Annotated in this window: 46 protein-coding genes and 2 pseudogenes (1 of these 48 running past the window's edge); 18 read left to right on the top strand and 30 right to left on the bottom strand. The window is 60.7% G+C overall.

Features of this window, described 5'->3' with window-relative positions; all coding sequences use genetic code 11:
• The 3 genes from X739_RS139325 to X739_RS139335 form a co-directional block, all read left to right on the top strand.
• Positions 1-90, top strand: the 3' portion of a protein-coding gene (locus X739_RS139325) for a hypothetical protein (protein WP_023771527.1). It extends 126 nt beyond the left edge of the window; 90 of the gene's 216 nt are visible here — the last part of the coding sequence; the start codon falls outside the window, past its left edge; the stop codon is at positions 88-90.
• A gap of 2 nt (positions 91-92) precedes the next feature.
• Positions 93-530, top strand: coding sequence for a hypothetical protein (locus tag X739_RS139330; RefSeq protein ID WP_023771526.1), 438 nt, complete (start codon positions 93-95; stop codon positions 528-530).
• Between the two features lie 146 nt (positions 531-676).
• A complete protein-coding gene (locus tag X739_RS139335; protein WP_023771525.1) occupies positions 677-1,012 on the top strand; it encodes a hypothetical protein in 336 nt (111 codons plus the stop codon).
• A 39-nt stretch (positions 1,013-1,051) separates the two neighbouring features.
• Here X739_RS139335 and X739_RS139340 read toward each other — a convergent pair whose 3' ends face one another.
• The 4 genes from X739_RS139340 to X739_RS139355 form a co-directional block, all read right to left on the bottom strand.
• On the bottom strand, positions 1,052-2,671 hold the full coding sequence (locus X739_RS139340; RefSeq protein ID WP_023796080.1) for an ABC transporter ATP-binding protein: 1,620 nt from the start codon (positions 2,669-2,671) through the stop codon (positions 1,052-1,054).
• Positions 2,672-2,720: 49 nt separating this feature from the next.
• Positions 2,721-3,842 carry an ABC transporter permease subunit gene (locus X739_RS139345; protein ID WP_023796079.1) on the bottom strand — a complete coding sequence of 374 codons (1,122 nt, stop codon included), beginning with the start codon at positions 3,840-3,842 and terminating at the stop codon, positions 2,721-2,723.
• On the bottom strand, positions 3,835-4,758 hold the full coding sequence (locus tag X739_RS139350) for an ABC transporter permease subunit (protein WP_015318681.1): 924 nt from the start codon (positions 4,756-4,758) through the stop codon (positions 3,835-3,837). The genes X739_RS139345 and X739_RS139350 overlap by 8 nt, the downstream gene beginning before the upstream one ends.
• A gap of 164 nt (positions 4,759-4,922) precedes the next feature.
• Positions 4,923-6,515 carry a peptide ABC transporter substrate-binding protein gene (locus X739_RS139355; protein WP_023796078.1) on the bottom strand — a complete coding sequence of 531 codons (1,593 nt, stop codon included), beginning with the start codon at positions 6,513-6,515 and terminating at the stop codon, positions 4,923-4,925.
• 282 nt (positions 6,516-6,797) lie between these two features.
• Between X739_RS139355 and X739_RS01000000166660 the strand changes: the two genes are divergently transcribed.
• Both X739_RS01000000166660 and X739_RS139360 read left to right on the top strand, forming a co-directional pair.
• On the top strand, positions 6,798-7,244 hold the full coding sequence (locus X739_RS01000000166660) for a TadE/TadG family type IV pilus assembly protein (RefSeq protein WP_023771521.1): 447 nt from the start codon (positions 6,798-6,800) through the stop codon (positions 7,242-7,244).
• A complete protein-coding gene (locus X739_RS139360) occupies positions 7,245-9,014 on the top strand; it encodes a TadG family pilus assembly protein (RefSeq protein WP_023796077.1) in 1,770 nt (589 codons plus the stop codon).
• A 28-nt stretch (positions 9,015-9,042) separates the two neighbouring features.
• On the opposite strand, the gene X739_RS139365 is transcribed toward X739_RS139360, so the two are convergent.
• From X739_RS139365 to X739_RS139410, 10 genes are all read right to left on the bottom strand, one after another.
• Positions 9,043-10,677, bottom strand: a complete 1,635-nt coding sequence (locus X739_RS139365) for an alpha-glucosidase family protein (RefSeq protein ID WP_023796076.1) — start codon at positions 10,675-10,677, stop codon at positions 9,043-9,045.
• Complete coding sequence (glgX, locus tag X739_RS139370) at positions 10,674-12,674, bottom strand: glycogen debranching protein GlgX (protein WP_023796075.1); 2,001 nt, start codon at positions 12,672-12,674, stop codon at positions 10,674-10,676. The genes X739_RS139365 and glgX overlap by 4 nt, the downstream gene beginning before the upstream one ends.
• A 16-nt stretch (positions 12,675-12,690) precedes the next feature.
• Positions 12,691-14,319: an alpha-D-glucose phosphate-specific phosphoglucomutase gene (locus tag X739_RS139375; RefSeq protein ID WP_023796074.1), complete on the bottom strand. Its 1,629-nt coding sequence runs from the start codon at positions 14,317-14,319 to the stop codon at positions 12,691-12,693.
• A gap of 3 nt (positions 14,320-14,322) precedes the next feature.
• On the bottom strand, positions 14,323-15,768 hold the full coding sequence (gene glgA, locus X739_RS139380) for a glycogen synthase GlgA (RefSeq protein ID WP_023796073.1): 1,446 nt from the start codon (positions 15,766-15,768) through the stop codon (positions 14,323-14,325).
• A gap of 101 nt (positions 15,769-15,869) precedes the next feature.
• Positions 15,870-17,135 (bottom strand): glucose-1-phosphate adenylyltransferase, encoded by a 1,266-nt coding sequence (gene glgC, locus X739_RS139385; RefSeq protein WP_023771515.1) that lies wholly within the window; start codon positions 17,133-17,135, stop codon positions 15,870-15,872.
• Between the two features lie 51 nt (positions 17,136-17,186).
• Positions 17,187-19,400 carry a 1,4-alpha-glucan branching protein GlgB gene (glgB, locus tag X739_RS139390; RefSeq protein WP_023796072.1) on the bottom strand — a complete coding sequence of 738 codons (2,214 nt, stop codon included), beginning with the start codon at positions 19,398-19,400 and terminating at the stop codon, positions 17,187-17,189.
• A 71-nt stretch (positions 19,401-19,471) separates the two neighbouring features.
• A complete protein-coding gene (locus X739_RS139395; protein ID WP_023771513.1) occupies positions 19,472-21,934 on the bottom strand; it encodes a glycogen/starch/alpha-glucan phosphorylase in 2,463 nt (820 codons plus the stop codon).
• Between the two features lie 133 nt (positions 21,935-22,067).
• The gene (locus X739_RS139400; RefSeq protein ID WP_023771512.1) at positions 22,068-22,850 is read right to left on the bottom strand and encodes an ATP-binding cassette domain-containing protein; all 783 of its coding nucleotides are present in this window, start codon (positions 22,848-22,850) and stop codon (positions 22,068-22,070) included.
• Positions 22,847-23,908, bottom strand: a complete 1,062-nt coding sequence (locus X739_RS139405) for an ABC transporter permease (protein WP_023771511.1) — start codon at positions 23,906-23,908, stop codon at positions 22,847-22,849. The genes X739_RS139400 and X739_RS139405 overlap by 4 nt, the downstream gene beginning before the upstream one ends.
• 156 nt (positions 23,909-24,064) lie before the next feature.
• Positions 24,065-25,081: a sugar ABC transporter substrate-binding protein gene (locus X739_RS139410; protein WP_023771510.1), complete on the bottom strand. Its 1,017-nt coding sequence runs from the start codon at positions 25,079-25,081 to the stop codon at positions 24,065-24,067.
• Between the two features lie 228 nt (positions 25,082-25,309).
• Between X739_RS139410 and X739_RS139415 the strand changes: the two genes are divergently transcribed.
• The 4 genes from X739_RS139415 to X739_RS139430 all read left to right on the top strand — a co-directional run bounded on the left by X739_RS139415 (position 25,310) and on the right by X739_RS139430 (position 29,276).
• A complete protein-coding gene (locus X739_RS139415) occupies positions 25,310-26,536 on the top strand; it encodes an ROK family transcriptional regulator (RefSeq protein WP_023771509.1) in 1,227 nt (408 codons plus the stop codon).
• A 1-nt stretch (position 26,537) separates the two neighbouring features.
• Entirely contained in the window at positions 26,538-26,984 is a 447-nt protein-coding gene (locus X739_RS139420; RefSeq protein ID WP_023771508.1) for an RbsD/FucU domain-containing protein, read from the top strand.
• Positions 26,981-27,904, top strand: coding sequence for a carbohydrate kinase (locus tag X739_RS139425; RefSeq protein ID WP_023771507.1), 924 nt, complete (start codon positions 26,981-26,983; stop codon positions 27,902-27,904). The genes X739_RS139420 and X739_RS139425 overlap by 4 nt, the downstream gene beginning before the upstream one ends.
• Before the next feature lie 229 nt (positions 27,905-28,133).
• The gene (locus X739_RS139430; protein WP_023771506.1) at positions 28,134-29,276 is read left to right on the top strand and encodes a DegT/DnrJ/EryC1/StrS aminotransferase family protein; all 1,143 of its coding nucleotides are present in this window, start codon (positions 28,134-28,136) and stop codon (positions 29,274-29,276) included.
• Between the two features lie 81 nt (positions 29,277-29,357).
• Here X739_RS139430 and X739_RS139435 read toward each other — a convergent pair whose 3' ends face one another.
• The 4 genes and pseudogenes from X739_RS139435 to cysD all read right to left on the bottom strand — a co-directional run bounded on the left by X739_RS139435 (position 29,358) and on the right by cysD (position 34,412).
• Entirely contained in the window at positions 29,358-30,620 is a 1,263-nt protein-coding gene (locus tag X739_RS139435) for an O-antigen ligase family protein (RefSeq protein WP_023796071.1), read from the bottom strand.
• A 59-nt stretch (positions 30,621-30,679) separates the two neighbouring features.
• Positions 30,680-31,556: pseudogene (gene cysQ, locus X739_RS01000000166655) on the bottom strand (3'(2'),5'-bisphosphate nucleotidase CysQ).
• A 10-nt stretch (positions 31,557-31,566) separates the two neighbouring features.
• On the bottom strand, positions 31,567-33,504 hold the full coding sequence (gene cysN / locus X739_RS139440) for a sulfate adenylyltransferase subunit CysN (protein ID WP_023796070.1): 1,938 nt from the start codon (positions 33,502-33,504) through the stop codon (positions 31,567-31,569).
• Positions 33,505-33,506: 2 nt separating this feature from the next.
• The gene (gene cysD / locus X739_RS139445) at positions 33,507-34,412 is read right to left on the bottom strand and encodes a sulfate adenylyltransferase subunit CysD (RefSeq protein ID WP_023771502.1); all 906 of its coding nucleotides are present in this window, start codon (positions 34,410-34,412) and stop codon (positions 33,507-33,509) included.
• A gap of 470 nt (positions 34,413-34,882) precedes the next feature.
• Between cysD and X739_RS139450 the strand changes: the two genes are divergently transcribed.
• Together X739_RS139450 and X739_RS139455 are read left to right on the top strand one after the other, a co-directional pair.
• On the top strand, positions 34,883-36,250 hold the full coding sequence (locus tag X739_RS139450) for an O-antigen ligase (protein ID WP_023796069.1): 1,368 nt from the start codon (positions 34,883-34,885) through the stop codon (positions 36,248-36,250).
• Between the two features lie 17 nt (positions 36,251-36,267).
• Complete coding sequence (locus X739_RS139455; RefSeq protein WP_023784597.1) at positions 36,268-37,215, top strand: NAD-dependent epimerase/dehydratase family protein; 948 nt, start codon at positions 36,268-36,270, stop codon at positions 37,213-37,215.
• A 40-nt stretch (positions 37,216-37,255) separates the two neighbouring features.
• Here X739_RS139455 and X739_RS139460 read toward each other — a convergent pair whose 3' ends face one another.
• The 4 genes from X739_RS139460 to X739_RS139470 all read right to left on the bottom strand — a co-directional run bounded on the left by X739_RS139460 (position 37,256) and on the right by X739_RS139470 (position 41,071).
• On the bottom strand, positions 37,256-37,795 hold the full coding sequence (locus X739_RS139460; protein ID WP_023771498.1) for a sugar transferase: 540 nt from the start codon (positions 37,793-37,795) through the stop codon (positions 37,256-37,258).
• A gap of 118 nt (positions 37,796-37,913) precedes the next feature.
• Positions 37,914-38,846, bottom strand: coding sequence for a glycosyltransferase family 2 protein (locus X739_RS139465; RefSeq protein WP_023784596.1), 933 nt, complete (start codon positions 38,844-38,846; stop codon positions 37,914-37,916).
• A 5-nt stretch (positions 38,847-38,851) separates the two neighbouring features.
• Entirely contained in the window at positions 38,852-39,037 is a 186-nt protein-coding gene (locus X739_RS1000000170100; protein WP_198026175.1) for a hypothetical protein, read from the bottom strand.
• 45 nt (positions 39,038-39,082) lie between these two features.
• Positions 39,083-41,071, bottom strand: a complete 1,989-nt coding sequence (locus X739_RS139470) for a nucleoside-diphosphate sugar epimerase/dehydratase (protein ID WP_031252480.1) — start codon at positions 41,069-41,071, stop codon at positions 39,083-39,085.
• 411 nt (positions 41,072-41,482) lie between these two features.
• On the opposite strand from X739_RS139470, the gene X739_RS139475 reads away from it, so the two are divergent.
• The 7 genes from X739_RS139475 to X739_RS139505 all read left to right on the top strand — a co-directional run bounded on the left by X739_RS139475 (position 41,483) and on the right by X739_RS139505 (position 48,711).
• Positions 41,483-42,274 carry an ABC transporter permease gene (locus tag X739_RS139475; protein WP_023796067.1) on the top strand — a complete coding sequence of 264 codons (792 nt, stop codon included), beginning with the start codon at positions 41,483-41,485 and terminating at the stop codon, positions 42,272-42,274.
• Between the two features lie 136 nt (positions 42,275-42,410).
• Positions 42,411-42,983 carry an ATP-binding cassette domain-containing protein gene (locus tag X739_RS139480; protein WP_245273956.1) on the top strand — a complete coding sequence of 191 codons (573 nt, stop codon included), beginning with the start codon at positions 42,411-42,413 and terminating at the stop codon, positions 42,981-42,983.
• 326 nt (positions 42,984-43,309) lie between these two features.
• Positions 43,310-45,046: a hypothetical protein gene (locus X739_RS139485; RefSeq protein WP_023796065.1), complete on the top strand. Its 1,737-nt coding sequence runs from the start codon at positions 43,310-43,312 to the stop codon at positions 45,044-45,046.
• Entirely contained in the window at positions 45,043-45,741 is a 699-nt protein-coding gene (locus X739_RS139490; protein WP_245273955.1) for a class I SAM-dependent methyltransferase, read from the top strand. The genes X739_RS139485 and X739_RS139490 overlap by 4 nt, the downstream gene beginning before the upstream one ends.
• Position 45,742: 1 nt before the next feature.
• A complete protein-coding gene (locus X739_RS139495) occupies positions 45,743-46,729 on the top strand; it encodes a glycosyltransferase family 2 protein (protein WP_031252478.1) in 987 nt (328 codons plus the stop codon).
• Complete coding sequence (locus X739_RS139500; RefSeq protein ID WP_023796062.1) at positions 46,716-47,630, top strand: YbhN family protein; 915 nt, start codon at positions 46,716-46,718, stop codon at positions 47,628-47,630. Before X739_RS139495 ends, X739_RS139500 begins: the two co-directional genes overlap by 14 nt.
• 244 nt (positions 47,631-47,874) lie before the next feature.
• Entirely contained in the window at positions 47,875-48,711 is an 837-nt protein-coding gene (locus X739_RS139505) for a class I SAM-dependent methyltransferase (protein WP_198026174.1), read from the top strand.
• A 43-nt stretch (positions 48,712-48,754) separates the two neighbouring features.
• On the opposite strand, the gene X739_RS1000000167295 is transcribed toward X739_RS139505, so the two are convergent.
• The 8 genes and pseudogenes from X739_RS1000000167295 to X739_RS1000000170830 all read right to left on the bottom strand — a co-directional run.
• A complete protein-coding gene (locus X739_RS1000000167295; RefSeq protein ID WP_051410644.1) occupies positions 48,755-49,540 on the bottom strand; it encodes a class I SAM-dependent methyltransferase in 786 nt (261 codons plus the stop codon).
• Positions 49,541-49,662: 122 nt separating this feature from the next.
• Complete coding sequence (locus X739_RS1000000167290) at positions 49,663-52,884, bottom strand: glycosyltransferase (protein ID WP_023796058.1); 3,222 nt, start codon at positions 52,882-52,884, stop codon at positions 49,663-49,665.
• 52 nt (positions 52,885-52,936) lie between these two features.
• Positions 52,937-53,824, bottom strand: coding sequence for a dTDP-4-dehydrorhamnose reductase (rfbD, locus tag X739_RS139510; RefSeq protein WP_023796057.1), 888 nt, complete (start codon positions 53,822-53,824; stop codon positions 52,937-52,939).
• A complete protein-coding gene (gene rfbB, locus X739_RS139515) occupies positions 53,821-54,891 on the bottom strand; it encodes a dTDP-glucose 4,6-dehydratase (RefSeq protein ID WP_023796056.1) in 1,071 nt (356 codons plus the stop codon). Before rfbB ends, rfbD begins: the two co-directional genes overlap by 4 nt.
• Before the next feature lie 25 nt (positions 54,892-54,916).
• Positions 54,917-55,471, bottom strand: a complete 555-nt coding sequence (rfbC, locus tag X739_RS139520; RefSeq protein ID WP_023796055.1) for a dTDP-4-dehydrorhamnose 3,5-epimerase — start codon at positions 55,469-55,471, stop codon at positions 54,917-54,919.
• On the bottom strand, positions 55,472-56,353 hold the full coding sequence (gene rfbA, locus X739_RS139525; protein ID WP_023796054.1) for a glucose-1-phosphate thymidylyltransferase RfbA: 882 nt from the start codon (positions 56,351-56,353) through the stop codon (positions 55,472-55,474).
• 249 nt (positions 56,354-56,602) lie between these two features.
• Complete coding sequence (locus X739_RS139530; RefSeq protein WP_051410646.1) at positions 56,603-57,358, bottom strand: class I SAM-dependent methyltransferase; 756 nt, start codon at positions 57,356-57,358, stop codon at positions 56,603-56,605.
• 154 nt (positions 57,359-57,512) lie between these two features.
• Positions 57,513-57,671 (bottom strand): annotated as a pseudogene (locus X739_RS1000000170830) (capsular biosynthesis protein CpsI); the annotation flags it as partial.

Below are 57,671 nucleotides of genomic sequence, written 5' to 3'. Positions count from 1 at the left end.
ATCGAAGGCGGCCGAGGCCGCATCGACGGGGACGATCTGATCGCCGCATCCTTCGTTACCGACACGCTGACGGACGCAACGTCCGAGTGACCATGCCAACAATCAGTAAGCTTTTCGAATCCCATGCCGAAGCGGCGCGGATCGCCGGGGACCTGTTGGCGGCCGGGGTCCCGCGCGTACAGATCGCCATTATCGGGCCCTATCGTGACGAAATCGATGTCCTGAGGTCCCCGGGTGTCATGCTGGCCGCTGCCGCCGGGCTGTTGGCGTGGCTCGGCGCCGTCGCTGTTTACGACATCAACCTTTTCTCGACCGGCCTGTCGGCAATAGCCCTGGTCAGCGTGTTCTGCGGCGGCCTCGGCGGATTACTCGGAGCCATGGTCGCGGCCACCAGAACACCCGAGCGGCTAAGTATCGGCGAGGGGATTGTGCTGGTGACGGCGCATGTAGACGACAATGCGGCCGACATTGCCCAGATTGTGCTCGGCGGTGGTTGCTCCATGACCGAATTGGCCGCCCAAGCAGCGTAAAAATTCCGACAGCGATAAGCGGGCCGATAGCCAAGTGCAGAACGCGAGCACTGGCCGGCCGGTGAAACTTTGACGAAATGGGTATCAGCGCTAGGTTGATCGATGAAGATCAGGGAGGCGGCAAAACGGCCGGGCCGGACGCGCGCATGAGTTTGATTTCAAGGACAAGGTCGGCACCCGCTCTTCTGGCTGTGGCCTTCCTGGCTGCCGGATGCTCATCGATCGGCAGGACGGCCGATCCGGCCAAATACGAGAGCCTAAGCTGTAGCGAGCTGAACAGTGCGCTGGGAAGTAGCGCGCGCGACATCTCGCAGACGGCGATCACCCGAGGCAAGGTCGCCAACACCAGCGTGCCGCGCTGGCTGCTGGGCGGATCGCGCGTCAAGACCGCGGTCGCCAACCGTGAAACGGCCAGGATCGACCGGCTGAAGCAACAGCAGGATGCCATTGTCGCTGTGCGCGCACGCAAGTGCGCGAGCTGAGCGACAGAAGACGCCGCGATAATTGCCCCTACCGGCGCTTTACGCGCTCAGTCGAAACCGAGTGACGTCGATCGCGGCGTTCATCAGCGTCTGCGTATAAGGCGCCCGTGGATTGCTGAATATCTCTTCCGTCGGCCCCTCTTCGACGATCTTGCCTTGCTTCATCACGATGATGTAGTCGGCCAAGGCGCGCACGACCGACAGATCGTGGCTGATGAAGAGATAGGACAGTTCGTGGTCGGCCTGCAGCTTGCGCAGCAGTTCGACGATCTGTTTCTGCACCGAGCGGTCAAGCGCCGATGTCGGCTCGTCCAGCACGACCATCTTCGGCTTCAGAATCATGGCGCGGGCAATGGCGATGCGCTGCCTTTGTCCGCCGGAAAATTCGTGCGGGTACCGGTTGCGTGCATTGGGGTCGAGGCCGACCTCGCGCAGGGCCTCGACCGCGCGCTCGTCGCGCTGCTTTCCTGAAAGGTTGGGCTCATGCACCAGCAGCCCTTCGGTGACGACCTGACCGACGGTCATGCGCGGCGACAGCGAGCCGAACGGGTCCTGGAAGACGAGTTGCATCTGGCGCCGCAGCGGCCGCATCTGCCGCCGGTCGGCAGTGGAGATATCGCGATCGCCGAACCGAATGAGCCCATCGCTTGGCAGCAACCGCAGCAAGGCGCGGCCGAGCGTCGACTTGCCCGAGCCGGATTCGCCGACAATGCCGATGGTCTGGTTGCGCTGCAGCCGGATCGAGATGTGATCGACGGCCCGCAGCATCAGCGGTTCGCCGGCCAGAAACCCACCGCCGATCCTGAATGTGACTTCGACATTCCTACCTTCGAGCACCACCGGCGCATCGGCTGGCGGCGGCGACTTGGTTCCCTTCGGCTCAGCCGCCAGCAGCATTTTGGTATAGGCGTGCCGTGGATTGGCAAAAATGGCTTCCGCCTCGCCTTCCTCGACCACCTCGCCCTGGCGCATGACATAGACACGGTCGGCAAAGCGCCGGACGATACCGAGGTCGTGGGTGATGAAGACGATCGCCATGCCGAGCTTGCGCTGCAGTTCGGCCAAAAGCATCAGGATCTGCGCCTGGATGGTCACGTCAAGCGCCGTCGTCGGCTCGTCGGCGATCAGGATGTCGGGGTCATTGGCGAGCGCCATCGCGATCATCACGCGCTGGCGCTGGCCGCCGGACATTTCGTGCGGATAGGATTTCATCCGCCGTTCCGGATCGGGAATATGCACGAGCCGCAGCAGCTTGAGCGCCTCTTCATGCGCTGCGGCGGCACTCAGGCCGCGATGCCGCCGGATCGGCTCGATCAGCTGGTTGCCGATCGAATAGAGCGGATCGAGCGAAGTCATCGGCTCCTGGAAGATCATGCTGATCTTGCGGCCGCGGACCTTGTTCAGCTCGGACTTGCTCAGGGTCAGCAGGTTGCGGCCGCGATAGTCGACATGGCCTGACGCTTCGCCATTGGAGGCCAGCAGGCTCATCGCCGCCATCATCGTCTGGCTCTTGCCGGAGCCGGACTCGCCGACCACGGCAACCGTTTCGCCCGCGTTGACGTGGATGTTGATGCCCTTGACCGCTTCGACCGCACCGTCGAGCGTGCGGAAGCGGACGCGCAGGTCCTTGACGCTGAGGATCGTTTCGGAAGCAGCCATTTCAGCGGTCCCCATCTTTATCGATCCCCATCTTTATCGATCCCCATCTTTATCGATCCCTTGGGTCGAGCGCGTCGCGCAGGCCGTCGCCGACGAAATTCAAGGCGAACAGCGTCGAGACCAGAAAGAAGGCGGGAAACAGGAGCAGCCAGTTGGCGGTGCCGATGTTCTTGGCGCCGACCGAGATCAGCACGCCCCAGCTGGTCATCGGCTCCTGGATGCCGAGCCCGAGGAACGACAGGAAGCTCTCCAGGATGATGACCTGCGGCACCAGCAGCGTCATGTAGATCACCACCGGGCCAAGCAGGTTCGGGATGACATGGCGGATCAGGATGCCACCCTGGCCAATGCCCATGGCTTCCGCCGCCTGGACATATTCCTGCCGGCGAATCGACAGCGCCTGGCCGCGCACGATGCGCGCCATGTCGAGCCACAGCACGGCACCGACCGCCAGGAACATCAGCACGAAGTTGCGGCCGAAGAACACCACCAGCATGATGACGAAGAAGATGAACGGCAAGGAATAGAGCACGTCGACGATGCGCATCATCACTTCATCGACCTTGCCGCCGGAAAAGCCGGCGGCGGCGCCGTAGATCACGCCGATCACCACCGCCACGACACCGGCAAGCAGACCGATGGCCAGCGATATGCGCCCCGCCATCAGCGTGCGGGAGAGAAGATCGCGGCCGGTATTGTCGGTGCCGAACAGGAAATACTGCTGCTTGACCGACGCGCTCATCGTCACTTCGAGGCCGTCGGACGACTTGTTTTCGATCTTGGTGTCGTCGAAGGCATCGGACCGGTCGAGGTAGCGGATGTTGCGGTCGTCGATCGGCTTGATCGACTTGACCGTGACGAAGACCTGGCTCCGCTCCTGGTGCCAGTCCTTGATTTCGACCCGCATGCGTTTGATCGCTTCGGTAAGTGCCGTCTCGATCATATCGGGTTTCGGATAGGCCGAGAGGCTTGGCGGCATGCGCACATAATCGGCGTAGATGGTCGTGTATTGATGCGGCACGAACCACGGGCCAAAGACGCTGATGACCCCAATTAGGGCGAGGTAGTAGAGGCTGAACATGGCGGCGCGGTTTGCCTTGAGGCGCGCCCAGGCATCGCCCCAAAGCGAGCGACCAACGATTGCGGGGGCCGTGGCTGCGATGTCAGTCATAGCGCACCCTCGGGTCGACGACCGCGTACATGACGTCGACGATCAGGTTGAAGACGATGGTAAAAATGGCGATCACCACCACCGTTCCCATCACCAGCGTATAATCGCGGTTGAGCGCGGCATCGACGAAATAGCGGCCGACGCCGGGAATAGAGAAGATCGTCTCGACGATGACCGAGCCGGTCAGCAGTGCCGCCGCCGCCGGGCCGGTGAACGAGACGATCGGCAGGATGGCGCCGCGCAGCGCGTGCTTGACCACCACCGACCAGTCGGAAAGGCCGAGCGCGCGCGCCGTTCGGATATGATGGGATCGCAGCGACTCGATCATCGAGCCGCGCATCAGCCGGGCAACGATGGCGATTTGCGGCAAGGCAAGTGTCAGCACCGGGCCGACCTTGTTGATGAAGGCGCCGTCGCCCCAGCCGCCGATCGGCAACAGCCTCCAGGTCAGCCCGAAGACAAGCTGGATCACCGGCGCGATGACGAAGGTCGGGATGGTGCTGCCGGCTGTCGCCAAGGCGATCACGGTATAGTCGCCAAGCTTGTTCTGGTTGAGCGCGGCAATGGTGCCGAGCACGCTGCCGAGCAGCAGCGCCAGGATCAGCGCCGAGGCGCCGAGCTGAACGGAAATGGGCAGGCCCTTGGCAAACAGTTCGGTGACTGTGAAATCCGGCATGTTGTAGCTCGGGCCGAAATTGCCACGCAGCAGATTGCCGAGATAATGGACATATTGCAGCCAGAGCGGGTCGTTGAGGCCGAACTGGGCTTCCAAGTTGGCCTTGATCTCAGGGCTCAGCCCCCGCTCCTGGTTGAATGGACCGCCTGGCGCGACGCGCATCAGGAAGAACGCCATCGTCACGATGACGAACAGCGTCGGGATGGCGGTCAAAAGCCGCCGGAATACGTATCGCAGCATCGGTGCCCCGCTTGATCCGGAGCATGCTCGTCCACTCGGGCGATTGCGCTCCAGCCTTCAAATCTTCGCACCGGATGTTCTGAAAATCCATTTCCGCTTCCCGGGCCGATGCGATGGCAAACCAGCGCCGCCGCGCATCAGTTGCGCGGCGGCTTGGCCAGGGATCAGTCCTTGCTGACGAAGCGCGACGGATGCACGTCCATCACATTGTCGACGAAGCCATGCAGCTTCGAGGAAACGATGTCGTGGTAGCTGTAGTAGAGAAGCGGGATCTGGCCGACATCGTCGATGAGGATGCGCTCGGCCGCTGAGAGGTCCTTCATGCGCTCTTCGGGCTTGCCGCCGGCGGCCGCGGCCTTGTCCATTGCCGCTTCGTATTGCGGGCTGTTGTAGTTGGAATAGTTGTTGCCGCTGGCCTTGCGTGTGATGCCGAGGAAGGTCTCTGGATCCTTGTAGTCGGCAATCCAGGCGGCACGCGCCACGTCATAGTCGCCCTTCTGCTCGAGGAAGGAGTAGTGGGTCTTGGTGTCGGTGTTGAGCAGCGTGACGTCGACGCCAAGCGGCTTCAATTGTTCCTGGATCGCCACTGCCGTGTTCTTGTGGTTTTCCGAGGTGTTGTAGCGGATTTCCATCTTCAGCGGATGTTCGGGGGTGTAGCCAAGCTTCTCGAGGATCTTCTTGGCCGCGTCCTCGCGGTCGATCTGCGGCATGTCGGCATATTTGGCCATTGCGGGCGTGTAGCCCTCGATGCCCGGGGGCACCATCGAATAGCCGGGGAGCATCGAATTCTGCCAGACCTTTTCGGCGATGAAATCACGGTCGATCGCCATCGAGATGGCATTGCGCAATTCAGGGTTGTTCCACGGCGCCTTGTCGGTCTTGATGGCATAATAGTAGGTGCCGAGATACGGCCCGACATGGATCTGGTCGCCGAACTTGGTCTTGAGGTCGGCGAGCTGTTCGGTCGGCAGATCGTCATAGCTGTCGAGTTCGCCGGCCTCGAAGCGCTTCATCGCCGATGAACGATCCTCGGTCGGAATGTAGTTGACGACGTCGAACTTGACGGACCCGGCGTCCCAGAATTTGGGATTCTTGACCAGTTTCATGTGGTCGTTGGGAACCCATTCGGCCAGCGTATAGGCGCCGTTCGAAACCAGATTGCCCGGCTTGATCCAGTCGGCGCCAAGCTTTTCAATCGAGGCCTTGCTCACCGGATAGGTCGCCTGATGGGTCAGCATCTCCAGGAAGTAGGGCGTCGGCGCCTTCAGCGTCACCTCCAGGGTGCCGGCGTCGATCGCCTTGACACCCATGTCCTCGGGCTTGCCCTTCTTGGTGTTGACGTCCTCCGCGCCCTTCACCGGATACAGCATCGAGGCGTATTCGGCCCCGGTCGCCGGATCTTCCAGCCTGTGGAAGGCATAGACGAAGTCGTCCGCCGTCACCGGGCTGCCGTCCGACCACATGCCGTCCTTGCGCAGCTTGAAGGTGTAGACGGTGCCGTCATCCGACACCGTCCAGCTTTCGGCGGCGCCCGGAATAAGCTTCGCCTTCTCGTCCTGCATGACCAATCCCTGGAACAGATCACGCAGCACATTGGCTTCGTAGACCGTAGAGGTCTTGTGCGGATCGACCGATTCCGATTCAGCGGCGGTGCCCCTGTTATAGACGGTCTCCGCGAAAGCCGGCGTGTAGAATGCGCCGGCGGTTACAGCCATGGTGGTGGCGAATACCGTCGCCTTCAGCATATTTTTCAGCATGAAGTTCTCCCTGTCGGCGCTGCCATCGGCGCGCCTTTGCGTGTTGACGCCCCGGAGCCGATGTCTGGCTCCTTCGGGCGTGCCGTCGGTTCCCTCCGGCGGCTGGTGGCAGGAGACTAGACAGGAGGTAAGCTCTTTTCAACCGAGTACTGATTGACCCTAAGTCAATCCCATTGCCAAGAAAGCAACGGCTAAATTAGAGATTCGTTTTCAATCGACCGCAGCCTTTGGTTGTGCCCAGAGTTTTCGCTTTCTGCATGCGAACTTGGGCATGCTGGTGCTATGGTCCACAACCTCATTTCCAAGGCTCGAAGGCGCCAGTTCCGATCAGACAATTCGGCAACATCAGCGGTCGAGTTCGCCTTGCTGTCACCGCTTTTCATCCTTCTTTTGCTCGGAATGGTTGCATACGGCATCTATTTTGGCGCCGCCAATTCGATCCAGCAAATTGCAGCCGACGCTGCCCGGACAGCCATCGCCGGGGTGAACCAGACCGAGCGGCGGACGCTCGTGGCCAGCTATCTCACCAACAATGCCGGCGGCTACCCCTTCGTGGACGCCAGCAAACTGACCTACCAGGCCAATGACAGCGTCGCCGACGGGAGCCAGTTCGTGGTGTCCATCTCCTACGATGCCCGCAACCTGCCGATCTGGAATCTGTTCCCTGGCATAGCGATGCCAGGGACGACCATCAAGCGTCAGTCGACGATCAGGGTCGGGGGTATCTGAATGCTGCGGCGGGCGGGCAAGGGTATCGGTCGGCTTGCACGGTCGATGATGGGAGACAGGAAGGCGAACTTCGCCGTCATGACCGCATTGAGCGCGCCGGTTGCATTGGCGCTGGCAGCGGTGGCCATTGACGAAGCGTCCATCTACACCGAGCGCCGGGAAGCCCAGGCGATGGTCGATCTGGCGGCGATTACCGCCGCCTCGAACATCAACAACGTCAACACCGCGGTCGTCACCACGCTCACCGACAACGGCATGCCGGGCGTCGTCGTTCAAGCTTCGGGCCAGACCATTGCCCCGGCCGCCGGCAAAACGGTGGTGACGGTCACGCAGGGCCGATATGCCTCATCGACCACCAATGTCACCCAGCGCTTCCAGGCGGGTGTGACGCCTTACAACGCCGTCCGCGTCACTTTGGCAAAGATTCCGAACCGCTATTTCGCAAGTTCGTTGATCCCCACTCCCGTCATCGGCACCCAGGCCACGGCCAGCATGACGCCGCTGGCGACGTTCTCGGTCGGATCGCGGTTGCTCAGCGTCAACGGCGGCATCCTCAACGCACTTTTGAGCGGACTTCTCGGCGGCAACATCTCGCTCAGCGTCATGGATTACAACGGGCTGGTCTCGGCGGATGTGAGCGTGCTTTCCTTCATCAGTGCGCTCGCCACGCAACTGAACATCACGGCCGGAACCTATTCCGACGTTCTGGCATCGAAGGCGACGGTCGGCCAGATCGCTACCGCCATGGCCAATGTTCCCGGTCTCGGCAATACGGCCAAGGTCGCCCTGCAGACCATCGCCTCCAAATCGACCAGCACCGCCAAGATCCCGCTCAGCAGCCTTGTCGACCTTGGTTCGGTCGGCAGCCTGGGCCTCGGGCAACAGCCGTCCGGGCTCGGGGTAGACGCAAGCGCCATGGGCATGCTGACGGCAGCCGCCGTGCTCGCCAACGGTACCAACCAGGCCGCGATCGATCTCGGCGCCACCATCCCGGGGCTGCTCTCCACCAAACTCAGCATCGCCATCGGCGAGCCGATGCAGTCCTCGCCCTGGCTGGCGATCGATGGTATCGGCACCGTCGTGCGGACCGCTCAGACGCGCATCAAACTGACGGCCTCCGTCGGTATCGGCACGCCGGGCCTCGCCGGCGGCATCAGCCTGCTCGCTGTTAACCTGCCGCTCAATGTGGAAGTCGCCTATGCCGAGGCCAAACTGACCGACATAACCTGTCCGACAGGGCCTTCCAGCATCAGCGTTTCCATCGCCGCGCATCCGGGCGTTGCCCAGCTAAACCTGGCCAACAGCAACAATTCCTCCGGCTTCGCCGACTTCAGCCAGCCGCAGACCTTCACGGATGCAGACATCGCCGATGTGAGCCTCAGGCTCCTGCTGATCAATATCCCGTTGATCCAGGTGATGGGTTCGGCCGCGACGGCAATCACCAACAACAGTCCGCAGACCCTGACCTTCAACGCGACCGACATCGCCAACAAGACGGTGAAGACGGTTTCGACACGAAACATCTCGCAGTCGCTCACCACGTCACTGGTCAACAATCTGTCGCTTTCGGCCAATCTGCTTGGCCTTGGGATCGATGTGACCGCCCTGCTCGGAACTGTCAAACCAGTAGTGGTGGCACTGCTCAACACTGTAACGGCGCCCGTCGACGACCTGCTCTACAATGTGCTGTCGGCCTTGGGCGTGGGCGTCGGCCAGGCCGACGTGCGCGTCACCGGCGCGACCTGCGGCCGAGCGGTGCTCGTTCAGTAGGACGGCCTAGCCACGACCGAAGTGCCAATCAGTCGAGCCGACCGAGAAAGCAGCCGAGAGTTGGCAGCGAGAGGGTGTTTCCCTCGATAGAAGCGGTCCCGCCGAAGACAGCCGTGACGGGTCCGATATCAACCACCAACGGCCAGGTCGCCGGCTCCTCAGCGAAATTAAAGACACAGAGCAACCGCTCCTCGCCACCTTCGCGAATGAAGGCGAGCACGTCGCCCTCGGTATCGAAAAAGCGGATCGAGCCGCCGACCAGCGCCGGATGCTGTTTGCGCAAGGCAAGCGCCGAGCGGTAGGCCGACAGCACCGATTGCTCTTCGCCGTTCTGCATATCGACCGCGCGGGCGCGATGGCTTGCCGGCACAGGCAGCCAGGGTTTTGCTATGGAGAAGCCCGCATTGTCGGCCTCGGCCTCCCAGACCATCGGCGTGCGGCAACCATCCCTGCCCTTCACGCCTGGCCAGAAGCGGATGCCGACCGGATCGCGCAGATCCTCGTAGGCAAGCTCCGCCTCTTCAAGGCCGAGTTCCTCGCCCTGATAGAGGCAGATCGAGCCGCGGAGGCAGGCGAGCAGCATGATCGAGAATTTGGCCACAAGATCGGGATCGCCACCAGGCCGCATCCAGCGGCTGACATGGCGCACCACGTCATGGTTGGAAAACGCCCAGCAAACCCAGCCGTCGGCCACCGCGCTTTCGAAGGCCTCGACGCAGCCGCGCACATGCGCCGCCGAAAACCGCGAACCCAGCAGGTCGAAAGTGTAGCTCATCTGAAGCTTGTCGCCGCCGGAGGTGTAGGCGGCAAGCGTCTGCAGCGAGCGACCCTCGTCGCCGATTTCGCCGACGGCGGCGCGGTCGCCATATTCGTCGAGCAACGCGCGGAAGCGCCGTAGGAACGCCAGGTTTTCGGGCTGCGTCTTGTCGAACAGATGCTCCTGATAGAGGTATGTGTTGGTCTCTGTGTTGGTGCCGGCGACGCTCGACGCCAAGGGCGGATTGCCGCGCAGCCAGCGGTCGTGGACATAGTAATTGACCGTGTCGAGCCGGAAGCCGTCGACACCGCGATCGAGCCAGAACCGCACTGTGTCCAGCAACGCATCCTGGACTTCCGGATCGTGGAAATTGAGGTCTGGCTGCGAGGCGAGGAAATTGTGCATGTAATATTGGCGGCGGGTCGCGTCCCATTCCCAGGACGGTCCCCCGAAGACCGATAGCCAATTGTTGGGCGCGCCGCCGTCGGGCTTCGCATCGGCCCAGACGTACCAGTCGGCCTTGGCATTATCGCGGCTGGCGCGGCTTTCGATGAACCATTCATGCTTGTCGGATGAATGCGACAGCACCTGGTCGATGATGATTTTCAGGCCGAGCCGGTGGGCTTCGGCCATCAGCGCATCAAAATCGGCCAATGTTCCAAACATCGGGTCGACGTCGCGATAATCCGACACATCATAGCCCATGTCGGCCATCGGCGACTTGAAAAAGGGCGACAGCCAGACAGCGTCGACGCCGAGCGAGGCGATATAAGCGAGCCTCGACGTAATGCCGCCGAGATCGCCGCTGCCATCACCGGTAGTATCCTGAAAAGAGCGCGGATAGACCTGATAGATGACGCAGCCGCGCCACCATTCGGCTCCCTGTCCCAAACTCTCGCCGGTCATCGCGAACCCTTCCTGGCACCACCGTCTCCGGCTCGGCTCTCGATCATGAAATTGACGCTGCGCCCCGGCAATGGGCGCGCAAGGTCGGTTGCCTGCGTTTCGATCGCCGGATGCCATCGAAAACCTTCCCGCGCCGGTAAGGTGAAGACGCATTGGCGGCGGTCGCCATTGATCAGAACGGCAAGCCGGTTGTCCTCGCCGCCAAACAGCATGACGAGGCGATGCCGGCTCGTGTCGTTCCAATCGGTCGCGTCGAGCAGCTCACCGGTCTCGGTCAGCCAAGCGACGTCGGGAACGCCTGAAGCCTCAATCGGTTCTCCGGTCAGGAAACGCGTGTCCGACAATGCGGGCACCGCCTGGCGAAGGGCTCCGAGCGCCCATGCGTAACGCTCCAGCGCCTGATCGCGGCCTGCCCAGTCAAGCCAGGTAGTGAGGTTGTCTTGTGCGTAGGCGTTGTTATTGCCCTTCTGGGTGCGACCGAATTCATCGCCTGCGGTCAGCATGATGGTGCCGTGCGAGGCGAACAACGTGGCGAGCAGAGCGCGCTGGTCTTCGAAACGGGCCGCGACGATCGCCGCGTCGTCCGTCTCGCCTTCGACGCCGTTGTTCCAGGACAGGTTCGCGTTATGGCCGTCGCGGTCCTGCTCGCCATTGGCCGCGTTGTGCTTGCGCTCATAAGCGACGATGTCAGCCAGCGTCATGCCGTCATGGGCTGCGATAAAATTCACGCCGCGGCTTGCCGGCTCCCCTGCCCTGTTGAACACGTCGGACGAACCGGCAAGGCGCGTTGCGAGAGCACCGACCATGCCGGCATCGCCGCGCCAGAAGCGTCTGACGTCGTCGCGATAGCGGTCGTTCCACTCAAGGAATGGCGGCCGGAAATTGCCGAGTTGATAGCCGTTTGCCCCGATGTCCCAAGGCTCGGCGATCAGCACGCGGTCGTAAAGCATCGGATCATGGGTGATGGCCTGGAGCAGCGGCGCTTCCGGATCGAAGGCACCGTCGACCCGGCCCAACACCGGAGCCAGATCGAAACGGAAGCCGTCGACGCCGGCCTGGCGAACGAAGTGACGAAGTGTGTCGAGCACCATTTCCCGCATCGCCGGATGGTCGCAAGCGATCGTGTTGCCGGTGCCCGTGTCATTGACCAGCCCGCCATCCGGCCGGTGCCGATAGTAGGCGTTATTGTCGAGGCCGCGCAGCGAGAGCGTCGGCCCCAGCCTGTCGCTTTCGCCGGTGTGGTTGAAGACGAGGTCGAGAATGGTGCCGATGCCGGCCCAGCGCAACGCGGCGACAGTGCCCTGCAATTCCGTCAGTCCGCCGGGCGCGAGGCGCGGGTCGAGCGCCATGAAGGTCACGGGATTATAGCCCCAGGCGTTGCTCAGCCCGAGCGGCGGCAGATGCCGCTCGTCGATGGAGGCCGTGATCGGCATCAGTTCCACGGCGGAGACGCCGAGCCTTTGCAGATGCTCGATGATGGCTGGATGGGCAAGAGCAGCGATCGTACCGCGCTTTTCTTGCGGTACATCCGGATGCAGCTTGGTGAAGGCGCGGACGTTCAGTTCGTAGATCAGGCCGCCCGGGCGAAACAGCGGCGGCAGGGTCGGTGGAGCCGTGGGCAAGGCCCTGGTCACGGTCTTGGGCATCAGAGACGCGGTGTCGGCGCCCTCATTGCGCCGCGCGGCGAGCCGCCAGTGATAGGCGTAGGCCCGGTCGATTTCGACGGCGTAGGGATCGGTGAGCAACTTGTCGGGATCGAACCACAGCCCCCGCTCGGGCGCATAGTCGCCATCGGCGCGCAGGCCATAGCGCGCGCCCGCGGCCAAGCCGGAGACAAAGAGTGAATGCACGCCGTTGCCTTCCGACGCCAGCTCGAGACGATCGAGTTCGCGGTTTCCCTGCTCGTCAAAGATCGAAACCCAGAGCCGTCTCGCCGACGAGGACCATGCGGCGAAGCGGATGCCTTCGCTGGTGATGGTGGCGCCGAGCTGGGTCAAGAGCGCTCCATCGCCCTCAAGTTATGACGCTCGGCTTGTTGCGCCCGGTGTGGCTCTTGATCCCGGCAATGTCGTCGGCCGCCGAAATCAGGTCGGCGAGCGCCTCCTGCGTGTCGAGGTCGTGCCTGGACTTGTCGGGCTCGTAGCGCTCGATATAGACGCGCAAGGTCGCGCCAGACGTACCGGTGCCCGAAAGCCGAAAGACCACGCGCGAGCCGCCTTCGAACAGCACCCTTATGCCCTGGTGCTCGCTGGTCGAGCCGTCGACCGGGTCGTGATAGGCGAAATCATCGGCATTGGCGATCTTCAGGCCGCGCACGCTGGTGCCCGGCAGCGAGCCGAGCTTGGCCCTGAGTTCGTCGACCAGCGCATTGGCGCGGTCGCTCTCAACCTCCTCATAATCGTGGCGCGAATAGTAGTTGCGGCCATAGGTCTCCCAATGCTCGGTAACGATGTGCTTGCAGCTTTCGCCGCGCGCGGCGAGGATGTTGAGCCACAAGAGCACCGCCCACAGACCGTCCTTTTCGCGGACATGGTTTGAGCCGGTGCCGGCACTTTCCTCACCGCAGATCGTCGCCATGCCGGCGTCGAGCAGATTGCCGAAGAACTTCCAGCCGGTCGGCGTCTCGTAAATCCCGACACCTAGCTTGTGAGCGACGCGGTCGGCCGCGCCACTGGTCGGCATCGAACGGGCGATGCCTTTCAGCCCATCCTTGTAGCCCGGCGCCAGGCGGGCATTGGCGGCGAGCATGGCGACCGAATCCGAAGGGGTGACGAAAATGCCCTTGCCGATGATCAGGTTGCGGTCGCCGTCGCCATCGGAGGCGGCGCCGAAATCCGGCGCGTCCGGACCCATCATCTCGTCATAAAGGTGCTTGGCATGGACCAGGTTGGGGTCCGGGTGATGACCTCCGAAATCGGGCAGCGGCTTGAAATTGCGGCAGGTGCCGTTCGGTGCGCCGAGGCGGTGTTCGAGGATTTCCTTGGCGTAAGGCCCGGTCACCGCATGCATGGCGTCGAAGCGCATCCGGAAGCCCGACTTGAACAGTTTGCGCAGCGCGTCGAAATCGAACAGGCTCTCCATCAACTCGGCATAGTCGGTAACCGGATCGATGATCTCGACGGTCATGCCGGCAGCCTCGACTGTTCCGACCGTATCGATGTCGATCGGGTCGATGTCGGCGATCTTGAAGCTCGAAATCGTCTTGGTCTTGGCAAAGATGGCGTCGGTCAGCTTTTCCGGCGCCGGGCCGCCATTGCCGGCATTGTACTTGATGCCGAAGTCCTCGTGCGGGCCGCCGGGATTGTGGCTGGCCGAGAGGATGATGCCGCCGAAGGTCTTGTATTTGCGGATGACATGCGAGGCCGCCGGCGTCGACAGGATGCCGCCCTGCCCGACCATCACCTTGCCGAAGCCATTGGCGGCCGCCATGGCGATGGCCTTCTGAATGACCTCCCGGTTATAGAAACGGCCGTCGCCGCCGATCACCAGGGTCTTGCCCTTGAACCCGTCGAGCGCATCAAAAATCGACTGGATGAAGTTCTCGGCATAGTGCTCCTGCTGGAACACGGGCACCTTCTTGCGCAGGCCCGACGTGCCGGGCTTCTGGTCGGAATAGGGCTTGGTGGGAACGGTGCGTGTCATGGTTCAGGCAACCCTTTTCGAAAGCAGCAGGCGATAGAGTTCGACGTATTTTTCGGCGCTTCGATCCCACGACACATCGGTCTTCATGCCCTGGCGCTGGATGGTTTCGAAGATTGCGGGACTGGCGTGGGCGTCGGCCAGGCGTCGGATTGCGTGCAGCAGCGCGCCGCCATTGCTGGGGGCAAACTGAAAGCCGGTCGCCACGCCGGCGGCAAACGCTGCTTCATTGGCGTCAATGATGGTGTCGGCCAGGCCGCCGGTGCGGGCGACGATCGGCACGCAGCCATAGCGCAGGCCGTAAAGCTGCGTCAGCCCGCAAGGCTCGAAGCGCGACGGGATGACGATGGCGTCGCAGCCGCCCTGCATGGTGTGCGACAGCCCCTCGTCATAGCCGACGACCACGCCGATGCGGCCACGATGGCGTGCGGCCGCGGCCAGCAGCGCGCCTTCGAGGCCGGCGTCGCCCGAGCCAAGGATGGCCAGCCTTGCGCCTGTCGCGACGATGCCGTCGACCACCGTCGCCAATATGTCCATGCCCTTCTGCCAGGTCAGCCGGCTGACGACGCAGACGATGGGACTGCCGTCACGGTCGAGGCCGAAACGGTCCTCGACGGCGGCCCTGTTCGGCGCGCGGGCCTTCAACGTTTCTGCCGTATAGGTCGATACCAGATGCTTGTCGGTTGCCGGATCCCAGATGGAGGTGTCGATGCCGTTGACGATGCCGTGGAGATCGCTGGAACGCATGTTGATGAGACCGTCGAGCCCCATGCCGAATTCCGGTGAACGGATCTCCTGCGCATAGGTCGGGCTCACCGTGGTGATCGCCCAGGCGGCCTGCAGGCCAGCCTTGAGGAAGCCGACGCCGCCATAATATTCGACGCCGTCAAGCGCCATCGCCGCGGCCGGCAGGCCGAGCTCGCCGAAGATGCCAGCCCCGAACTGGCCCTGGAAGGCGAGATTGTGGACGGTCATCATCGATGGTGTGCCGACCGCCTTGCCATAGCGCATATAGGCTAGCGTCATCGCCGACTGCCAGTCATGGGCGTGCACGATGTCTGGCAGGTAGCCTGAGATGGCGCCCCCGGCGATATCGGCACCGGCCTGGCTCAGCGCCGCGAAGCGCCGCCAATTGTCCGGCCAGTCCGCGCCCGAGGCGTTGCCATAGGGGCCGCCGGGGCGGTCAAACAGATGCGGCGCGTCGAGCACGAACAAATCGAGCCCGGCGACCTGGACAGCATGGACCGAGGCCTTGCCGCCCTGCAGCAAGGGATACTGATAGACGGCCTTCTTTTTCTTGAAGGTGCCCATCACCACGGGAAAGCCAGGAACGAGCGTGCGCATGGTGACGCCCTTGGCCGCGAGCGCAATGGGCAGCGCGCCGGCTACGTCGGCAAGCCCGCCTGTCTTGATCAGCGGGAAGATTTCGGGCGTGACCGACAGAACCTGCATGCGCTTAACGATCCGCTTCCCATCCATGCCGCCCAAACCGTGTGCGGTTTGGACCACGACATGCACAACACCCTAAAGTGACAGCTTTTTGATCAACCTGTTCAGGTCGACAACTTGTTGATCATGTCCTGTGTGATCAGGCAGATACCCTTTTCCGAAACCCGGAAGCGCTTGGCATCGAGGACGGGATCCTCGCCGACCACCAGCCCTTCGGGTATCCTTACACCGTGGTCGATGACGACGCGCTTCAACTTTGCGTTCCGGCCGACATGAACGTCGGGCAGCATGACAACCTCTTCCAGCGTCGAATAGGAATTGATGCGCGCGCCGGTGAAGATCAGGCTTTTCTTCAGCGAAGCGCCCGAGACGATGCAATCGCCCGACACCAGCGACGAGATCGCGGAACCGCGCCTGCCGTCCTCGTCATGCACGAACTTTGCCGGCGGCTTCAGTTCGGCATAGGTCCAGATCGGCCAGTCGCGGTCGTAGAGGTCGAGTTCAGGCGTCACGTCGGTCAGGTCGATGTTGGCCTCCCAATAAGCGTCGACCGTGCCGACATCGCGCCAGTAGGCCTCGTTCTCAGCGGTCGAACGCACGCAGGACTTGGTGAAGCGGTGCGCGATCGCCTTACCGTGCGTGACGATATAGGGGATGATGTCCTTGCCGAAGTCGCGGCTGGAGCCCGGCTCGGCGGCGTCGCGGCGCAGTTGTTCCATCAGGAACTTGGTCTTGAAAACGTAGATGCCCATCGAGGCCAGGGCCAATTCCGGGTTACCCGGAATGCCGGGCGGGTCGGCGGGCTTTTCGACAAAGGCGATGATGTTGTCCTTGGCATCGACATGCATGACGCCGAAGCCGGTCGCCTCCATGCGCGGCACTTCGAGGCAGCCAACCGTGACATCGGCGCCGGCATCGACATGCTGGCGCAGCATCAACTCGTAATCCATCTTGTAGATGTGATCGCCGGCCAGAATAACCATGTATTCCGGGCCATAGGCCTCGATGATATCGATGTTCTGGTAGACGGCGTCCGCCGTCCCCTCATACCACTGCGTTTCCGACACACGCTGGCTGGCCGGCAGGATGTCGAAACTCTCGTTTCGTTCGGGCCGCAGGAAGTTCCAGCCCCGCTGCAGGTGGCGGATCAGCGAATGCGCCTTGTATTGGGTGGCGACGCCGAGGCGGCGGATGCCGGAGTTGAGCGCATTGGAGAGCGCGAAATCAATGATGCGCGTTTTGCCGCCGAAATAGACCGCAGGCTTGGCCCGTCGGTCGGTCAGTTCCTTGAGGCGGCTGCCGCGCCCGCCGGCCAACACGTAGGCCATGGCGTCGCGGGCCAGCGGCTGGGTTCTTTTCAAGTCTGCCATTTATACCCTCCCAAGTTACTCGTATCGATGCGCTAACCAGCCTTAACGAGTTCAGTCGGCAGCGAGTTCAAGCATGATCGTCGACAGCGGAGGCAAAAGCATTGTTGCCGAGATGCTCTTGCCCTCCGCCCTTGCCTCGACCATCCCGCCATTGCCCATGCCGGAGCCGCCATATTCGGAAGCGTCGGTGTTGATGATCTCGCGCCACTTGCCGGCCTTCGGCAGCGGCACACGATAATTGTCGCGCGGCACCGGTGTGAAATTGGAGATGACGGCGACGGGATTGCCGCCGGGAGCGCTGCGCACCCAGGCGAAAACCGAATTCTGGCTGTCGTCGACGATCAGCCAGGAAAACCCTTCCGGCTCGCAGTCGCGGCCATGCAGGGCCGGGCGTGAACGATAGAGATAGTTGAGGTCGCGCACCGTCTGCCAGACGCCGCGATGCGTGCGGAAATCGAGCAGGTCCCAATCAAGCGCGCGCGCTTCGCTCCATTCGCGTCGCTGCGCGAATTCCTGGCCCATGAACAGCAGCTTCTTGCCGGGATAACCCCACATGAAGCCGTAATAGGCACGCAAGGTCGCGAATTTCTGCCAGTCGTCGCCGGCCATCTTGCCCAGCAGCGTGCCTTTGCCGTGCACGACCTCGTCATGCGAGAGCGGCAGTACGAAATTCTCCGAGAAGGCGTAGGTCAGGCCGAAGGTCAGCTCGTTGTGGTGATGCTTGCGGAAAATCGGCTCCTTGGAAAAATACTCCAGCGTGTCGTGCATGAAGCCCATGTTCCATTTGAAGCCGAAGCCCAGCCCGCCTTCATGGACAGGCGCCGAGACCTTTGGCCATGACGTCGATTCCTCGGCGATGGTCATGACGCCCGGATGGTGGCCGTACACCTCCTTGTTCATCTTCTGCAGGAAGCTGACCGCCTCGAGGTTTTCGCGCCCACCCTTCTCATTGGGGATCCATTCGCCGGCCCTGCGCGAATAGTCGAGGTAGAGCATCGAGGCGACCGCGTCGACGCGAAGACCGTCGACATGGTATTTTTCGGCCCAGAACAGCGCGTTGTTGACCAGGAACGACACCACCTCGCGGCGGCCGAAATTGTAGATCGCGGTGTTCCAGTCCGGATGGAAGCCCTTGCGCGGGTCGGCATGCTCGTAGAGCGCGGTGCCGTCGAAATGGACCAGACCGTGCTCGTCGACAGGAAAATGCGCCGGCACCCAGTCGAGGATGACGCCGACGCCGGCACGGTGGGCGCCGTCGACAAAGCGGGCAAAGCCGTCCGGATCGCCGAAGCGGGCCGACGGCGCGTAGAGGCCGGTTGTCTGATAACCCCAGGACGGGTCATAGGGATGCTCGGAGATCGGCAGGAATTCGATATGGGTAAACCCGGTCTCGATTACATAGGGGATCAGCCGGTCGGCCAGCTCATCCCATGACAGGAAGGTGCCGTCATCGCCAAGCTGCCAGGACCCGGCGTGCACCTCGTAGATCGAGATGGCCTCGCGGCGAGGGTCGGCGTTGCGCCAGAAACCGCGATGAGCCTCGTCACCCCATGCATGCGCCGGCGGCACCGCGGTCACCGAGGCGGTTGCCGGGCGCAGCTCTGATTTGAAGGCGAACGGATCGGCCTTCAGCGGCAACCTCACGCCATCGGGACCGATAATTTCATATTTATAGGGCCGGCCGGCACCGATATCGGGAATGAACAGCTCCCAGATGCCGGTGTCGCGACGGTCGCGCATCGTGTGCTGGCGGCCGTCCCAGTCGTTGAAGTCACCGACCACCGAAACGCGCCTGGCATTCGGGGCCCACACAGCGAAATGCACGCCGGAAGCGCCTTCGTGCTCGATGACATGCGCGCCGAGCTTGTCGAACAGCCTGAGATGCGAACCCTCGGCGATGTAGTAATCGTCCATCGGCCCGAGTACCGGACCGAACGAATAGGGATCGGTCAGCCACCAGTCGCCGCCGGCATTGCGGGCGTGGTAGCGCAGCGGCTGGCGCTTCTTGATCGACAGCTTGCCTTCGAAGAAACCGGCCTCGTCGCGCCTGGTCAATTCGCCGGCCTCGATGCCACTCAGAGTATAGGCGGTAACAGACTGCGCGTGCGGAACGAAACAGCGTGCGAACAGGCTCTTGCCGGCCTCCTGGACACCGAGAACCGCAAAGGGGTTGCCGTGCGTACCGGCGACAATCGCCTCGACATCGCTGGCTGGCGCCAGTCCGTCCGGCCCGCTTGTCGCAGCGGTCGCGCGCAGCTTCCTCATCAGGCGGTCGCCCTCCCCGGGCACCAAGTGTTTGTTTTTGCGGCCATCGTTCGTGGCCTTATGCAATCATATCAGACGGGTACGTTCCAGATTTCTTTCGCATATTGGCGGATCGTGCGATCGGAGGAGAACCAGCCGACCCGCGCGACGTTGCGGATGGCGCGCGCGTACCATTCGGGGCTGTTGCGCCAGACGGCGTCCACCTCGCGCTGGCAGGCGGCATAGGCGTCGAAATCCGCCGCGACCATGAACCAGTCGCTGTCATAGAGGCCATTGATGAGGTCGCGGTAGCGATTGGGATCATCGGGCGAGAAGACGCCCGACGAAACGGCCGCAACCGCCTGCGCCAGTTCGGGGGATGCCTCGATGACGCCGCGCGGATTGTAGCCATTGTTGCGCCGCTCGGCGACTTCTTCGGTGGTGAGGCCGAAGATGAAGATGTTGTCGTCGCCAACATGCTCCTTGATCTCGACATTGGCGCCGTCGAGCGTGCCGATGGTCAGCGCGCCGTTCAGCGCGAACTTCATGTTGCCCGTGCCAGAGGCTTCCATGCCGGCGGTCGAGATTTGCTCCGAAAGATCGGCGGCTGGCATCAGCACCTCGGCCAGGCTGACATTGTAGTTCGGCACGAACACGACCTTTAGCAGCCCGCGCACCGAAGGGTCGCTGTTGATCACTTTGGCGACGTCGTTGGCCAGTTTGATGATCAGCTTGGCGTTGTGGTAGCTGGGCGCGGCCTTGCCGCCGAAGAATTTCACGCGTGGCATCCAGTCGCGTTCGGGATGCGAACGGATCTGGTCATAGAGCGCGATCGCTTCGAGGATATTGAGCAGCTGGCGTTTGTATTCGTGGATACGCTTGACCTGAATGTCGAAGAGCGCCGAAGGATCGAGCTTGATGCCGAGGCGATCGGCGACCAGATTGGCAAGCCTCACCTTGTTCTGGCGTTTCACGGCGGCGAATTTTTCGCGAAAGGCGGTGTCGTCGGCGAGAGGATCGAGCCCCTTGATCGCTTCGATGTCATCCATGAAGCGGTCGCCGATCGCCTCGCGGGCAAGCGCGGTGAGGCCTGGATTGCACTGGATGAGCCAGCGCCGCGGCGTGATGCCGTTGGTCTTGTTGTTGATGCGATCGGGATAAAGTTTGTGGAGGTCGGCGAAGACCGTCTCCTTCATCAACTCGGTGTGCAGCGCCGACACGCCGTTGATCGAATGCGAGCCGACGAAGGCCAAATTGCCCATGCGCACCCGGCGGTCGCCATTCTCCTGGATAAGCGAGATACGGCTGATCTGCTCGTCCGAGAACTGATCGGTGGCGCGGGCTTCGAGCAGCACCTGCGCGTTGATGGCGTAGACGATCTGCATGTGGCGCGGCAAAAGCCGCTCGAACAGCGGCACCGGCCAGCTTTCCAGTGCCTCTGGCAACAGCGTGTGGTTGGTGTAGCCGAAGGTGCGCTTGGTGACATCCCAGGCGAGATCGAAATCCATGCCATGGACATCCATCAAGAGCCGCATCAGCTCGGGCACGGCGATCGCCGGATGGGTGTCGTTGAGGTGGATCGCCGCTTTGTCGGGCAGAGACTTGAGATCGCCATATTGGCTGAGATGGCGCTGCAGGATGTCCTGCAGCGAAGCGGTGGAGAAGAAGTATTCCTGGCGAAGCCTGAGCTCCTGCCCGGCCATGTGGGAATCGGCTGGATAGAGCACCCGCGACAGCGCATCGGCCTTGTTGCTTTCGGCCAGCGCCCCTATGTGGTCGCCGGCGTTGAACTTGTCGAGCCGGATCGGGTCGATCGGCATGCCGGACCACAGGCGCAGCGTGTTGACGCGCTTGGCCCGCCAGCCAGCCACGGGCGTGTCATAGGCGACCGCAAGCACATGCTCCCTCGGCTTCCAGACATGGCGTTCGAGGCGGCCGTCCTTCGAGGTGATCGATTCGACCGAACCACCGAAACCGACTTCGAAGGAGCGCTCGCGCCGCTCGAATTCCCAGGGGTTGCCGTGGTCAAGCCAGGTCTCGGGTAACTCGACCTGCCAGCCATCGTGGATTTCCTGGCGGAACATGCCGTTGGCATAGCGGATGCCGTAGCCATGCGCGGGGATGTCGACGGTGGCCATGCTTTCCATGAAGCAGGCGGCGAGCCGGCCAAGGCCGCCATTGCCGAGGGCCGCGTCCGGTTCCAGCGCCGCGATCAGGTCGAGATCGACGCCGAGCGACGACAGCGCCTCACGCATGTTCTCCATCAGGCCGAGATTGGAAAAGGCGTCGCGCATCAGACGCCCAATCAGGAATTCGAGCGACAGGTAGTAAACGCGCTTTTCCTGTTGGTCGTAAGCTTCCTTGGTCGCCTGCATCCAATGGTCGACGACGCGGTCGCGCACGACCTTGATCGTGGCGGTCAGCCAGTCGTACTGGGTCGCGACGGTGGTGTCCTTGCCGACCCGGTACTTGAGCGACATCAAGACTTCTTCAGCAAGCGTCTTGGGATCGGGATTGTCGAGAGCGGGGGCTTCGATCGTCATGGCGGATGTCATATCGCCTCTCGTTCGGTTTGGCCTGATCATACCGGCTTTCGCCGTTTCTCCCAGCCCATCCTAGTGCATTGCAACATGTTTTCAATCGATTTAGAGAACGCCCCCGTCTGCTTACCCCGCGGCAAGTTGGCAGTCAGGCCGCCAAAGCCGCCTCCGGGGGTGCTTTTGCCCCGGTCATGAAGGCAACGGCGTCGGACATGGTATATTGCTTGGGGTCGATGACGCACAGTCGACGGCCCAGACGGTGGATGTGGATGCGGTCCGCCACCTCGAAGACGTGCGGCATGTTGTGCGAGATAAGCACGATCGGCAGGCCGCGCTTCTTCACGTCGAGGATCAGTTCGAGCACGCGGCGGCTCTCCTTGACACCGAGCGCCGCCGTCGGCTCGTCCATGATGACCATCTTCGACCCGAAGGCGGCGGCGCGGGCCACCGCCACGCCCTGGCGTTGGCCGCCCGACAGGGTCTCCACCGCCTGGCTGATATTCTGGATGGTCATCAAGCCGAGTTCGGTGAGCTTGTCGCGGGCACGCTTTTCCATTGCCGGACGGTCCAGCATGCGAAGCCACTGGCCGACGAAGCCGGGTTTGCGGATCTCGCGGCCAAGGAACATGTTGTCGGCGATCGACAGCGCCGGCGACAAGGCCAGGTTCTGGTATACGGTTTCGATGCCGGCTTCGCGAGCTTCCATCGGCGACTTGAAGGACACGGGTTTGCCTTCAAGCCGGATTTCGCCTTCGTCCGGCACGGCCGCGCCGGAAATCGCCTTGATGAGCGACGACTTGCCGGCGCCGTTGTCGCCGATGACGGCGAGGATTTCGCCGGGGTAAAGGTCGAAATCGGCATTGTCGAGAGCGGTGACGCGGCCATAGCGCTTGACCAGACCGCGTGCGGTGAGGATGGGTTCCTGGGTCATGCCGAAACCTTTCTGATCCATTGGTCGATGGCGACGGCGCCGATGATCAGCACGCCGGTGAGCAGTACTTTCCATTGCGGATCGGCGCCCAGCATATTGAGCCCCATCGAGACGACGCCGACGATCATCGCGCCGAACAGCGTGCCGAGGATGGAGCCGCGGCCGCCGAAGAGAGAAATACCGCCGATCACCGTCGCGGTGATCGCCTGCAGATTGTAGTCGGTCACAGCGGCGGACGGCGAGATCGAGCCGTTGCGGCCGATGGAGACCCAGGCCGCGAAAGCGGCGATCAGCCCGGCAAGGGTGTAGACCGTCATCAGCACCTTCTTGGTCTGGATACCCGACAACTTCGCCGCCTCCTGGTCGTCGCCGACGGCGTAGACATGACGGCCCCATGCCGTATGGTTGAGCACGTACCAAAGAACCATCACGAGCACGACCGTGGCGATGACGCCGAGCGTCAGCACCGCCGTGCCGACCTTGAAGCTCAGGGCAAACAGGTGCAGCAGCGGTGCCTGGTTGTCGACGTCGGTGTCGCGGATCGTCTCATTGGCCGAATAGATGAAGTTCGTGGCCATGACGATGTTCCAGGTGCCAAGCGTCACGATGAAGGGCGGCAGCTTCATATAGGCGACCAGCAGCCCGTTCAGCAGCCCGCAAGCCGCACCGGCGGCAAGCCCGATCGCCACGGCGAGCACGCTCGGCATGCCGTAGCTGACCGCGCAATTGCCCATGATCACCGCCGAAATCACCATGATCACCCCTATCGAAAGGTCGATGCCGGCGGTCAGGATGACCAGTGTCTGCGCGGCCCCGAGAATGCCGACGATGGCAATCTGCTGCAGGATCAGCGTCAGCGTGTAGGACGAGAAGAACCGCCCTCCGATAGTGATGCCGAAGATGACGATCGACAGAAGCAGCACGATCAGCGGCACCGCCGCGGGCGTCGAATGCAGAAAATGCTGGATGCGCTTGACGGCTGATTTGTGCTCGTCAAAAGCGGCTACACTTGTATCACTGGCCGAGAGAACCTTCTCGAATTCCTGAGCTTGAGCCATGTTTCCTCCCCGTAGGGCTTCAGCCACGCGCTGACGCCGTCCACGCCTCCGGTCTGTCGCCGGGATTATCTGCGTTTACAGTGATGCATCGTCCACCCGATGCGGCCGGGGATCAAGTCCCCGGCCGCGTCGGTTCCGTTGCCGGTCAGGCCAGTATCAGCCCCAGCACTTGGCGAGGCCTTCCTTGGTGTCGATGGACTTGACGCCCGTCGCCGGCTTGTCGGTGACGAGGTTGACGCCGGTGTCGAAGAAGTTCTTGCCCTCGGTCGGCTTCGGCTTGGTGCCGTCCTTGGCGAAAGCGGCGATCGCCTCGATGCCGAGTGCGGCCATCTGCAGCGGATATTGCTGCGAGGTGGCGCCGATCACGCCTTCGGCGACCGACTTCACACCGGGGCAACCACCGTCGACCGAGACGATCAGCACCTGGCTTTCGAGGCCGACAGCCTTGAGCGCCTGATAGGCGCCGACCGCGGCCGGCTCGTTGATAGTGTGGATGACGGTAATGGTGTTGTCCTTTTGCAGAAGGTTTTCCATCGCCTTGCGGCCGCCTTCCTCGTTACCGTTCGTCACATCATGGCCGACGATGCGCGGATCGGTCTCATCGCCGATCTTGTTGGGGTCCTTCACGTCGATGCCGTAGCCCATCATGAAGCCCTGGTCGCGCAGAACGTCCACCGTCGGCTGCGAGGGTGTCAGGTCGAGGAAGCCGATCTTGGCGTCCTTTGCCTTGTCGCCTAGCGTGGCGGCCGCCCAGGCGCCGATCAGCTTGCCGGCCTCCAGATTGTCGGTGGCGAAGGTCGCGTCGGCGGCGTCGATCGGATCGAGCGGCGTGTCCAGCGCAATCACCAGTAGGCCCGCATCGCGCGCCTTCTTCACCGTCGGCACGATGCCCTTGGTGTCAGACGCGGTTATCAAAATGCCCTTGGCGCCGTCGGCGATGCAGCTTTCGATCGCCGCCACCTGGCTCTCGCTGTCACCGTCGATCTTGCCCGCATAGGTCTTGAGATCGACCCCAAGTTCCTTGGCCTTGGCGGTCGCGCCCTCCTTCATCTTGACGAAGAACGGATTGGTGTCGGTCTTGGTGATCAGGCAGGCGCCGACGCCGGCGGCGGACGCAGACGAAGCGAACGCCATCAGACCCAGCGCGGCCGCCGCGAAAACGGTGGACTTCAACAGTTTTGTATTGGTCACGATTTCCTCCCAGTGGAACATTTTCGAATGCCGGCCAACCGGCACCCGCACGGCATCCAGGCGACTTCTCCCAGCGCGGATGCCCCCTCAAGGAACACCACGCCAGGGCATCTGTCAATAATTAAATCACTCTTATTTATTATTGACAGCATTGCGTCGTTCACTCATTCTGACCCAAAAGCATTGTGGGGAAACGACGGGAGGAACAGGGTGGAGACGGCCACTGCGAGGCATGGTTCGCCCGAAGCGAACGAGAGCCTCATTCACCGCGGCACCAACCAGAGCGGCATGCGCGACCACAACGAGCGCCTGGTGCTTTCGCTGGTGCGCCAGCACGGCAGTCTGGCGAAGTCCGACATTGCCCGCATGACCGGACTTTCGGCGCAGACGGTCTCGGTCATCATGCGCGAGTTGGAGGAAGAAAGCCTGCTCGTGCGCCAAGCGCCGTTGCGCGGCAAGATCGGCCAGCCCTCGATCCCCATGGCGCTCAACCCCGAAGGCGCCTTCTTCATCGGCCTCAAGATCGGCCGCCGCAGCGCCGAACTCGTGCTGATCGATTTCCTCGGACAGGTGCGCGCGATGCTGCAGCATTCCTACCGCTACCCTGCCCCACGCGAGACGGTCGAGTTCGTCACTTCAGGCATGAAGACGATGCGTGGCGAGCTGACGCCGGCACAGGACAAGCGCATCGCCGGACTTGGCATCGCCATGCCGTTCGAGCTCTGGAACTGGGCCGACACCGCCGGCGCCCCGCGCGACGTGATGGACGAATGGCGCCATCGTGACATCAGGACCGACATCCAGGCGCAGTGCGACTTTCCGGTCTATCTGCAGAACGATGCCACCTCTGCCTGCGGCGCCGAACTGGTCTTTGGCCAGACGGGCGCGGCGCGGGATTTCGTCTATTTCTACATCGGCGCCTTTGCCGGCGGCGGCATCGTGCTCAACGGCCGGCTGTTTGGCGGGCCGACCGGCAATGCCGGCGCACTCGGCTCCATGCCTGTGCCGGGGCCGGATGGAAAACCGACCCAGCTGATCGACGTGGCCTCGATCGCCATGCTCGAAAAAAAACTCAATGCGCGTGGCGTCGAGGCATCCTATCTGTGGACCTCACCCGAGGATTGGGGGGAGATCGGCGCCGCGCTCGACGAGTGGATCGCCAGCGCCTCGCAGGCGCTCGCTTACGCCATCGTGGCAGCGTCCTCGGTCATCGATTTCGAAGCCGCGGTGATCGACGGCTGGATGCCGAAGGCCGTGCGCCAGAGGCTGGTCGAGGCGGTCGTGACGGCAATCGGCGCCATCGACGGCGAAGGGCTGAAACTCCCGGCCGTCCGCGAGGGAAGCGTGGGTATCCATGCCCGGGCGCTCGGGGGCGCCAGCCTGCCGCTTTCCGAACGCTTCCTGATCGGTTCGACGACGATCTCCAGGGGCGCGTGAAATGCTGATCGGGATTCCGGCGCTGCTTGGTCCGGAGCTTCTGGCGACGTTGCGCGCCATGGGCCATGGTGACGAGATTGCCCTGGTCGACGGGAACTATCCGGCACAGGAGCAGGCAAGGCGCCTCATCAGGACCGATGGCCATGCCCTCATGCCCGTACTCGACGCGATACTGACGCTGCTTCCGGTCGACGATGTCGTGCCGGAGGCGCTGTTTCGCGCCTCGGTGAAAGGCGATCCGTCGCGTGCCGACCCTGTCCATCGTGAAATGGAGGCGATCTGCGCCAAACGCGCGCCGGGCCGCAAGGTGGTTGCGCTGGCCGGCGCCGACTTCTATGCACGGGTCAAATCGGCGCATGCCATCGTCGCGACAAGCGAGCCGCGGCTTTACGCCAACATCATCATCCGCAAGGGCGTGATCTATCCGCCGGAGACCGAGAAGCCATGATCCTCTGCTGCGGTGAAGCCTTGATCGACATGCTGCCGCGCACCACCACGGAGAATGAGCCGGCTTTTGCCCCCTATGTCGGCGGCGCTGTCTTCAACACAGCGATAGCGCTCGGCCGCTTGGGCGCGCCGGCCGGCTTCTTCTCGGGCCTGTCGTCGGACCTGTTCGGCGGTCAATTCAGGGACGCGTTGGGGGCGAGCAAGGTCAGTTCCACCTACGCACACACCTCGCCCCGACCGACGACCCTGGCGTTCGTGCGGCTGAACAATGGCCAGGCGACCTACACCTTCTATGACGAGAACACGGCCGGGCGCATGCTGACCATCGAAGACCTGCCGCAACTCGGCAGCGAGATCGAGGCGATGCTGTTCGGCGCCATCAGCCTGATCTCGGAGCCGGCTGGGTCGGCCTATGAGGAATTCATGCAGCGCGAGCATGGGGCCCGCGTGATGATGCTCGATCCCAACATCCGGCCGAACTTCATTCCCGACAAGGCCAAGCACCTCAGGCGCATCCGGGAGATGATGGCGATGGCCGACATCGTCAAACTGTCGGACGAAGACCTCGACTGGTTCGGCGAAGCCGGCTCGCACGAGGATGTCGTGCGCAATTGGCTCGACCGCGGCCCGAAGCTGATCGTCGTCACGCATGGCAGCGAGGGTGCCGTTGGCTACAGCAAACAGCATCGTGTCACCGTCATGCCAGACACAGTGAAGGTGGTGGACACCGTCGGCGCCGGAGACACGTTCAACGCCGGCATCCTTGCCTCCCTGCATGAGCAAGGCCTGTTGACGAAGGCGGCGATTTCCAGCCTGTCCGAGGACGCTATTCGCAAAGCATTGGCGCTCGGCGCCAAGGCGGCGGCAGTGACGGTATCACGAGCCGGCGCCAATCCCCCCTGGCGGCACGAGATCGGCTGATCGGCTCTCCAGCGCGATCACTTTATGTTTCCAGGCGCCGGAAAACCTCGATAAGAATGAGCTGAATTGTACCGCCAACCCCGGATTCCCGGCTTTGTGGGACAATATGCCGGCAAAATGTGGTAACGGGCTGCGACACTTGCACCAAGTCCCCGATCCGCAGCCGGCTTTTTCAGCCGCGCCAAGTCTGGTACCAGCGGGCCGGTTATTGGCAGGTATTGAGGCCGACATGCAATTCATCGATCTTGGCGCGCAGCGCGAACGAATCCGCGACCGGCTGAAAGCCGCGATCGATCACGTGGTCGAGGATGGCCGCTACATCCTTGGTCCCCAGGTCGCTGAATTCGAGAAGAAGCTCGCCGCCTATGTCGGGGTAAAGCACGTGATTGCCTGCGCCAACGGCACCGACGCACTGCTTTTGCCGCTGTTCGCCGCTGGCATCGGCCCGGGTGACGCGGTGTTCGTGCCGAGCTTCACCTTCGCCGCCACGGCGGAAGTGGTGGCGCTGGCCAAGGCCGAGCCGGTTTTCGTCGATGTCGATCCGACAACCTACAACATCGACATAGCCAGCCTCGAGGCGGCGATCGCGGCCATCAAGAAGGAAGGTCGATTGAAGCCGAAGGCGATCATCCCTGTCGACCTGTTCGGTCTTGCCGCCGACTATGAGGCGCTCATGACTATTGCCAATCGCGAAGACTTATTGGTGATCGAGGACGCAGCCCAGTCCATGGGTGGCTCGCTGGAAGGCAGGATGTGCGGCGCGTTCGGCCATGTCGGCTCGACCAGCTTCTATCCGGCCAAGCCGCTCGGCTGCTATGGCGACGGCGGCGCGATGTTCACCAATGATGACGCTCTGGCCGACGCGCTCAGATCGTTCGCCTTCCACGGCAAGGGCGAGACGCAGTACGACAACATCCGCGTCGGCATCAATTCACGGCTCGATACGATGCAGGCGGCGATCCTGCTCGAGAAGCTCGCCATCCTCGAGGAAGAGATGGTGGCGCGGCAGGTGGTGGCCCAACGCTACGCTGAAGGTCTCGGCGACATCGTCACCGCAGCCCGCAACCTGGATGGCAGCCGCTCGGCCTGGGCGCAATACGCGATCGAGACGCCGAAACGCGACGGGCTTAAAGCGCATTTGAGCGAAAAGGGCATTCCGTCCGTCATCTACTACGTCAAGCCGCTGCATGAGCAGATCGCCTATCGCGACTACCCGCGCACGCCGACTGGTCTTGCCGTTTCGGAGGACCTGCCGAAACGCATCCTGTGCCTGCCGATGCACCCCTATCTCGGCGAGGCCGACCAGGACCGGATCATCGAAACGATCCGCAATTATATCGGCTCGAACTCGGCGCAGGCCGCGGCCGAATAGGCGTCGGGCACGGGATAGCTGACCAACACCTCCTTGGCATAGGGCGCCGACGGCCGCAGGCGGTTCGCTTCGCCCGTTAGACTAGCTTGAGAAGGCCGCCGCGTGTCTTGTGATCCGGTCCTTCATTTCCGATCGGGTCACGGAACGGCACTGCACTATGCAGATGCCCGCCGCGAAGACCAAAGTGCCCAACACCCATGACAACCAGATCCGATGGTCTACCGAGAGTTCGACGACAGCTATCATCAGGTAGCAGCTGGCTATGAAATGGCTGGGGCCGCTCAAACCGCCGATCATTCTTATGATCGCGGCCAGGAGCACCCCATACACGATGATGCCCAGCGCTCCCAGTTCGTACCACAAATCGAATACGATATTATGTGCGCTTGGGAGATCCGCCTGCGCATAATATGTGGGACTCGCGACAACTCCGGCCGCGTTTCTCATCGTATTGGCGCCATGGCCGAGGATCGGCTGCTCCGCGATGTGGGGCGAAATCATCTGCCATAGATCAAGCCGCGCTGCGAAGGTTCCTGGATAGAAAACCAGCCAACCCGTTGTTTTGAGGTAGGCGAACAGCGGCGCGACGACGAAGGGGGCGATCAGGGCAAGAGACAAATAGACGGCGAAAAATCCAACCAAAACGTGTTGGCGGTATTTCGCGGGCATGACAAACATCACCGCCACGAAGACAATCGCCAGATTGACGCCGGTCGATTGGCCGTGGAGCAATGTCAGCACGGCGAAGAGAGCCGCAAGCCCTTTCCAGACCAGCCTCGGCTGGGCGAGAAATATGACGGCAAAAAAAACCCCGTAAACCGTGATCTTGTGGAGGGTGAAAACGTTCTCCACAAAGCGTGGATCTTCGGTCAAAAACGCAAAATACAGTTCCCAGCCCATCACCGATACGACGCCGATCAACATGCCGGCCAATGACACCCGCGCGAGCCGCTCGCGTTGAGCGCTCGCAAGCGCGAGGATGCCCTGAAACAGCATGACAGCGGCGATCGAGTAGCCAAACACGTCTCTCGCCGCCATGAGAGAGCGGCTCACATCGACCGACCACAGGGCGCTCGAAAGGACAAAGCCTGACAAGAGAGCGAGAGCAACTGCGAGGCCTGTCGTGCCTCTGCCAAAACGCGCACGCTTCGTCAAAAGGGCGAGAGCGCCCATGAGTGCCCCCACAAGCGCCAAGACCGTTGGAGACATTTCGACGAAGGCGAAAAGGGCGGGAGAGAGGGCGTAGAGGCCCAACAACATCCTGAAGACTATTTCATCACGATTGCTGGTCCATGCGGGAAAGCCGCCCAAAATGACGGCATGGCATTTCTGAAACAACGACATTCACTTACCGACTCAGGGGACGTCGATAAAGGATAAGCCATCGACGAGGATTTTTCACCTCAACAATCGATGCGTCCTCGGGTTGCAGCCTTGCCGCTGGCGATGAAATGGGGGTTGGCGAAATCCGCGTCATCGGCCTGGTTGCGCTTGCCATAGGTCAAGGGCTTGCCGTCCAGCGTCCGGGTCGTGCCGCCGGCGGCACGTAGCACCGCGTCACCCGCCGCGGTGTCCCATTCCATGGTGCGACCAAAGCGCGGATANCGTGCCGCCGGCGGCACGTAGCACCGCGTCACCCGCCGCGGTGTCCCATTCCATGGTGCGACCAAAGCGCGGATAAACATCCGCCTCGGCATTGGCGAGGAGGCAGAATTTCAGTGACGAACCTACCGAGACGATCTCGGCGGCACCAAGGTCGCGAATATAGGCTTCGGTTTCCGGCGTGTTGTGCGAGCGGCTGGCAACCACGGCCAGCGGCGTCGCGGCCGTTCTCACCGAAATCGGCCGGCGGGAAACGATCCGGTAGTCGTCATCGACTTCGAGTGCTTCCGCCCTGCCCGGCCGGCCGGAAAAAAACCGGCCGCTGCAGGGCGCGAAGACCACGCCGACTTCCGGCACGCCATGGCGGACAAGCGCGATGTTGACGGTAAAGTCGGTGCGCCGGTTGACGAATTCCTTGGTGCCATCAAGCGGATCAACGAGGAAGAAGGTCTCGCCAAGTTGGCCCGGCATGACGCCGGCCGCCGCTTCCTCCTCGGCCACGCACGGAATATCCGGGAATGCGGCGCGCAGGCCTGCAAGAATGATCTTCTCGCTCTCGCGGTCCGCCTCGGTCACCGGCGAGGCGTCCGACTTGCGGTCGACCGCGCAGCCAGCGTGGAATACGCGCATCACCTCGCGCCCGGCCGCCAGCGCTAGCCGCTCGAAGATTTCAAGCATCGACGTGTCGTCAGATGCCGCCGCCATTGTCATATTGGTCTTCGGCAATGTCACGCTCGTTCAGCCAGTGTTCCAAGGCATCTACCATCTCTTCAGCCGATCTGCCGAGCGTCTTCAGATGGATCTCCGGTTTCTCCGGTGCTTCGTAAGGCGAATCGACACCGGTGAAATTCTTGATCTCGCCATTCAGCGCGCGGGCATAGAGGCCCTTCGGATCGCGCCTTGCGCATTCCTCGAAAGGCGTATCGACAAACACCTCGATGAACTCGCCATCGGCCATCAATTCCCTGGCCATCCGCCGCTCGGCGCTGAACGGGGAAATGAAGGAGACAATGACGATCAGCCCGGCGTCGGCCATCAGCTTGGCCACTTCGGCGACGCGGCGAATGTTCTCGACGCGATCGGCATCGGTGAATCCGAGATCCCGGTTGAGACCGTGGCGGACATTGTCGCCATCGAGAATGTAGGTATGACGCCCGGTGGCGAAAAGCTTCTTCTCGAACAGGTTGGCGATGGTCGACTTGCCGGAGCCCGAAAGCCCCGTGAACCAGAACACGGCGGGCCGCTGGTTCTTCATGTCGGCACGCACGCGCTTGCCGACGTCGAGCGATTGCCAATGGATGTTTTCGGCGCGGCGCAGCGAGTGTACGATCATGCCTGCGCCAACCGTGGCGTTGCTGATGCGATCGATCAGAATAAAGGCGCCAGTGGTCCGGTTCTCGCCAAACGGATCGAAGGCGATCGGCGCCCGGGTCGAAATGTTACAGATACCGACCTCGTTCATTTCAAGCGACTTGGCCGCCTCATGGGCAAAGTCGTTGACATTGATGCGGTACTTCAGGTCGGTGACGGTGGCGCTGGTCTGATCGGTCTCGGTGCGCAGGATATAGGAACGGCCCGGCAGTAGCGCATGCTCGTCGAACCAGACGATGTTGGCGGCGAACTGGTCGGCGACCTGCGGCCGTGCGGACGGGGAAACCAGCATGTTGCCCCTGGAAACCTCGACCTCGTCGTCGAGAACGAGCGTTATGGCCTGGCCGGCCACCGCCTGTTCGAGATCGCCGCCATAGGCGACGATGCGTTTGACATGCGAGGACTTGCCCGATTTGGCGACCACGACCTCGTCGCCTTGCGCAATAATACCGGACGCAATGGTGCCGGCAAAACCGCGAAAATCGAGGTTGGGGCGATTAACGTACTGAACCGGAAAGCGGAATGGCAGCTCGGCCGTGTCTGCCTCGACGGCGACGGTTTCGAGATGCTCGATCAATGTCGGGCCGGAATACCAATGCGTGTTTTCGGAGCGGCCGCTGACATTGTCGCCGTAGCGGGCTGACATCGGAATCGGCGCGATGGTCTGGAAGCCAAGGTCGCGTGAGAACTGCCGGTAGTCCTCGACGATCCTGTTGAAGACCGCCTGGTCAAAACCGACGAGATCGATCTTGTTGACCGCCAGCACGATGTGGCGGATGCCGAGCAGCGAGGCGATGATCGAATGGCGCCGCGTCTGGCGCAACACCCCCTGCCGGGCATCGATCAGCACGATCGCCAGGTCGGCCGTCGAAGCACCTGTCGCCATGTTGCGGGTATATTGCTCGTGGCCGGGCGTGTCGGCGACGATGAACTTGCGCTTGGGCGTGGCAAAGAAGCGGTAGGCGACGTCGATGGTGATGCCTTGCTCGCGCTCCGCCTCGAGGCCGTCGACCAACAGCGCGAAGTCGACGTCGTCGCCCGTCGTGCCGTGCTTGCGCGAATCGCGTTCGAGCGCGGCGAGCTGGTCCTCGAAAATCTGCTTGGTGTCGGAGAGCAGGCGTCCGATCAACGTCGACTTGCCATCATCCACCGAACCGCAGGTCAGGAAGCGCAGCAGCGACTTCTTCTCCTGCGCGGCCAGATAATCGCGAACGCCGTCGGTTGGAGCCAGGCTCTTTGCCATGATGTGGCGCATGGTCAGAAATACCCCTCGCGCTTCTTCTTTTCCATCGAACCGGCTTCATCGCGGTCGATCAACCGACCCTGCCGTTCGGAGGTGCGTGCCGTCAGCATCTCGCCAACGATGGCTTCGAGTGTGTCGGCGTCGGATTCGATGGCGCCGGTCAGCGGATAGCAGCCGAGCGTACGGAATCGCACCAACCTGTCCTGCACGACCTCGCCGGGCAGTAGCTTCATGCGATCATCGTCCTTGAGAATCAGCATGCCATCGCGTTCGACAACCGGGCGCCGCTTGGCGAAATAGAGCGGCACGATCGGGATGTTTTCCTGCAGAATGTACTGCCAGATGTCGAGCTCGGTCCAGTTCGACAGCGGGAAGACTCGTATCGATTCACCCTGCGCGATACGTGTGTTGAAGATCTTCCACATTTCAGGCCGCTGGTTCTTCGGATCCCACACATGCTGGGCATTGCGGAAAGAGAAGATGCGCTCCTTGGCGCGCGACTTTTCCTCGTCGCGACGAGCGCCACCAAAGGCAGCGTCGAAGCCGTATTTGTCGAGCGCCTGGCGCAGCGCCACGGTCTTCATCACATGGGTGTGGGTGTTCGAGCCGTGATCGAACGGATTGATGTTGTCGCGTACCCCGTCTTCGTTGACATGAACCAGAAGGTCGAAACCCAGCTTCTGCGCCATCTGATCGCGAAATGCGATCATCTCGCGAAATTTCCAGGTGGTGTCGACGTGAAGAAACGGGAATGGCGGCTTGGCCGGATAGAACGCCTTCATCGCCAGATGCATCAGCACCGACGAATCCTTGCCGACGGAATAGAGCATGACCGGCTTGGTGAAGGCTGCCGCGACCTCGCGGAATATGTGGATGGACTCGGCTTCAAGCCGCTGCAGATGCGTAAGAGCTGGTATCATGGTCCGTGGGCGTTCTCTCATGCCTTGCAACAGAAGATCCTGCGTCAAATCATCGAGCCTTTTGCGCCCGGTTCAAAGCTTCGCTTCTGGACAAGTGTTTCGTGCGGGCGTTCTAGCAGATCGTCGCGGCCCAGAACAATGCAAGACGAGCCGGTCAGCCATTCGTTCGGGAATGAATTTTCCACGCTTGCGCCAACACCCGGAAATTTCTGCTCGGAAAGCCTCCAGCCGGGAAAGGGCTGGAAAAATATTGCCCGAGAGAGCGCCTGGGATGCTGCAGGGTCAACCGGTGCCGACCGCGCGTTTAAGCGGCAATCGATCAGGGCGCACTATCGAAACAGCGGCCCAGCCGCTATACGCTTTGTGAGAGCGGGCAAGTGCATGATGAAGCATGGGCGGTTTCGAGGCGAGCGCATTCGGTTTGACCAAATGTGCCGCATAAAGTTTCTCGAGAATAGCGGGTCCGAAAATTGAACCGGCTTTCATTCATAAGGCAGCAAATCACGCCTTCGCGGATCAATGTCTATTTCTCCATTCTCTGCTTCTTTTGTCCACCGATCCTCGGATCGGCGGTCAGCTTCGTGTTCAATGGCGGCGGACTATGGTCCGTCCTGTTGATCGCCTTGAAGAGAAGGCACTTCAATGTCGACCGCGCGATGATGGCGCTGACGATCGCGATCTACGCCTATTGCGCGAGCAATGTCCTGGCGTCCATCGTCAACCACGCGATCGTCAAGGACGCACGGCACCTTGTCCCGCTGATCACCTTTCTGTTTTTTCCCATCTCTTATTCGACCTGGAGCACTACGCAAAAAAAAACGCTCGTCCGCATCATTGTGTTGGCCAGCATGGCGGCTTGTTTCGGAGCGCTGCTGCTGGCGGTCTATCAGCAATATCGACTTGGTATGCGCGCCGAGGGCGGGGCGGGGAATGCGATCGTTTTTGCTGAGGTCCTCTGCCTTGCCGTGGTGATCTGCGTGGCCGCTGCCCTATCCGGTATAGAGAAATACAGGATCGCCCTCGCCTGCGCCGCACTCGGCGGAACGATCGCCGTCATCTACTCCGGTACGCGCATCGTCTGGCTGGCATTGCTGATTGCCGGCGTCGCCGTTCTGTTGATCAACCAGCAGAAGCTAAGAGGGAGAGATGCCGTTCGCGTGCTTTTGCTGCTGGCCGCGATTGCGGTCGCGATTGCGTTTTTCGGGTTCCAGACGATAGCGGGGCGTGTCTCTTTTCTGCACTCCGACTGGGATGCGCTGGCGGCCCATGGTGACCACACGACTGCTTTGGGACTACGTGTCGCGCTTTGGGATATCGGCCTGAAGGCGTTTCATGAGATGCCATTGTTTGGACATGGGGTGGGTGCCACCAGGCTCTTGATCAAGCAGGGCTTTCAGGATCAGTTCGGGATGGATGCAGGTTTCAGTCACTTCCACAACGGCTTCCTGACCGCCTTGGTGCAAGCGGGAATCCTGGGTGCGGTGACGCTGGCGGCGATCTTTGTGGCTGCCGCCAGAAATGCAGCCCTGGTCCTTCGCGACAGCAACGATCCGATCGAACGGTTCGGCGCCACCATGATCGTCGCGGTCGTGATCACCTATCTGACTGCCGGCATGACAGGCATCCTGATCGGCCATGACATTCTGGACTCGGTCTTTATGGTCTTCCTGGTGTCGGGAACATATCTTGCTTGTGGGCGCCAGGCCGCGTTGGTGGAAAGGCAGGCCCTTCCGCCAGTGGTGGGAGCCCAGGCGATGTCACCACCGAAAAGCCAAGCCGCTCCACTGGTGACGGAAGCCACTCCATCAGACCTGGCACCTCCGCCGGCCGCCCGATAGCCGGTCCGGGCAAGACAATGAAGGTCCTGGTTACGGGCGCGACGGGTTTCATGGGTCGCCAGGTGGTCCATCGGCTTCGTGAGGCCGGTGTCGAACTTCGCCTTGCCTCCCGCCAGCCGGAGAGACTTGATACGGGGTCCGACACGATGCGGATGCCGGGGTACGATGCACCTGCCGAGGCTTTCCTGGCGCTGACCAGGGATGTTACGGATGTCGTCCATTGCGCGGGTCTGAACAATGATCAGGGCAATGCCGCCGAAGCCGATTTTCGGGCAGCCAATGCGCAATTGAGCGCACGTCTGGCGCATGCCGCCGCCACGCACGCAAGCGGACGGTTCATCCATCTTTCCTCGATCCGGGCCGTGATCGGCGCGCGTGCCAGCGCAACGATCGACGAAAACTCGATCCCCGACCCACAAGACGCCTACGGGCGCTCGAAACGCGAAGCAGAAATTGCCGTGTTGGGCGCCTATGCCTCGCATGGCCGTGCCGACGCGGCCATATTGCGGCTGCCGCCAGTCTACGGGATCGGCATGAAAGGAAACCTGGCGACGCTGATGCGGCTCGCCGATACGGCTCTGCCGATGCCGACAGGCGCATTGACGGCGAACCGTTCGCTGCTGTCATCGCAATCCGCCGCACGGGCGGTGTGGCATCTGCTTTGCCATTCCCAGCCACTTCGTCCGATCTATCTCGCCAGCGACGAGCCGCCGGTGTCCGTCGCTGCCGTCATCGGTGCCTTTCGCCGTGGCTTGGGGAGGCCAACGCGCCTGATGACCGTGCCGGCTGGCCCAATGCGGACGGTCGCCACACTGCTTGGCAAGCGGATGTTCTGGGACAGCCTAACGGCGACGCAAATATGCGACCCTTCGCTGCTTGCCTCGGAAGGCTGGGCGCCGGAAACCAGCACGCTGGAGCGGCTGACCGAGATAGCGCGGCTCCGAGACCCCCGACGCCCTGTTTGATCCCTGCCAAAGACAGTTTCCGCTTCTGGAGCGGGGCTGCTCAGCCGCGATAAAGTGTTCCAAACAGGATCCGAAGGTCGAGCCAGAACGACGCGGTCCTGAGATAGGTGGCATCGGTTTCGGCCAGAAGTTGCGGGTTCGACATGTCGATGCCCCGGATCTGGGCCAAGCCTGTCATCCCGGGCAAAGCCTGCAAAACGCCCAGCTGCCTGCGGCATTCGATCAGTTCCGTCTGGCTCGGCAGGCAAGGACGCGGCCCGACCAGGCTCATTTCGCCACGCAGGACATTCCACAGCTGCGGCAACTCGTCGAGCTTGAATTTCCGCAAGCCCCTTCCAACCGATGTCACGGCGCTCACCGGGGTCTCATGCGAGGGCAAGGATGGCGTTCCCTGGTACATCGTCCGCAACTTGTGGCAGCGAAAAAGCACACCTTCGCGGCCAATCCGCGTTTGTGAAAAAATCACCGGACCGGGCGAGGATACCCGGACGGCAACAATGGCCAGCAATAGAATGGGAGAGGTTGCCACCAGCAGCACAGCCGCACCGGCGAGATCGAAGATCTTCTTGGCTGTCTTCATGTGGTCGATAGGACTCCCTGCCAGGCTCTACGCGATAACCGCGAGCGAGGCCCGTCAATCCGGCCGGCGTAGCATGAGGTCGCCTTCCCAACCAAGCGCGCCGCGCGGTTCGCCATTTTCAGATACGACCCAGGACAAAGGCGAGATAGAGCCCAAGGGTGCCGGCAAAAGTCTGTCGATAGACGCCGCTTTTGCGCAGGGCGCCCAGGCGTTGGAAAAGGGAACCTCGCCGACCGTTCGCGAACAGGTCGAGGCACGCCACCGCATCCTTCGTAAGGAGATCGCGATTGACGGCAAGGCCGGCAAGATTGAGATCGGTCCAGTCCGCGAACTGACCCTTGAAGAGGCGGCCCAGCCGCGAGATCCGCGCCTGCCACGATGCATTGGCGCCGACCAGATTTGCCGCATGCTGGCGGTAGCGTACCAATGGCCGCGGATCGTAGCGGACGACCCCGCCGGCACCGGTGACGATCAAATAGGCCCACCAATCGTGGCTGACGAAACCGGTGCGCGCGGAGGCCTTGGCCAACAGATCGCGCGCCGCGCGGTTGAGCAGCATGGTGTTGCCGCCGGCGATACTCTGCACCAGCGCATTGCGGAACGACGGCGGACGGCTAAACAGCGGCGAATGGCCGACCAGGCGTCCAGTTTCGGTCATGGTCGCGGTTCGCGAGCAGGACATCAGCGGGATCCCCGCATCAAATGCCTGCATCCAGCCAAGGGCGCTTTCAAGCCTGTCGGGCTCCCAGACATCGTCCTGATCGCAGAAGGCGTAACAATCCGCGTCGATGCCCGAGTCCAGGATCATCGACCGGAAATTGGCGGCAAAGCCTTGCCGCGGCCCTTCCAGCAAAGTTATCCGACCTTTTGTCCAGCGGGGCTTCCAGGCTTCTATGACGGCAACCGTGCCATCGGCGGAGCCGTCGTCGGATATCCAAAGGTCGATCAGGAGATGCGACTGCGCGAGCAGCGACTGGATCTGCTCGTCGACAAAGGCGGCGCCATCCTTCGTGCCCATCAGGACCGCAATGCGCAGATCTGTCTTACCCACTGATGTCAAACGCCTTGCCGCGCGAGGAAAACCGCTGTGCACTTTTCCTGGAATTGCTCATCTGTGCCTTCACGCAATTCCGGACGGAAAACCGCTGTGCACTTTTCCTGGAATTGCTCATCTTTGCCTTCACGCAATCCGGACGGAAAACCGCTGTGCACTTTTCCTGGATTGCTCAACTTTGCCTTCACGCAATTCCGGACGGAAAACCGCTGCGCACTTTTCCTGGAATTGCTTTAGCTCGCCTGCCCGGCCGTTTTCGGGACCGCGCCCTGCCGCGCGTTCGCCCTTGTCTTCGTCGCGCGGTCGAGATCGGCCAGGATGGTGAGCGAGGCTGCCTTGTCTTCTGCCTTCATGGATTGCTGCAGCGCCGCAAGTGCTGCCTGGACATCCGACCACTGCGCGACATCGGTGCTCAGGCCGAATATCTTGGCAATGCTGAGTTCCACCAGTTCCTCGTCTTCGCCGTGCAGGGTCTCGTGGAGCTTTTCGCCCGGGCGGATGCCTGTGAAGCGGATTGGAATGTCCGTATAGGGGATTTTTCCCGCCATGCGGATCATCGTTTCGGCCACTTCGACGATCGGCACGGGCTTGCCCATGTCGAGCATGTAGACGGCGTAGTCCTGGCCGGCCGGCCGCGAAGCGGCATCGGCCGCCGACATGATGACGAGATCGACGGCTTCGGCGACAGTCATGAAATAGCGCGTCATGCGCCGGTCGGTTATGGTCACCGGCCCGCCGGCCTCGATCTGCGCCTGGAATATGGTCGCCACCGAGCCATTGCTGCCGAAGACGTTGCCGAAGCGCACCGCGATGAACTTGGTGGCGGCGCGGCGGCGGCCCGGTTCCCCGGCCGGCGTGCCGTGCAAGGCGCTGACGATCTGTTCGGCGGCCCGCTTGGTCATGCCGAGCACGGAGGTCGGATCGACGGCCTTGTCGCTCGAGACCATTACAAATTGCGCCACCCCGCATTTGGCGGCGACCTCGGCGCAGACAAGCGTGCCGAAGACATTGGTCTGGATGGCCGATTCCCAGTTCTCCTCCAGCAGCGGAACGTGCTTCAGCGCCGCGGCATGGTATATTATGTCGGGCTTGAACTCGGTGACGACGCGCGTCATCTGGCGCCGGTCCGCGACATCGACGATGCGGACCTTGAGGCGGTCATGATGCTTCTCGTCGATATACTGGCTCAACTGGAAGATGCCGAATTCGGAATTGTCGGCGACCAGCACCGCCTCGGCGCCAAGTTCCAACGACCGCTTGACCAGCGTGCGGCCGATGGAACCGGCGCCCCCGGTGACCAGGACGCGCTTGCCGCCGACGAAGGCGCCGATGCGCTCGATGTCGGATGGCACGGTCGGGCGGCGCAGGATCGTTTCCATCTCGACGGCGTCGAGAACGAGCTTGCCTTCCTGGCCCACCTGCGAAAGCCCCGCGAACTGCACGACCGCAATGTCGCCGTGACGCGCGACGCGGACCAGCTCGGAATACTCCTCGATCTCATGCTCGGCGCCGCTGCCGAAGATCAGCAGATCGAGGCTCTTGGTGCCGGTCGCGTAGTCCTCCAGGACATCGATCAGGCGCGGCCGGACCGCCACCACCGGCACCCCTTGAATGCGCGTGCCGAGCGGTGCGCCATGCTCGGTGGCCATGATGCCGGCGATGGTATGGTCGGGGGGTTGCGCCGTGCGCGTGAAACGAATGATCAGGTCGGCCTCGCCGAGCCGGCCGACGAACAGGGCCTGCTTGGTGCGCGCCGTGTCGGCCTTGCCGCTGAGAACACCCCAGCCCGCGCCGTCACGCAGGAAGCGGTAGAACAGCCGGGGCGCCGAGATGATGGTGAAGGAGACGAGCAGGAAGACGATGAACTGGCGCTCGTTGAGGCCGGCGACCGGTTCGAAGAAACGGACCACCAGCGAAACGACATAGAGCACGAAGGTGAGGATCGCGCAGCTCTTCAGGATGTTGAAGAAATCAGGCGTCGAGGCGAAGCGCCAGACCGTGGTGTAGAGGCCGCAATACCGGAACAGAAGATGGCTGATGAGCACGATGCTTGCCCAGGTGACAAGCCCCTCCGTGGAGAGCGCCCCGAACGAAAGATCCGACCGCGACAGGACAAGGCTGAGCGCCACGGCGACCAGGACCATGACCACGTCCTGGACCATGATGAAGGCGCGCCTAATCTGTGGCCTGAGCCCGAACACAGCTTCCTGGGAAGTATTCATTAGGCAGTACTTAACTCCAGGCTGTCGGAGATGGCAAAGGCAAAGTACGAACACGAGATCACTCGTGGCCGACCGCTCCGTCAAATCAACATTTCGGGCCCCCGCCGCGCTGTATCGCATACTGCGGGTTGAGAGGCATAGCTAGATGTTTTTTACGAGAACGAGTGGTCAATAGGAAGCATGGACCCGGTTCGCGGAAAAAGCTTCGAAGCCGACATTAGACATTGCTTAAAAACAGCCACGTCATCCGCATGGGCCCGGTTTTGCCGCAGTTGACTCTGCTACGAACCTCGTTAGGACGCAATGCGTTGCCATATGTCCATCGAAACGGCTATTAGATAGAGGCTTGGTGGTTCGCTATGGCCAGCGAAGGACAATGCGCCGAAACGACAGATTGCGATACTCCCAGCTATGATTGCCGCACTAAACGGCGCTTTTGACGACATCTCAAAAGCCGCGAGATTATACCGAGTCTGGATTGCGCTTGCCCATGAAGACATTGGCGACCAGCACAGACGCACGACACTCGGCCCGCTCTGGATGCTGGTCAACTATTTCGCTTTCGTCGGCACGTTTGTCTTTGTTTTCGTGACCAAGGACGCAAGCAACCCCAGCTATATAGCCTACGTAGCGATCGGCATGCTGGTATGGTTCTACCTCACCGAAACCATCACCATGAGCGTGTGTCTCTTCCAGCGCGAGGCGAGCTTCATTCAAGGCACGACGCTGCCGTTATTCGTATATGTGATGCGATTGACGATGCAGTGCATCATTCGGGCTGGTTATTCACTGGCGGGTTGCGTTCTTGTTCTGCTGCTGGGCGGTTTCGGAATCAACACCAACTGGCTACTGTCGTTTCTCGGCCTCTTGCTCATCATCTTGGCAACTCCTGCATTTGTGATTGTTTTTGCTTTCCTGGGCGCTTTCTTTCCCGATAGCGAGTTCATCGTCGGGAACCTGATGCGGGTGGGCATGTTCTTCACACCGGTCTTCTGGGTCTATAGCGGGCAAGAGGGCGTTCAAAAATACGCCTATCATTGGAACCCGTTCACCTATTTCCTGGAAGGCGTGCGCGAGCCGATCACGGCAGGCATATTTCCGATGCATTCCGTGATGGTGACAGGGTACATCTGTCTCGGCACATGGGTTATTGCGCTGCTGCTGCTGGGCCGTTATCGCAAACGTGTGGTTTTCCTGATCTGAGCTCCCCATGACCTCCATCACATTGAACAATGTCAGTCTCGTCTATCGCCTGTTTGAAAAGCTGACGCTTTCGGCGCCCGGCCGGCGCCGGAGCGCTCTCGGCGGCAACATAGCGAAGTCGGGCACCAAGCAGGTCGTGCAGGCGCTCGACGATGTCAGCTTCGAACTCAAGGCAGGCGACCGGTTGGGGCTGGTCGGTCCGAATGGCGCCGGCAAGACAACACTGCTCAAGGTTCTATACGGAATCTACCAGCCATCGGGTGGCACGATGTCGATTACCGGCAAGGTCGATGCCCTGTTCAACATCCACATAGGGTTTCGTCCCGAGGCCACCGGGCGCAGAAACATCGTTCTGAGGGGGTTGATCAGCGGCTGGACGGCGCCCGAGATCGAAGAGAAGATGGAAGAAATAATCGATTTCAGCGAGCTGGGTGACTTCATCGATCTGCCGTTCAAGGCCTACAGTCAAGGCATGGCGGCACGTCTGGCATTTGCGGCAGCGACCACGCTTGAGCCTGAAATTCTGCTGATGGATGAGTGGATCGGCGCTGGCGACGCGTCATTCCAGGAAAAAGCCAAACGACGGATGGACGAACTGGCGGAAAAGGCCGGCATCATCGTGTTGGCCAGCCACGACGATGCGCTCATCCAGCGCGTGTGCACGAAAAAGATGACGCTTCGAGCTGGCCGGATTGAGTCGCTGGTTTAAAAGCCGCCTCCCGATTAAATTGCCTCATATCCAAAGTTCTTCAGGTCCATGCCGAAGAATGGCAGCCAAGGCGGTTCTGTTCTTGGTCTCTTCATCAGAAATTCACTTGTTCAGAACAGGCGCGATATCAAACCGCCGGATATGCTTTTTCATTGCGCGACGACTGATCGTTCTGGCGGCGCCTACTTGTGGCGTTTCGGACGCACGCCGGATCTATCCATCAGTTCGCCTGCCAATCCATCGAAATTTCTGGTTGCACAGTCTGACGGCGTGTGCGAGGTGCCACCTACACCAGCGCAAGGCAACACGCAGCAAACGCAGGACTGATGTCGGCCACCGTTCGTACCCTCTCTATCAGCCGTTCAACCCCCGCTTTCGCGATTGCGTCCTTTGGTCCGTTCGCGCTGTTCCTAATTGCGCTCCTCCTGACGGTACAGGCCAGGGGTGTTCCCGATGCTGATTATTGGAGCATTTTCACTTCACTCGTCGGGTCGCTGGACAGGCTGCCGACGCTGCCGGACCTATATGTAAGGGGAGGCGAGCACATCGTCGCCGGCGCGAAACTATTTTATCTACTGAATTTTCATCTTACGGGCGGGGACAATATCGGCCTCTCGGTCATCGCTGTCGCTTTCTCCCTTCTCATAGCGTTGGTTTTTTCAAGCGCACTCTCGCTCTTTGCACGGTCCAGGTTTGAAGCATTTGTCATCGGGATAGCCGTGTCCCTATTTGTGTTCAGTCCACTCGCGGCACATAATTTCTTCGTTGGCATGAGTGGTGTAGCCTGGATCGGCGCAAATCTCTTCACTGTGCTGGCTGCATTTGCTTTCTGGCAGTCGGCCGAAAACGATAGGCGGTTTGGCTATCTCGCTGCGATAGTTCTTGCTGCCATTGCCGCGCAATTTTACAGCACGGGCCTGACTGCATTGTGTGCGGTCGGCATACAGGGGATCTGCGCAGACAAAACAAGGCGGCTTGGGATCGTGATTTTCACGATCGGCATGGCCTACGTGATGTTCATCTTGATGAACATCACCGTTCAACAGGCTGAACGCAGTTTCAATCCGATACAGATTGCTCTGTTCTGCTTCACATTCATCGGCGGCGGCCTCGTGACGTCCCAATTGGCCGCATTTTGGCTTGGCATAGTTGGAATTGCGGCAGCCGTCCTGATGATTGGGTCCTGCATTTTGCGGCCTGACGAGAGCAGGTTTCGATCAGCCTTTTGGATTACATTAATGGCGTATGCTGTCATGTCGAGCGGGTTGGCGGCAATTGGTAGAGCAAATTATGGAACAGGAGGATACGGCATAGCCCTGGCCAGTAGATATGCGACCATTCCGGCACTTTTCTGGGTTGGACTGTTTGGAGTGATCTCTTGCCGAATTTCGGACGCTGCTTTCAATCGTTGCTTGTCGATCGCCATGTTCGCTGCCGCGGCCGCCCTGATTCTGGTGAACGGCACGCCGCGGCTGATGGATGCCCTTGCCCGGGCTGAAGGGAAGGACTTCGTAACATTGGCATTGTCCCTCGGTGTCAAAGACCCGAGCCTTATGCAGCAGTACGTCACGCCGCATCCGTTTGAGTACTATGATATCGAGGACGATCTGAAGAAGTTCAACCATGTCCCGTTCGACGGCAGGAATTTTGGCTGTCCCTCGCTCGGCGCGCAGATAGCGATCGGCAGCCAGCCAAACAGCTTGACGGGCTACATCGATGTCGTGTCCAAAATACAAGATCCGCAGTGGGGACGCGTCTCCGGTTGGGTCGCGGACACGTCGAACAAATGGCCCCCACTGCTGGGTAGCGATATTCTTTCTACCTACAGCTGCATTGCCTTCCTAGACGGCACGGGAACGGTCGTGGGATTGGGATTGGGAGGAATGCATCGGCCGGACGTGGCAAAGGCCCTCGGGCGGGGGCGTGACGACTATGGCTGGAGTGGCTACGTGGATCTTCGACGTGTGCCGGTTAACCCCGCTTCTCGATCGATATATGCTGTTGTGCTTGCGCCGTCTGGGTGGACGAGATTACAGGCATCTGAGGCTGGATTCCAGTTTTGAAAAATACCTATGTAAGCGTCATAAGATTCGCGAGGAAAGTAGCTGAGCGCTGCGGATTACTTGCGATGTTGGAGCGATCGAACAACCGCTTTGTCCTCTGGATCAGAAGTCTGTTCGGCATATACGACAGCGTCGACCTGGTTCGGCTTGACATGCCGTGGTGGACATTCTCCGCGATTGATGCCGTGAACATTTTTCTGGCCTCGCGCAATCACAAGGCTCGCGTTTACGAATTTGGGGCTGGTGCCAGTACCGTTTGGTTGGCGAAACGAAGCGGCTCTGTCGATTCCGTCGAGCATGACGCTCCGTTCGCGCAAACTATGGGCGGCATTTTTGGCGCCTATCCCAACATCGCCGTTCGAGTTGTGGAGCCAGTAGCCGCTTCCGCCTCCAGCAAGGCCAGGTCCAATCGAGAAGGATACGCGGAATGCTCGTTCGATCAATACGTGTCATCGATTGATCGAGTCGACGGCACCTTCGACCTTATTGTGATCGACGGCCGGGCAAGGGTTTCCTGCTTGGCGAAATCGGTTCGCCGCCTGTCTCCGGGCGGTATGATTCTGTTCGACAACAGTAACAGGCCCGAATATCGGCAGGCCATCAATTCTTGCGGCCTGCAGGAGCGAGTGACACGAGGGCTAGCCCCTGCATTGCCGTTCCCCAGCCAGACCTCCATTTTGACGCAGAGGGCCTGACGTGCAGACCGTATCGATACTGGTGCCTGTAAGGGATGAGCAAGACACTGTCCAGGCTTTGATTTGCCAGATCGAGGCGGCCTTTGAGCAGATCGATGTCGCGCAAGCCTCGCTCAAGGAGGTCATCTTTGTTGACGACGGGAGCCGGGACAATACCTGGAAGGAGATTCTGGGCGCCACCAAGGCTTCCCCCCACGTAAAAGGCGTTCGGCTTCGGAGGAATTTCGGCAAGGCAGCCGCGCTCCAGGCAGGGATCTCCAATGCTTCGGGTAATGTCATCGTCACTATGGATGGAGACCTGCAAGATGACCCGAAGGAAATTTCACGTTTTCTGGACGAAATCCGAGCGGGCTTCGATGTCGTTTCGGGATGGAAGCAGGTGCGCCACGATCCGCTCGGCAAGACGCTGCCTTCAAAGCTGTTCAATCGAGTGACGGCGAAGGTCACCGGCGTCAGTCTGCACGATTTCAACTGCGGCTTCAAAGCCTATCGCTCAGAGGTCTTTGACAACATTCGCCTCTATGGTGAGCTGCATCGCTTCGTTCCAGCCTTGGCCCATGCGACTGGTTTCAAGGTCAGTGAGATCGTCGTCCAGCACCACCCACGCCGATTTGGAAAATCGAAATATGGGGTTGCTCGCCTCCTGAAGGGCTTCCTGGACTTGCTTACAGTCGTGACTATCACGAAGTTCAATTCGCGCCCCGGCCATCTTTTTGGCGGTCTGGGTGTGGCCGTCATCTCGATTGGCTTTGTGATTTTCTTGTTTCTGTGCGCGCGGTGGTTTGAGGGTGAAGCTATTGGCGGCCGTCCGTTGCTGCTTGTTTCGACGCTCTTGATGATCGTCGGGGGGCAGTTCACGCTGTTCGGCATGGTCGCCGAGTTGATTGTTGTGACCCGTGGCGATCGCGACCCGGGCATTGTCGCCGAGATTGCAAGTTCCGACGCCAGGCTGCCAGTGAAGCCGATCGGCGCTCGTGTCGAACTCTAAGATCATTCGTGCCGGCGGTGCTGTGATTGCCGCTACGGCAATATACTTTGTCATACGCTCCGTCTGCGGATACGCCGATCAGCTCGCTGAGATGCTGCAGCGTCCCCGGTTCACTGTCATGATCGTAGCCTGTGCGCTTCTCTATGCACTCGCTCTGCAGCTTGTGGCGCTCGCTTGGTTCACTCTCTTGGTTTCAGTCGGAGAAAAGGCGATTTCTCCGGTCCGTGCAATACGCGTTTTCACGCGTACCCAAGTCTACAAATATCTGCCAACCAACGTAATCCATCTCGTCGGGCGCTTTGTCCTGGCGGCTCGATATGGTGCCGCAAAGGATGCGCTTTCTTACGCGCAGGTGATGGAGATCATTTTGATGATCCTGGCTTCCGGAAGCGTAGCACTCCTTTTCTCCTTCTCTTTCCTGCTCAAAATCGGTGAGGACCACGGAATAAGCCACTATCTTGCTTCTGCAGTCTATATTGGTGCCGGTCTGGCGGCCCTCATGCTCGCCCCCCTTGTTGCGGGCCGATATTTCCAGCGGACCCGAAAACACGTTGCATTATCAATGGCTGCGATCAGTGTCGCATGCTACGGTCTTTTTTTCCTTGCCAATGGCTCCATCGTCGTCCTCCTTGTCCATGTGCTGTACGGACCCACGATTGAATGGAAGATGGTGATCGGGGTCTCGGCCGCCGGTTGGTTGCTTGGTTTTATTGTGCCGGGAGCTCCCGGCGGTTTGGGTGTGAGAGAAGCGGTTTTTATCGCCGGCCTTTCGTCTGTCGGCATACCTGCGGCTGCGGCCACCGCCGTTGCAGTTGCGCATCGGGTTGTCACCCTTCTGGGTGATGTTCTCTTGTCGGCTGGGGAGTTTGGCTATCGAAAATGGACCGCAGAATCAGATTAATGCATAGCGTGGATGTGACTGTAGCGCGATAAATTCGGCGCACTTCAGGAGACAGCCGACAGAGGTTGGTTGGAAGCTTTTCGGCGCCGATATCCGAATGCGACGCTTAACATCCAATTCGACTGGAGCTACCCCCTGTATCTATTCAAATGATGTCGACGCGGACAACGAACACCTCGTTAGACTGCGGCGCGAGTTGAAGTTTTTAAGATCCAGCCATACGCTCCTCCGCGAGGGAGCCAGCGTGACGAGGGCTGCGCAGGCTGCTAACGTCCGCCCAGCATCGATTTTAGAGGAAATGATGGACATTTTAGACGCATACGTCGCGACTGCACCAAACGCCCAGAATGTCGTTGATATTTTCAAAGACGAGTGGTCTTCCAAATTTCCGACAACAGCCGGCGCGACGACGAGTCCCGGCAGCGCCGCCCTGTTTGAAGACGCACGCATTGACTGGCTTTCGAAAACCATTGGCGGATTCGCCGGCAAGCGCATTCTGGAACTTGGACCGCTGGAGGCGGGACACACTTACATGATGCATCAAGCGGGCGCGGAAGCGATACTTGCAGTGGAAGCCAATTCGCGATCCTACCTGAAATGCCTCTGCGTCAAGGAAATGTTCGACCTGAGCCGTGCCCGGTTCCTCTACGGCGACGCGATGAAGTATTTGGAGGAAACCAGCGAACGCTTTGACGTATGCCTGGCGTCAGGCATACTTTACCATATGACCGACCCTATCGAATTTCTGCGCAACATCGCACGTGTATCCAATAAATTCTTCCTTTGGACGCACTACTACGAAGACGCGTTGCGTACCCAAGCAAATCTGGCCAAGCAGTTCGAGAAGCCGTACGAGATCAAGGTTGGCGGCAAGTCATATACGGTAGCCAAGCGCAACTACCAGGAGGCGCTCAAATGGGCCGGCTTCTGCGGCGGTGCAAAGCCATGGGCGTTTTGGCTTACCCGGGATTCCCTTATGCGGGCGATCGCCCATTTCGGCTTCACCGTGGAGGCTATCGAGTTCGACCACCCCGGACATCCGAACGGTCCCGCATTAGCTTTGGTGGCTAACAAAGCGTAAGATAGTTTTGCGAAACTATTTTTTCGCTTTTCCAGTCAATTGGCTATATACGTCCGAGCGTCACATAGAATTCCAGTGTGTTTGGCTGCGTTGGATGGTATGATACGATGTCGAATGAGCCTTTTATTATATTTCTTATTGAATTCATGCATTGAACAAACTCAAAATCCGCGAAAACCCAACAATGCGTATCGACGTAACCTCCTCTATTTTTCAGATCTATAAGCACATCAAAAATACTGCCTCTATCCATCACATATTCACTAGATTCAGCGGTAATAGTTTTATTCCAGCAATCTACCGGGTTAGCTTTGCTGATATTCCAGAAATGGTCGCATATCTGCTGAAAGCTCGGCATCGTTCGTTTCTCGAGATAGGCCGCCACGAGATCCGAAACCATTGTGCTTTTCCGTTTCAAGTCGAAGCAGTAGCGTTTGTCCGGAAACGCGACGGCAATCCGACCGCCGGGTTTGAGCACATACAGATTAGCCTCGAGCCAGCCCAGTAGGTCGGGCACATGCTCCATAACGTGTGAGGCCACGATGTAGTCCACGGACTCGTTTGGGAGAAATTCAGAAATCAGCTTGCCGCCGGTTACGATGTCGATTTCCGGGATCAGGCTGACATCGACGTTGGGATCGTTGGCATAATGTTGCACCAAAGAGGTGCGATCAGCATAGTCCACGTAGGAAACGTCGTAATGCGGCTTCCGTAAAAGTGCGGCATGCAACGGGCCGTATTCAACGCCTTTTCCGACAAGGTTCAGCGCTGACGTGATGTTCCTCGTGCGCGGTTCAAGCGCTGGGACAGACTTCCTGAAGAGTCGCATCTGATTTTATCTCGCCAACGCCGCACATTGATTGGGCAAGAGCACGCCAATCGAAATCCAGATGCCGGCATGATCTGTAATTTCGAACAATTGAAATTCGGCCATTGCTATTTTTTCCGATATCAACTCAGCGAGAAATCTTCACGCCCTCTTGTCAGGTTCGGTGAATAGAAGGGATCGCGTGCGATGACCTTCTTCCATCGTTTTTGCATATACGCAATTTCACCGTTGAATCGTGCGACTTTTTCCGGGGCATCCTCAACGCCGCGCGAGACGCTTTCCAGGTGGTAGAGCTCGGCGTAGGGCGTCCAGACATTTGAATAACCCGCTTCCCGAACCTTCAGACAGAGATCCACATCGTTGAAGGCGACGGTCAGGTCGATCTCATTGAGGCCACCGACTTCTTCGAACACGCTTTTGCGGATCAGGAGACAAGCCGCGGTGACTGCGGAGAGATTCTGCAGGACCTTCAGTCTGAAAAAATATCCCGGATGGTCGCGCGGAAAGTCCTTGTGCGAATGACAAGCGACCCCACCCAGCCCAACGATTACGCCACCATGCTGAATCGTATCATTAGCATAGTAGAGCTTTGCACCGACGCAGCCCACATCCGGCTGAACGGCCCAGGACACCATTTCCGTCAGCCAGTCGGACGAGATCACCTCGATGTCGTTGTTGACGAGACCGATGATCGATCCCTTTGCTTCTCCGACAGCAAAATTGTTGATCGCCGAATAGTTGAATGGCTTGTCGTAGCGAAGCACGCGGACATTCTTCGCTTCCTTCAACTCGCCGAAATAGGAGCGCGTTTCCTCTTCAACCGAGCCGTTGTCGACGATGAGAACTTCATAATTTCCATAGTTGGTCTTTTCGCGGATGGACTCCACGCAGCCACGCAAGAGTTCCACCTTGTCACGCGTTGGAATGATGAGGCTCACAAGCGGTTGAGGCTCGGGTACCGAGAACCGAAGGCGGTAGCATGGGGCATCCGGAGCATCTTCAGCTGTTGCCGTAAGATTCACGCGTTTGACATGTTCTTCCAGCGCACGCAGTCCGGCAGTGTAGGCGTAGCTCTTTTGCGAACCGTCAAGCGCCGTCGAACCCTCCACGGCACGCCAATGGTAGAGCACTTTTGGGATGTGCCGGATTTTATCGGGGGCAATACGCTCGAAGATGCGCAAATTGAGATCATAGTCCTGGCTGCCCTCGAAACCGGGACGCCAGCCGCCGACGGCTCGAATGTTTTCGGCCCGATGCACGGTGAGATGGTTCAGATAGTTCTGCGACCGGAAAAGCTCGCGCGAGAAATCCGGCTTGAAACAAGGATCGTAGCGCCTGCCCTCCGAATCGATCTTGTCTTCATCGCTATAGATCAGTTCGGCATCAGGATGCCGATCGACCTCCAGCACGACCTCGGCCAGCGCATATGGGCGCAGGACATCGTCATGGTCGAGCAGAGCAACCCATTCGCCAGTGACAAGCTCGAGAGCGGAATTGGATGCTCGCGAGATATGGCCGTTCTCGTCTCGCAGGACGACTTTGATGCGGGGATCTCGTTTTGCATATTCGTTCAAAACGCGCCGCACATGCGATTTCGTCGAGCGATCGTCCGCAATGCACAGCTGCCAGTTCTCATAAATCTGGGCGCGGACGCTTTCGATCGCTTCCCGCAGGAGTCTCTCCGGTGTATTGTAAACTGGCATGAGCACCGAAATGAGCGGCTTCTTTTCCAACTGAGCCAACCACCGGCTCAGATCCGCGACGTCTTGGTCCGTTGGCGTATCATGGAGCGCAATCCACCCTTCATACGTAACGCTGCCCAGGGCGCCTCGTGCTTCCGCCGAACGGAGAGCGGCCGCAAATCCCCGGAGACCGCCTTGCCTGAAGATTTTTAAGGCACGTGCCGCCGACCATCCCAGGGAAGCAGGGCTTTTCGCGTGGCGAGTGGCGATTCTTCGGACGAGTTGAGCATAATGTTCTATACGGCCGAGCCGACGAAGCCGCACACGGCCGACAGCAATCTTGACAGTACTGTCGCTCGGATCGACGCGCAGTTTCTCGGCGCCAGTGTGAATCGAGAACGTGGCCACGACCGAGCCTTTGCCGTTCGAACGAAAATGCAAATCGATTCGTTCGATTTCGTTGTATCCCTTACCGCTGTCGACATAGAGCTGCGCGTCAGTAAACCCATGCGATTTTGTCGATACTCGCATGCTGAGCCGATAATGCCCGGGAGCAAAGGGGCCGAAACCAGGCGAAAGGATTTCGAACTGCGGATCGTCACCAGTTACTGTCCATTCCGTTGCCCGCTTGCCTAACGGCACGCCTTCCAAATGATGGAGTGCGCTCAGCGTGACGGTCCGTCCGGTGTAAAACATGGCCTTGTTCGGCAATGACACAACTGCTCGCACGAACGAACCATAACGCCAAGTCCGGCTGCCGCGAATCAATTCGATTTCGCGCTTCAACGCGCCTATCTGCTGATCTCGCTCCCGCGCCTCATCTTCAAGCGCTTTAATGTCCCGGTCCCGCACGGCAAGATTCGTTCTGACCATCTCCATCTCATTCTCACGCTGTTCTAGCTGTCGCTGCCATTCTTGGCGGTTCAACGCAAACTGCGCCTCCGCCTGCCCGACCGCGGCGGCGGTATTCCCGCGCAGGGCAACTGCCTGGCCAAGATGGGCAAAGGCAGTTCGTACAGCCTCCCGGCCATCATCCTTTTGACCGGCAGCGAAAAGCGCCTGGACCGCTTTCGGGTAGCTGTCGCCAATACCCAAAACACCCAGGCCATGCCCATGCAGGAACTCGAAATGAGGTCGGCCCGCCGAGACCTCGCCCCAAAGGCGAAAGACTCCGAAATCGCGCTCACGTACATTCGTGTCGTGAAAGAGCACAATGGCATTTTTCGTAAGCTTCGGCCGCCAAGTCTCGAAGTCATGACGGACGGCGTCATAGGTGTGCATACCGTCAATATGCAGCAGGTCGATGCTTTCATCCTCGAAATGGCCAACCGCCTCATCGAAAGTCGACCGTACTAGACGCGAAAAGGCCGTATACTTTGCATCGTGATAGGTGGCAAGGCCGGCATAGACGCCCTCATCGTAAAAACCCGCGTGCTCATCACCCTTCCAGGTGTCGATCGCGCGGCAACTGCAGGAGAGACCCAGCAGTTCAATGGCTTGGCAGGCGGCACAATAAGAGACGCCTGTATGCGTGCCAAGCTCCACGAAGCGCTGTGGCCGGAACGCATCTATAAGCCAGAACATGAATGGAACATGCTCGATCCATGCAGACGGAGCCTCAAGGTCAGGAAACCGGAACGCTGTTGAATTGAAAGGAATCATCGCCGTCTTTCAAGCCCAGGCAAACGCGTTGTCCCCAAAGGCAAGGCCATCGTCAAACATGCCGAGGAAGCCGCCGCACTACCTCTTCCGTCGACTTCCGCCAATCCGGCGCAGCCCACCCAAACACGCCCGCGAATTTCGCGCTCGATAGCCGGGAATTGACAGGGCGGCGCGCCTTGGTTGGGTAGTCCATCGTTGTGATATCCCGTACCCGCGCCCAGGGACCACCAAACTTCAGGCTTGTGTCGAGGATATGACGGGCAAAGCCGCTCCAGTTGGTCTCGCCCGTGCCGGCCAGATGGTAGGTGCCGAAGGCGGCGAAGTCCTTGTTGCGGTGCAGCACCGCGGCCGCATGCAGGATCGCGTCGGCGATAGCAAGCGCCGATGTCGGGTTTCCCCATTGATCCGATACCACCGATATCTCGTCGCGGTCGGCGGCGAGCCGCAGCATGGTTTTCACGAAATTCCTGCCGAACGGGCTGTAGACCCAGGCGGTGCGCAGGATCAGGTGGCGCGGATTTGCGGCGGCCACCGCCTGTTCGCCGGCAAGCTTGGAGGCGCCGTAGACGCCGAGCGGCGACGTCGGATCCGTCTCGACATAGGCGCCGGCCTTACTGCCGTCGAAGACATAGTCGGTCGAAAGATGGATGACGGGAACGCCCAGCCGCGCCGCGGCCTCCGCCACCTTGCCGGCTCCGGTCGCGTTGACCGCAAAGGCCAGATCGGGCTCGTCCTCGGCCTGGTCGACGGCCGTGTAGGCGGCGGCCGACACGACGATATCGGGCTTTGCACCCGCGATGACGTCGATGATGGCGTCGGGTCGTGCCAGGTCGAGCTCCGGGCGGCCGATGGCGACGACCTCCACGCCCGAGCGCGCCTGGCCGGCCGCGAGCAGGCTTGCCGCGACCTGGCCGTCGCGTCCGGTGACGAGGAGCCTCACGCGCCCACCTTGCGCGCTTCGCCCAGTCTTTCGCCGGCATAGCGCTGTTCGCGGATCGGCCCCCACCACCATTTGTTTTCGAGGAACCAGTCCACGGTCCTGGCCAGGCCGCTGTCGAAATTCTCCCTGGGTGTCCAGCCGAGCTCGCGGCCTATCTTGGTGGCGTCGATGGCGTAGCGGCGGTCGTGGCCGGGGCGGTCGGTGACGAAGGAGATCAGCTCGCGATAGCGCCTGCCGCCGGCGCGCGGACGCCTGGCGTCAAGCAGATCGCAGATCGTCTCGACGACGGCAAGGTTGGTGCGTTCCGAATTGCCGCCGACATTGTAGCTCTCGCCCGGATGCCCTTTCGTGGCGACGAGCTCCAGGGCGCGCGCGTGATCCTCGACGAACAGCCAGTCGCGCACATTGGCGCCGGCGCCATAGACCGGCAGCGACTTTTCGTCGAGCGCGTTGAGGATGACGAGCGGGATAAGCTTTTCCGGGAAATGATAGGGGCCGTAATTGTTCGAACAGTTGGAAAGCACAACCGGCAGGCCGTAGGTCTCGTGCCAGGCGCGCACCAGATGGTCCGAGGCCGCCTTCGAGGCGGAATAGGGCGAAGACGGCGCGTAGGGCGTCTCCTCGACGAACATGCCGCCGTCGAAAGGCAGGTCGCCGAACACCTCGTCGGTGGAGACGTGATGGAAGCGGAAGCGGCTTTTCCTGTCGTCGGACAGGCCACGCCAGTATTCCAGCGCGGCGTTGAGTATCTTGTAGGTGCCGACGATGTTGGTCTCGATGAAGGCGCCCGGTCCGTCAATCGAGCGGTCGACATGGCTTTCGGCGGCCAGGTTCATGACGATATCGATGTCGTGCCGGCGCAGAAGGTCGAGCACCGCCCTCTCGTCACAGATGTCAGCCTGAGCGAAGCTGTAATTATGGGCGTTCTCGATCGGCCGCAGCGACGCCAGATTGCCCGCATAGGTCAGCTTGTCGAGATTTGTCACCCGGTAGGCCGGGTTGGCGCACAAATGCCTGCATACCGCCGAGCCGATGAAGCCGGCACCGCCCGTCACCAGAAAATTCATACCGCAGTCCTCACGCAAACACCCATCAGGCGAATACCTCGGCGACGGCGAGCAGCGGCGCCTTGAGGTCCTTGTCAGAAAGCTGGAAGCCGCCGGCCAGCGACGGCCACTCGATGCCGATGGCTGGATCGTCGAAACGGATCGATCGATCATGCTCCGGCGAATAGGTGTCGGTCACCTTGTACAGCACCTCGGTGTCGGGCACGAGCGTGACGAAGGCGTGCGCGAAGCCCTTTGGCACCAGGATCTGGTTGCCTTTTTGCGCCGACACTTCGAGGGCGACCCATTTTCCGAAGGTTTTCGAGGCGCGGCGGATATCGACCGCGACATCGAGAATGCTGCCGCGGATCACCCGCAGCAGCTTGTCCTGGGCACGTGGCGCCAGCTGGTAATGGAGCCCGCGCAGCACGCCCGCGGCGGCGGAATAGGAGTGGTTGTCCTGCACGAAAACTAGGTCGATGCCGGCCTGCGAAAACCGCTCGGCATTGTAGGTTTCCATGAAGAAACCGCGCGCGTCGCCATGGCGTTTGGGAACGATTTCCAGCACCCCGTCGATGCCCAGGGATCTCACCTCCAGCATCTAGCCCTCCGAAAGATCGGCGACACGCCGGCGCAGATAGGCGGCGTATTCGTTCTTCCCCAGGCGAGCTGCACGCTGCAACACCTCGTCAGCGCTCAGCCAGCCTTGTTCGAAGGCGACTTCCTCCGGACAGGCGACCTTGATGCCCTGGCGGTGCTCGATCGTGCGCACGAAGGAAGAGGCTTCGTGCAGGCTGTCATGCGTGCCGGTGTCGAGCCAGGCATAGCCCCGTCCCAATCGGTGAACATGAAGCTGGCCGCGCTCGAGATAGACATTGTTGACCGCCGTGATCTCGATCTCGCCGCGCGCCGAGGGGCGTATGGTCGGGGCGATGTCGACCACCTGGTTGTCATAGAAATACAGACCCGTGACCGCCCAGTTGGACTTCGGCTTCTGCGGCTTTTCCTCGATCGTCAGCGCGGTCCCGGTCGCCTTATCGAAGGACACCACGCCATAACGTTCGGGATCCTCGACATGGTAGGCGAACACCGAAGCGCCTGTCTGGCGCGATGCAGCGGCGCGGCAAAGCTGCGATAGCCCGTCACCAAAATAGATGTTGTCGCCCAGGATCATCGACACGCTGTCCATGCCGATGAAATCGCGGCCGATGATGAAGGCTTCCGCGAGGCCATTGGGCTGCGGCTGTTCGGCGTAAGACAGTGCTAGCCCGAAGTCCGATCCGTCGCCGAGCAAGTCACGAAATGCCGGCAGATCACGCGGCGTCGAAATGATCAAAATCTCTCTTATTCCCGCGAGCATCAAAACGCTCAGCGGATAATAGATCATCGGCTTGTCGTAAATGGGAAGAATTTGCTTAGAGACTGCTAATGTTAGTGGATAAAGACGCGTTCCACTGCCACCAGCAAGGATAATTCCTTTCAAGAAGCTCTCCTCGACATGCCAAAGCCCCCCGGCTTTGATTGCCTGTGCTTAGGTTTCATGTATTGGCTTGTCAATGCGGCACACAACAAACGCATTGGCCATGTTGGATACCAGCCATCGACAGCGCCCTCCACTTCGGCCGAACCCGCCTGATCGCATCTTGGGAAGGCGGAGGCCTTGGCCACTGATGGCACTTTCGGCGTTGTCGAGGACCGGCAGCGGCCATTGCGCAGGGCAGACGTTCCAGTTTTAGGCCACAGCCATGATTATATGTGCCTGGATTTTGGCGGCAACTTCGCCATTGCCATGTCTGTCGGCAATGGCGGATGCCGCGTAGTCGGTTGCGGCGTCCAGCCTTCCAGCCTCCCTGGCCTCGATTTCGTTGCGAAGAATGGTGCCCTGACAATAAGCGACGGCCGGAAGGCGCGGCGAGGATGCGCGGCTTTGTTCGGCTCTCGTCTCGATCTCGACATCGGAAAAACCCGCCGACTCCAGATCTCGACGGATCAGCGCCTTATCGTGATAGCCGTGCGGCGTGCGTGCTAGGAAGCGCGGGGGATCGTCGGGAAAAATCCGCGCCAGCGCATTGGTCACGTCATCGGCGAACACATTCTCCTCGATGCGATCCCATACGTTGAACAACAACCGTCCTCCCGGTTTCAGGACGCGCTTGGCTTCGCGGTAGGCGGAGGTGCGGTTTGGAAAGAACATCGCACCGAACTGACAACACAGGAGGTGGAAGGCGGCATCCTCGAACGGCAGCGCCATCGCATCCGCCTGGCGCCATTCAATGCGGCTATCGGGAGTTTGTCGCGAGGCAGCGTAGTCGAGCATCGGCTGGCTCAGGTCGGTCACAACATAGCTTGCGTCCAGGGACAATCTTGGCGCCAATGCGCGGGTGACGACGCCGGTGCCCGCGGCAATTTCCAGGACCGCGCCCGGCGATAGAGCGGCGGCTCGTTGCGCAATATCTACGGCGAACTGCTCGAAAATCAAAGGCACCATGTAGCGGTCGTAGTTTTCCGGGATCGAGCCCGCGAACAGCTTGTCGGTTTCCAATTTGGCAATCCCCACCGTCTAACGACTGCGGAGACTAGCACATATTTTTGTTCCTGTTCCTTTCGACTGAGAGCCGGCCCCTGCGTGGTCAAGGGCTCGTTCAACGCCGCCCAAAAAAATCCTGGTACCACTCGACGAACCGCCCTACCCCCTCGGTGACGGAGGTGCGGGGGCGATAGCCGACCGCCGCCTGCAGCGCCGAAGTGTCGGCGAAGGTGTCGGGCACGTCGCCGGCCTGCAGCGGCAGCAGCTCGATCAC

The organism is Mesorhizobium sp. LNHC209A00 (genome assembly GCF_000502915.1).
GTDB lineage: Bacteria > Pseudomonadota > Alphaproteobacteria > Rhizobiales > Rhizobiaceae > Mesorhizobium.
Note: the sequence above shows the minus strand (reverse complement) of the source record. Positions and strands in the feature narration are given on the sequence as shown.

What these genes read in the sequence shown, in the direction of transcription:
- X739_RS139455 (WP_023784597.1), top strand. Translation starts at nt 36,268, where the DNA reads ATGAAGGTCCTGGTTACGGGCGCGACGGGTTTCATGGGTCGCCAGGTG.
- X739_RS139530 (WP_051410646.1), bottom strand. Translation starts at nt 57,358, where the DNA reads ATGGTGCCTTTGATTTTCGAGCAGTTCGCCGTAGATATTGCGCAACGA.
- rfbC (WP_023796055.1), bottom strand. Translation starts at nt 55,471, where the DNA reads ATGCTGGAGGTGAGATCCCTGGGCATCGACGGGGTGCTGGAAATCGTT.
- rfbB (WP_023796056.1), bottom strand. Translation starts at nt 54,891, where the DNA reads ATGAATTTTCTGGTGACGGGCGGTGCCGGCTTCATCGGCTCGGCGGTA.
- X739_RS139360 (WP_023796077.1), top strand. Translation starts at nt 7,245, where the DNA reads ATGCTGCGGCGGGCGGGCAAGGGTATCGGTCGGCTTGCACGGTCGATG.
- X739_RS1000000167290 (WP_023796058.1), bottom strand. Translation starts at nt 52,884, where the DNA reads ATGATTCCTTTCAATTCAACAGCGTTCCGGTTTCCTGACCTTGAGGCT.
- X739_RS139350 (WP_015318681.1), bottom strand. Translation starts at nt 4,758, where the DNA reads ATGCTGCGATACGTATTCCGGCGGCTTTTGACCGCCATCCCGACGCTG.
- glgA (WP_023796073.1), bottom strand. Translation starts at nt 15,768, where the DNA reads ATGCAGGTTCTGTCGGTCACGCCCGAAATCTTCCCGCTGATCAAGACA.
- X739_RS139395 (WP_023771513.1), bottom strand. Translation starts at nt 21,934, where the DNA reads ATGACATCCGCCATGACGATCGAAGCCCCCGCTCTCGACAATCCCGAT.
- X739_RS139435 (WP_023796071.1), bottom strand. Translation starts at nt 30,620, where the DNA reads ATGTCGTTGTTTCAGAAATGCCATGCCGTCATTTTGGGCGGCTTTCCC.
- glgC (WP_023771515.1), bottom strand. Translation starts at nt 17,135, where the DNA reads ATGGCAGACTTGAAAAGAACCCAGCCGCTGGCCCGCGACGCCATGGCC.
- X739_RS139425 (WP_023771507.1), top strand. Translation starts at nt 26,981, where the DNA reads ATGATCCTCTGCTGCGGTGAAGCCTTGATCGACATGCTGCCGCGCACC.
- cysN (WP_023796070.1), bottom strand. Translation starts at nt 33,504, where the DNA reads ATGCGCCACATCATGGCAAAGAGCCTGGCTCCAACCGACGGCGTTCGC.
- X739_RS139345 (WP_023796079.1), bottom strand. Translation starts at nt 3,842, where the DNA reads ATGACTGACATCGCAGCCACGGCCCCCGCAATCGTTGGTCGCTCGCTT.
- X739_RS139375 (WP_023796074.1), bottom strand. Translation starts at nt 14,319, where the DNA reads ATGACACGCACCGTTCCCACCAAGCCCTATTCCGACCAGAAGCCCGGC.
- X739_RS139335 (WP_023771525.1), top strand. Translation starts at nt 677, where the DNA reads ATGAGTTTGATTTCAAGGACAAGGTCGGCACCCGCTCTTCTGGCTGTG.
- X739_RS139330 (WP_023771526.1), top strand. Translation starts at nt 93, where the DNA reads ATGCCAACAATCAGTAAGCTTTTCGAATCCCATGCCGAAGCGGCGCGG.
- X739_RS139430 (WP_023771506.1), top strand. Translation starts at nt 28,134, where the DNA reads ATGCAATTCATCGATCTTGGCGCGCAGCGCGAACGAATCCGCGACCGG.
- X739_RS139475 (WP_023796067.1), top strand. Translation starts at nt 41,483, where the DNA reads ATGATTGCCGCACTAAACGGCGCTTTTGACGACATCTCAAAAGCCGCG.
- X739_RS139355 (WP_023796078.1), bottom strand. Translation starts at nt 6,515, where the DNA reads ATGCTGAAAAATATGCTGAAGGCGACGGTATTCGCCACCACCATGGCT.
- X739_RS1000000167295 (WP_051410644.1), bottom strand. Translation starts at nt 49,540, where the DNA reads ATGCGACTCTTCAGGAAGTCTGTCCCAGCGCTTGAACCGCGCACGAGG.
- X739_RS139420 (WP_023771508.1), top strand. Translation starts at nt 26,538, where the DNA reads ATGCTGATCGGGATTCCGGCGCTGCTTGGTCCGGAGCTTCTGGCGACG.
- X739_RS139400 (WP_023771512.1), bottom strand. Translation starts at nt 22,850, where the DNA reads ATGACCCAGGAACCCATCCTCACCGCACGCGGTCTGGTCAAGCGCTAT.
- cysD (WP_023771502.1), bottom strand. Translation starts at nt 34,412, where the DNA reads ATGATACCAGCTCTTACGCATCTGCAGCGGCTTGAAGCCGAGTCCATC.
- X739_RS139405 (WP_023771511.1), bottom strand. Translation starts at nt 23,908, where the DNA reads ATGGCTCAAGCTCAGGAATTCGAGAAGGTTCTCTCGGCCAGTGATACA.
- X739_RS139460 (WP_023771498.1), bottom strand. Translation starts at nt 37,795, where the DNA reads ATGAAGACAGCCAAGAAGATCTTCGATCTCGCCGGTGCGGCTGTGCTG.
- X739_RS01000000166660 (WP_023771521.1), top strand. Translation starts at nt 6,798, where the DNA reads ATGGTCCACAACCTCATTTCCAAGGCTCGAAGGCGCCAGTTCCGATCA.
- glgB (WP_023796072.1), bottom strand. Translation starts at nt 19,400, where the DNA reads ATGAGGAAGCTGCGCGCGACCGCTGCGACAAGCGGGCCGGACGGACTG.
- X739_RS139365 (WP_023796076.1), bottom strand. Translation starts at nt 10,677, where the DNA reads ATGACCGGCGAGAGTTTGGGACAGGGAGCCGAATGGTGGCGCGGCTGC.
- X739_RS139485 (WP_023796065.1), top strand. Translation starts at nt 43,310, where the DNA reads ATGTCGGCCACCGTTCGTACCCTCTCTATCAGCCGTTCAACCCCCGCT.
- X739_RS139470 (WP_031252480.1), bottom strand. Translation starts at nt 41,071, where the DNA reads ATGAATACTTCCCAGGAAGCTGTGTTCGGGCTCAGGCCACAGATTAGG.
- X739_RS139340 (WP_023796080.1), bottom strand. Translation starts at nt 2,671, where the DNA reads ATGGCTGCTTCCGAAACGATCCTCAGCGTCAAGGACCTGCGCGTCCGC.